Consider the following 48792-nt stretch of genomic DNA (forward strand, 5'->3'; position numbering starts at 1 on the left):
GCCGCTGACAGTTGACGATCCACCAGACCTGACGGCGAGGCCCCCGGCGAACCGGACGCCGCGACGTCGACGGAGTCGCGAGGGTCACCGCCGGGCGCCGAGCCGCCGGGACCGCCGAGCCGCCGCCGGATGCGGCCGGGCGGGCGACGCCGCCGCTCAGGCGGGGCGGAGCCAGAGGACGCCGAGCGGAGGTACGCGGAGCGCCGCCGACGCCGGCATCCCGTGCCAGGGCACGTCCTCGGCGCGTACCTGTCCGAGGTTGCCCACGCCGGAGCCGCCGTAGTGGTGGGCGTCGGTGTTGACCACCTCTGCCCACGTCCCACCAGCGGGCAGGCCGACCCGGTACGCCTCCAGCGGCAGCGCGGAGAAGTTCGCCACGCAGACCAGCGTCGCGCCGTCCGGGGCGATCCGGACGAACGAGACGGTGTTGTTGGCGACGTCGTCCCCGGCGATCCAGCGGAACCCGGCGGGCTCGGTGTCCTGCGCCCACAGGGCGGGCGTGTCGCGGTAGACGCGGTTGAGGTCGCCGACCAGCCGCTGGACACCGGCCCGGCCCGGGTCGTTCAGCAGGTACCAGTCGAGGCCGCGCTCCTCGCTCCACTCCCGGTCGTCGGCCAGCTCGCACCCCATGAACAGCAACTGCTTGCCCGGGTGCGCCCACATGTACGCGAGCAGCGCCCGCACGTTCGCGAGCCGCTGCCACGTGTCGCCGGGCATCTTGCCGGCGAGCGAGCCCTTGCCGTGCACCACCTCGTCGTGGCTGATCGGCAGCACGTAGTTCTCGCTCCAGGCGTACGCGAGGGAGAACGTGAGCTGATGGTGGTGGTGCTGCCGGTAGATCGGGTCCTTCGAGGTGTAGAGCAGCGTGTCGTGCATCCAGCCCATGTTCCACTTGAACCCGAAGCCGAGCCCGCCGTCGTCGGTGGACCGGGTGACGCCGGGCCAGGCCGTCGACTCCTCGGCGATCATCACCACGCCGGGGTGGTGCCGGTAGACCGTCGCGTTCGTCTCCTGCATGAACGCGATCGCCTCCAGGTTCTCCCGGCCGCCGTACCGGTTCGGCACCCACTGACCCTCCTGGCGCGAGTAGTCCAGGTAGAGCATCGAGGCCACCGCGTCGACGCGGAGCCCGTCCACGTGGAACTCCTCGCACCAGTAGAGGGCGTTGGCCACGAGGAAGTTGCGCACCTCGCGGCGGCCGAAGTCGAAGACGTAGGTGCCCCAGTCGGGGTGTTCGCCCCGGCGCGGGTCGGGATGCTCGTACAGCGGGGTGCCGTCGAAGCGGGCGAGGGCCCACTCGTCGCGCGGGAAGTGCGCCGGCACCCAGTCGAGGATCACACCGATGCCGGCGCCGTGCAGGGTGTCGACGAGGTGGCGGAACTCGTCCGGGTCGCCGAACCGGGAGGTGGGCGCGTAGTAGCCGGTGACCTGGTAGCCCCACGAGCCGCCGAACGGGTGCTCCATCACCGGCAGGAACTCCACGTGCGTGAAGCCCAGCCCGGTCACGTACGCGGTCAGCTGCTCGGCCAGTTCCCGGTAGCCGAGGCCGGGCCGCCACGAGCCGAGGTGCACCTCGTAGACGCTCATCGGCTCCTGGTGGGGCGCCCGCCGGGCCCGCCGCTCAAGCCAGGCGGCGTCGTTCCACTCGTACGCCGAGTGGTGCACCACCGACGCGGTGGCCGGCGGCACCTCCGCGTACGCCGCAAGGGGGTCGGCCTTGTCCCGCCAGTGCCCGTCGGGCCCCAGGACGCGGTACTTGTACCGGGCGCCGACCCCGACCCCTGGCACGAAGACCTCCCACACGCCGCTGGAGCCGAGCGAGCGCATCGGCCAGCCGTCGTCCGGGGCCCAGCCGGTGAAGTCCCCGACGACCCGGACGCCGCGCGCGTTGGGCGCCCAGACGCTGAACGCCACGCCCTCGTCGAACACCCGGGCGCCGAGCGCCTCCCAGAGCCGCTCGTGCCGGCCTTCGCCGATCAGGTGCAGGTCCAGCTCGCCGAGGGTCGGCGGGTAACGGTACGGGTCGTCGTGCGGCCGCCCGTCGACCTCGACCCGGTAGTCGAGCACCTCACCGGGGACGACCGCCTCGAAGATCCCGGCGTCGTGGACCCGCTTCATCGGGTGCCGCTCCCCGTCGACGAGGACCGCGACGTCGCCGGCGCCGCGGCGCAACGTGCGGATCGTGGTGCGACCGTCGGTCGGGTGGGCCCCGAGCACCGCGTGCGGATCGTGGGTGTGGCCGGCGATCAGCTGGTCCATCGGGCTTCGTCCTTCGAGGTGGGGGCGGTGCCGCCGGAGAGGTCGTCGGGCACGGCCTCGACGGTGAGGTCGGCCGGCGCGGCGGCCGGCGGTGGGGCCGGCGCGGGCGGGACCGGGCGGCGCACGGTGAGCACGTGCGCGGGGTGCAGGTACGGGTCGAGCCGGACAGCGTTGCGTTGACCCCAGTCGTAGCTGGCCCCGGTCAGCTCGTCGTGCACGGTGAACCGCTCGTGCCAGTCGAAGCCCAGCGCGGGCATGTCCAGCGTGGTGTTGCCCCACTGCACGCCGTGCGAGTCGAAGGAGCAGACCATGATCACCGTGTTGCCGGTGTCCGCGTCGCGCTTGGACCAGCAGAGCAGCGCCGGGTTGTCGATGGCGTGGAACACCAGGTTGCGGAGCTGGTGCAGGGCCGGGTTGTCCCGTCGGATCCGGTTGAGGGTGGCGATGAACGGGGCGAGCGAACGCCCCTGCGCCTGCGCGCCGGCCCAGTCGCGGGGGCGCAGCTCGTACTTCTCGTTGTCCAGGTACTCCTCGGCGCCCGGACGGGCGACGTGCTCGAACAGCTCGTAACCGGCGTACATGCCCCAGGACGGGGAGAGCAGCGCGGCCAGCACCGCCCGGATCTTGAACATCGGCGGGCCGCCGTGCTGGAGCGACTCGTGCAGGATGTCCGGCGTGTTCGGCCAGAAGTTCGGTCGCATGTAGTCGACGGCCGCCACCAGCTCCTCGCAGTACGCGCGCATCTCGGCGGCCGACGTCCGCCAGGTGAAGTACGTGTACGACTGGGTGAAGCCGATCCTGCCGAGCCCGTGCATCATGGCCGGCCGGGTGAACGCCTCGGCGAGGAAGAGCACGTCCGGGTCGACCTTCTTGACCTCGGCGATCAGCCAGTGCCAGAAGTTCACCGGCTTGGTGTGCGGGTTGTCGACCCGGAAGACCTTCACGCCCTCGCCGACCCAGTGCAGCACCACCCGCAGGATCTCCGCGCGGATCCCCTCCGGGTCGTTGTCGAAGTTCAGCGGGTAGATGTCCTGGTACTTCTTCGGCGGGTTCTCCGCGTACGCGATCGTGCCGTCGGCGCGGGTGGTGAACCACTCCGGGTGCTCGGTGACCCACGGGTGGTCCGGCGCGCACTGCAACGCCAGGTCCATCGCCACCTCCAGGCCCGCCTCGGCGGCGGCCGCGACGAAGTCCCGGAAGTCCTCCGGCGTACCCAGGTCGGGGTGGATGGCGTCGTGGCCGCCCTCGGCGGCGCCGATGGCCCACGGCGAGCCCACGTCGTCCGGCCCGGCGACGAGCGTGTTGTTGCGGCCCTTGCGGTTGATCCGGCCGACCGGATGGATCGGCGGCAGGTACAGGATGTCGAAGCCCATCGCGGCGACACCCGGCAGGCGCTCGGCGGCGGTGGCGAACGTGCCGGAGCGGGCCGGCGTGTCGACGGTCGCCGGGATCGCGCCCTCCGAGCGGGGGAAGAACTCGTACCAGGCGGAGAAGAGCGCCCGCTTCCGGTCCACCCAGAGCCGGTACCCGTCGCCGGTGGTGACCAGCTCCCGTACCGGGTGCTCCCACAGCAGGTCGGCCAGCTCCAGCGCGGGACCCACCCGGCGGGGGAGCGGCAGCGCCGGATCGGCGAGCGTGGCGACCGCGCCGGCCACCCGCTTCCGGTCGCCCGCGGGCACCAGTTCGGCGGCGGCGGTGAGCACGCGGACGCCCTCGGCGAGGTCGTTGGCCAGGTCCTCGGGGCCCTGCCCGGCGGCGATCTTCTTGGTCACGGCGTTCTGCCACGTCAGGTACGGGTCGGCGAACGCCTCGACGGTGAACGTCCACTCGCCGACCGCGTCCGGCCGGATGCTGGCGTGCCACCGGTCCTGCCCCGGCTCGCCGGGGACCATCCGGGTGAACGGCCGGGCCTGCCCGTCCGGGCCGAGCCAGACCACGTTGCAGCCCAGCGCGTCGTGGCCCTCGCGGTAGGCGCGGGCCGACACCGGGACCAGCTCGCCGACGACCGCCTTGGCCGGGTAGCGGCCGCACGAGACGACGGGGGAGACGTCTTCGATCGGGAAGCGACCAGTCACCGCTCCAACCTACTGCGGAAGATCGCTTCGCGCTCGACCAAGCGCCACGGTCGGTGGCCCGCGCGGCCAGCGGCCGGCGCTGTCAAGAAGGGGCCCTTCCTCTACCGGAGGCGTTAACAGGGGGCCCTTCCTTACATCACCGACCGGTACACCTCCATGGTGCGGTGGGCGATGGTGTGCCAGGAGAAGTGCTCCACCGCGCGTCGCCGCCCGGCCCGGCCGAGCTCGGCGGCCCGCGCGGGGTCGGCCAGCAGCTCGTTGATCCGGGCCGCCAGGTCGGCGACGAACCGCTCCGGGTGCAGCGGCCGGCCGCTGCCGTCCCCGGCCTGTTCGATGGGTACCAGCAGGCCGGTCTCGCCGTCGGCGACGACCTCCGGGATGCCGCCGGTGGCCGTGGCCACCACCGCGGTTTCGCAGGCCATCGCCTCCAGGTTGACGATGCCCATCGGCTCGTAGACGGACGGGCACACGAAGACGGTCGCGTGGGTCAGCACCTGGATCACCTCGTGCTTGGGCAGCATCTCGGCGACCCACACCACGCCGGAGCGGGTGGCCCGCAGCTCGGCGGCCAGGCTCTCCACCTCGGCGGCGATCTCCGGGGTGTCCGGCGCGCCGGCCAGCAGCACGAGCTGGGTGTCGGCGGGCAGCTCGCGCGCGGCCCGCAGCAGGTACGGCAGGCCCTTCTGCCGGGTGATCCGCCCGACGTACACGACGCTGGGTCGGGACGGGTCGATCCCGAGCCGGTCGACGGCGTCGGTGCGCTGGTCCGGGGCGTACTGCGTGGTGTCGATGCCGTTGTGGACCACCTTCACCCGGTCCGGGTTCACCGCCGGGTACGCCATCAGCACGTCCTGCCGCATCCCCGCGCTCACCGCGATCACCGCGTCGGCCGCCTCCACCGCCGTCCGCTCGCACCACGAGGACAGCGTGTACCCGCCGCCGAGCTGCTCGGCCTTCCACGGGCGCAGCGGCTCCAGGCTGTGCGCGGTCACCACGTGCGGCACGCCGTGCAGCAGCTTCGCCGTGTGCCCGCCGAGGTTGGCGTACCAGGTGTGGCTGTGCACCACGTCGGTGCCGGCGCAGCCCGCCGCCATCTCCAGGTCCACGCCCATCGTCCGCAGCGCGGCGTTCGCGCCGGCCAGGCCGGGCGGTTCGGCGTACGCGGTGACCCCCGGTTCGGTGCGCGGCGCGCCGAAGCAGTGGACCCGGACGTCGGCGAGGGCGCGCAACTCGCGGGCCAGGTACTCGACGTGCACCCCGGCCCCGCCGTACACCTCGGGCGGGTACTCGCGGGTGAGCAGGTCGACGCGGAGCCGCGGGACGTCGGTCATGCCGGCACCCTAGTGCAGAAACCAGCGCCGCACCGGGTGCGGAACTGTGCGCGTACGAGTGGTGAAGTCGCGGCAGGGTCGCTAGCGTCGGGACATGGCTGCCAAGGTGCTCGCGATCGTCCTGGCGGGTGGGGAGGGCAAGCGCCTGATGCCGCTCACCACGGACCGGGCCAAGCCGGCCGTCCCGTTCGGCGGGATGTACCGCATGGTCGACTTCGTCCTCTCCAACCTGGCCAACGCCGGATTTCTCAAGATCGTGGTGCTGACCCAGTACAAGTCGCACTCGCTGGACCGGCACATCACCCAGACCTGGCGGATGTCGACCATGCTCGGCAACTACGTCACCCCGGTGCCGGCGCAGCAGCGCCGCGGCCCGTGGTGGTTCGCGGGCTCCGCCGACGCGATCTACCAGAGCTTCAACCTGATCAACGACGAGCAGCCCGACTACGTGATCGTCTTCGGCGCCGACCACATCTACCGGATGGACCCGCGGCAGATGGTGGAGGACCACATCGCCTCCGGCGCCGGGGTCACCGTGGCGGGCATCCGGCAGCCGCTGTCCATGGCCGACCAGTTCGGCGTCATAGAGGTCGGTGCGGACGGCCGGCGCATCCGGGCCTTCCGGGAGAAGCCCACCGACGCCGTGGGCCTGCCCGACGCGCCCGACCAGATCTACGCCTCGATGGGCAACTACGTCTTCACCACGAAGGCGCTCTGCGAGGCGGTGGAGCGCGACGCGGAGGACAAGACCAGCAAGCACGACATGGGCGGCAGCATCATCCCCATGCTCGTCGAGCGGGGCGAGGCGAACGTCTACGACTTCAAGGACAACGAGGTCCCGGGGAGCACCGACCGGGACCGCGGCTACTGGCGTGACGTGGGGACGCTCGACTCGTTCTACGACGCCCACATGGATCTGATCAACGTCCACCCGGTGTTCAACCTGTACAACTTCGACTGGCCGATCTACAGCCAGCAACCGCCCTTCCCGCCGGCGAAGTTCGTCCACCAGTGGGGCGAGCGGGTCGGCCGGGCGGTGGCGTCGATGGTCTCGCCGGGTGCGGTGATCTCCGGCTCCCTGGTGGAGAATTCGGTGATCTCGCCCAAGGTCAAGGTCCACTCCTGGGCGCACGTGGACGGTGCGGTGCTCATGGAGGGCGTCGAGATCGGCCGGCACGCCGTGATCCGCCGGGCCATCCTGGACAAGAACGTGTACGTGCCCGAGGGGTGCGAGATCGGCGTGGACCTGGAGAAGGACCGGCAGCGTTACACCGTCTCCGACAACGGCATCGTCGTCATCGGCAAGGGGCAGAAGGTGGAGCCGTGAGCACGCATCCCCGCGCGGGTCAGCCCGCCCAGCCGTCCGACCTGGTCGACGTGCCGGTGCTGGTCACCGCGTACTACGCGGAGCACCCCGACCCGGAGGACCCGGCGCAGCAGGTCTCCTTCGGCACGTCCGGGCACCGGGGCTCGTCGCTGCGCAACGCCTTCAACTCCGACCACATCCTCGCGGTCACCCAGGCGCTCTGCGACTATCGCCGCGAGCGCGGGCTGGACGGCCCGCTGTTCCTCGGCCGCGACACCCACGCGCTCTCCGCCCCGGCCACGGTCGACGCGCTGGAGGTGCTCGCCGCCAACGAGGTCACCGTGCTCGTCGACAGCCGGGACGGCTACACGCCCACCCCGGCCGTCTCGCACGCCATCCTCACCCACAACCGGGGGCGGACCAGCGGCCTCGCCGACGGCATCGTGATCACCCCGTCGCACAACCCGCCCGATGACGGCGGGTTCAAGTACAACCCGACCCACGGCGGGCCGGCCGACACCGACGTCACGAAGTGGATCCAGGACCGCGCGAACGCGATCCTCGCCGCCGGGCTCAAGGAGGTGCGCCGCATCCCGTACGCGCGGGCGCGCGCCGCCGACACCACCGGCTCGTACGACTTCCTCGCCCGCTACGTCGACGACCTGCCGGCGGCGCTCGACCTCGACGCGGTCCGGGCGGCCGGGGTGCGCATCGGCGCCGACCCGCTCGGCGGCGCCAGCGTCGCCTACTGGGGTGAGATCGCCGAGCGGCACCGCCTCGACCTCACCGTGGTCAATCCCACGGTCGACCCGACGTGGCGGTTCATGACCCTCGACGGTGACGGCAAGATCCGGATGGACTGCTCGTCGCCCAACGCGATGGCGTCGCTGATCGCTGCCCGCGCCGACTACCAGGTCTCCACCGGCAACGACGCCGACGCCGACCGGCACGGCGTCGTCACCCCCGACGGCGGCCTGATGAATCCGAACCACTACCTGGCGGTGGCCATCGCCCACCTGTTCCGCACCCGGGAGCAGTGGGGTCCGGCCGCCGCGGTCGGCAAGACCCTGGTGTCCTCGTCCATGATCGACCGGGTGGCGGCCGACCTGGGGCGCCCGTTGCTGGAGGTGCCGGTCGGCTTCAAGTGGTTCGTGCCCGGCCTGCTCGACGGCGCGGTCGGCTTCGGCGGCGAGGAGAGCGCGGGCGCGTCCTTCCTGCGGCGGGACGGCGGCACGTGGACCACCGACAAGGACGGCATCCTGCTCTGTCTCCTCGCGTCCGAGATCATCGCCACCACCGGCCGGACACCCAGCGAGCACTGGGCCGAGCTGGCCGGTCGTTTCGGCGCGCCCGCGTACGCCCGGATCGACGCCCCGGCCACCCGGGAGCAGAAGGCGGTGCTCGGCAGGCTGTCGCCGGATCAGGTGACGGCGACCGAGCTGGCCGGCGAGCCGATCACCGCCACGCTCACCACCGCACCCGGCAACGGCGCACCCATCGGCGGGCTCAAGGTCACCACCGAGAGCGGCTGGTTCGCGGCCCGCCCCTCCGGCACCGAGGACGTGTACAAGATCTACGCCGAGTCGTTCCAGGGCCCCGACCACCTGACCCGCATCCAGGAGGAGGCGAAGAACCTGGTCTCCGCGGTCCTCGCCAAGGCCTGACCGGGGTCAGCGGGGTGGGGGCAGTTCGCGGCGGTTCAGCTGGTCGCGGAGGTTGGCCGGGAGCAGTTCCCGGAGCTGTTCGGGGAGCAACGGCAGGTCCAGGAGGCTCAGCTTGAGCTGGTTGCGCTCCTGGTGGCGGCGTGGGTTGAAGCGGACCACCAGCCCGGCGTCGCGGCGGTAGGTCACCTCGACCGCGCCCTCGGTCGCCGCGTCCCGGATCACCAGACCGTCCACCTCCACCGCGACCGGCGCGGATCCCGGTGTCAGCTCCAGCCGGATCCGCTCGTCGGGAGAGAGGATCACCGAGCGGGAGATCCCCGCCATCGGCGCGGACGGCGTGACCACCACCGCGTCGCTCGCCGGGGAGACCAGCGGCCCGCCCGCCGCGTAGCTGTACGCGGTCGACCCGGTCGGCGTGCTCACCACCAGCGCGTCGCAGCGGTAGTAGCCGTACCGCTGGCCGTCCACCCCGAGGGTGGCGGTGACGAAACCCGAGCCCGGCTGCCGGACCAGCGCGACGTCGTTGAAGGCCACGAGGTCGTCGCCGCACACGTCACAGGCCAGGCAGCTGTGCCGCTCCACGACGAAGTCCTTGTTCGCCAGCCGCTCCAGCGCCGCCGGCAGGTCCGGTGGCTCCACCTCGACCAGGAAGCCGAGCCGGCCCAGGTGTACGCCGAGCACCGGCTTCGGGTCCCGGACCGCCGAGCGCAGCGCGCCGAGCATCGTGCCGTCCCCACCGATACTGATCAGCGCGTCGCAGACCGTCGCCACCTCGTCGGCGGGAAGCGGTTCCACGGTGGCGGGCACCCGGTGCCGGTCCTCGGACCGGACCGCCAGGGTCATCCGGTGCCGGGCCACCCAGTCGGCGATGATGCCGACCACCTCGGTGACGTCCCGGGTCGGGTGCAGCACCAGCCCGAGCCGGATCCGATCCATGGTCCCAGCTCACCACACTGTGGGCGGGCTCGGCGGCCGGAAACGGCAGGTGCGCCGGCGGTCCGGGTGGACCGCCGGCGCACCGGGGGAGGACCGTCAGCGGCGCGCCGCCCCCGTCAGGTGGGTCAGCGCCCGCTTCACCAGGTCGTCGCGGGCCGCCGGAGCCAGCCCTTCCAGGCCGAACCCGAGGTAGACGGTGTCGGCGGTGACCACCGCCGCGCCCTCCTCGAACGCCTGCTGGCTGCGCGCCCAGTCGGTGGCGTTGCCCGCCGAGCCGGGCGGCGGGCCGGCCACCGTCCAGCCGCCCAGGTCGGTCTCGAACGAGGTCTCGGCGACCGTCGCGCCGTCGACGACCACGCGCGTGTCGTCGAGGAAGACCCCCAGGCCCTGGGTGCCCCAGTCGGAGACGTACGAGATCGACACCTCGACCTTCTTGCCGGCGTACGCGGACAGGTCGGCCACGAACTCCTGCCAGCCGTTCGAAGCGCCGGTCGCGGCGTTCCAACTGCCGGTGGTGCCGGTCGGCGAGCAGTCCGCCCCCTGGTACCGGCCGAGCCACGGGTGCAGCTGCTCCACCCAGCCGGACGCGCAGCTCTCACCGGTGCCGGTGCCGGTCTTCCCGCCCGCGTCCGGCAGGGTCGTCCAGGCGTCGCTGCCCACCTCGTGCGCCTCGACGATCAGGTAGTCCCAGTTCGGCTCGATGTCGTACGAGGTGAAGAAGCGCAGCTCGGCGCTGCTGGCGCCGGTGAGGTCGATGGTGCGGGTGAGCCGTTTGTACGACTCGTCGGCCTGCCCGCTCCACAGGTACCAGTCACCGGTGCGCGGGTCGAACGGCGCGGCACCCGGCCGCTCCCAGCCGACCGGTGCCGAGCTGGCGAACTGCGGGAACTGGTCCCGCGGCAGGAAGCTCGACGTGGTCAGGAACGACGCCGTGTGGTCCTGGTTGGCCGCCGACCCGGGCGCGTTCAGCGTGCCGGCGAAACCGGCGAAGGCGTCGTCCTCGCCGGTCACCGCGTACGGGCCGTCGGCGCCGCTGCCCCCGTCGCTGACGTACGTGTACGCACCCAACCAGTACTGCTGGAAGTCGTTCAGCAGCGGCAGGCAGGTGGCGTCGTCCGGGTCGGTGCACTCCGCCGGCCCGTTCGGCTGGTACGCGTACTGGCCGTTGGCGGCCTGCGCGAACAGCGCGTACTTGCCGCTGAGCAGGAGCTTGCCGCCCTCGTTCAGGTAGTCCCGGACGGCCAGCTCGGTCTCCAGCGCCGACCGGGTCGTCGTCCCCGGCACCTGGCCCGGGGCCCGGGGGATCACGTCGTCACCGGTCTCCCACAGCACCGTCTCGTAGTGCGACAGCACGCCCAGCGGGTGCGGGGCCGCGCGGCCCATCGTGTCGAAGTCGTACACGTCGCTGGTGCGGCCCGCCGCGGTCAGCGCCGCGGCCATCTCGTCGGCGTACTTCGCGGTGGTGACGCCCTGGGCCGGGCTGAGCCCGGTGACGTCCTCCATCGCGAGCACCAAGACGTCGCCACCGATGTCGTCGTGCACCCGGTACGTGAACCGGTCGCTGGTGACCTTCCCGGCTCCCGGCTTGTTGCCGCTGAACCAGACCTCGACCCGGTCGCCCGGCCGGGTGCCGGCCACCGTGCCGCGCAGCTCCGCGTAGTAGTCGTCGTGCGTGTTGCCGTACCGTTCGCCGCCCTGCCACTCGCGCACGCTGACGGTCTTCGGCCGGCTGCCGTTGACCGTGTAGTGCATCCGCACGTTCTTCAGGGCGCGGCGGGTGATCGAGGCGACCTGCTGGCTCCGCCCGTACGACGTGTCGAAGTCGTCGACCACGAAGTCGGCGGTGCTGCGGCCGACCACCGACACCGGGTCGTCGGGGTCGTGCGCGGACTTCGCCACGGCGAGCGCGAACGGCAGGTTCTTCGCCACCTCGGCGGCGATCAGGTCCTCGTCGTCGGGGAAGATGAAGCTGCTGACGCAGTCCTCCGGGCGCCACTCGTCGTCCGGGTCGGAGGCGGCCGCCGCCTGGCAGGTCGACATCTCGGGGGTGAAGCCGAGGGTGCCGTAGCGGACCGTGGCGTGCGTGTCGGTGTCGCCGTTGGTGGTGTACAGCTCCGCCGAGATGTCCGGGTCGTAGCCGGGCACCGCCGGGTTGGCGTCGTCGCCGACCATCGCCTCGTAGATGACGTCGTCCGGGGTGGGCGTGCTCACCTGCCAGCCCACGCCGTAGAGCAGCAACTGGGCGGCGGAGTGGTAGTTGACGAGGAACTCGAAGCCGACCCGCCGGAACAGCTGGTCCAGCGCCTTGGTCTCAGGCTCCGAGTTCGGGCCCGGGCCGCGGTAGGTGTCGCCGTTCGGGTCGGGGGAGGAGCCCTCGTTGTCGTACCCCCACTTGTAGCTGAAGTTGCGGTTGAGGTCGACGCCGTCGGCGGTGGTGATCCGCCCGTCACCGTCGTTGTCCCGCAGGTTCTTGCGCCAGAGGCGGTTGCCGGGCGTGAAGGTGTGGTCGTAGCCGTCCGGGTTGGCGACCGGCACGAACCACAGCTCGGTGGTGTCCACCAGCCGGGTGATGTCGCGGTCGCTGCCGTAGTTGTCCAGCAGGTGGTGCATCAGGCGCCGGGTCATCTCCGGCGTGATCCACTCGCGGGCGTGCTGGGCGCTCGCGTAGAGCACCGCCGGCCGCTTGCCGTCACGGACCTTCTTCGCGTCCTTGGTGACCTTGACCGCGAGGATCGGCTTGCCCTGCACTGACCGGCCGATGGTCTCCACCTTGGTCAGTCGCGGGTACCGCGCGGCGGTGGCGGTGATCTCGTCCCGGATCCCGCCCGGCTCGCTGTAGGAGCGGAACGCCGACCAACCGGCCGCCGCCTGCTCGCGCAGCGCCTGCGAGGCGTCCTTGCCGCGTACCTTCTTGACCTCCAACTTCACGCCCTGGCCGGCCAGTCGTGCCGCCTGCCGCTTGCTGAGCACCGTCTCGATGCGGGTCTGCCCCGACCGGTCGGTCTCGGCGTGGTCGTGACCGAGGTCGACGCCGGCGTGACGCAGCTTCTCCAACTGCTCCGGGTTCACCGTGCCGACGTACACCTCCAGACCGTCGCGGCCGGCCGGGTCGGACGGCGGCCGCGCGCTTGCCGGTGCGGTCAGCGCGAGCGCGCCGACCAGAGTGAACACGCCGACGATCGCCAGCCGTGTGCGCCTCATTGCGCCTCCTGGTGTGGAAGGACCTGTGACGCGAGCTTTTCGATGGCGATGAGATATGTCAATGCCCTTAAGGGCACCGGCTTGCTTGCGGGCGCGTCATCGCGGCTGTCGAGGGCGCGTGACCTGACCGGACAGCCATCGTTGAGCCATCGTCGGCGGAGAACGGGGGACCGGAAATGATCCTGACGTTTTTACTGGTCCTCGGGTGGGCCATGATCCACTATTGGGTCGCCGTCCGCCGCTACGGGCTCCTCTCCCCGGACGGACTGTTCCTCGTGTCCCAGCTGGTGATGCTCTACGGCACGATCCAGTTGGTCGATCCCGCCTCCGAGGTTCAGGTCTTCTATGCGAAGCTGCTCGCGGCGGCGGTCGCCATTTACATCACCGCAAGCTTGTTCACCTACCTCGTTCTGGCGCACAACGAGGCGATCTCCGCCAAGGTCCGGACCTCCTACTCGGGCTACCGGGTGACCCTGGTACCGCCCACGGCAGCGATCCTGGCCGTCGTCGGCATCTCCATCCTTGTTACGGTGGTCTACTTCACGGCGGTCGGGTACAGCGCGTTCCTCGAAGGGCTACGCGGCCAGCTGAGTGGCGCACCCGCGGACATCGCGACACTCCGCCTGGAGTCGTACGCGGGCGACGCATACTTCTTCCCGGGGTACGTCAACCAGTTCAAGAACGTGATCTTACCCTCGTTGACGCTCATCCTGATCGTGTGGGCCTTCAACCGGCGTGGGACCTTCGCGAGGGTCGCCTCGCTGGTGCTCGGGGCGGTAGCTCTGCTCGCGCTGATGGCCACCGGTCAGCGTGGTGCGCTGGTGACGTTCCTGCTGACCTCGATGGTCTACACGTTCCTGCACCACCGTCGCCGGTTGCCGCGAGCGGCCCTGCTGATGCCGCTGGGCATCGGTCTGCCGCTCATGCTGCTGTCCACCTATGTGCTGGCCAGGGGTGACGGGAGTGCCGATAGTCCGCTGCGAACTGCGATCACCGACCTGGGCAGGCGCTTCCTGAACGACAACCAGGCGTCCGGCCTTGCGGCCTTTGTCTACACCGCCGACAGTCCGGTCCGCTATGGCGGGGAATGGTTGCAGGGACTCGCCGGCATCCTGCCGGGAAATCGTGGCAGCACCCTGAGCAACGAGGTCTTCGCCATCCTCTACGGATCGACCCGGGGAACGTCGCCACCCTCGCTGTGGGGCTCGGTCCATTACAACTTTGACACCGCAGGGCTGATCATTTTCGCGGCCCTTTTCGGTGTGCTGCTCCAGCTTCTGACGCAGCGGACCCTGCGCCGCGCTCACTACAACTCCCTGGAACTCGTCGGGTTCTCCGGCACCACCGCGGTTCTCGGCACGTGGATGGCGGGTGGCATCGAGGCTCCCCTCAACGTCGGCCTGGTCAGCTACCTCGCATTGTGGTATTGGGGCAGCCGGATCGGTCGTGGCTACCGGCGATCCGTCATTGTTCGCCGGCAACCCCGGCCGGCCGCCGCACTCGTCACGGTGCCGTCGGGTCTGTCCTATCGGGGGCAGCATGCGTCGCGGCATGCCGCCTTCCGGCAGATCTGACGAGGTGCGCCCGTCACCCGCTGTGCCGCCCGGCAGCAACCCACCGCGCATACGGCCCGCGCGCGGGCCAGCCGGCCTGGTGGGGACCATCCGCGATCGACTCGGTGGAAGCAAGCTGGGTGTACTCAGCATCGCGGCCGGAAGTGGCACCGGCCAGTTGCTCCTACTGCTCGCCGCACCGCTGCTGGCAAGACTCTACAGCCCTGCGGACTTCGGCGCCTTCGCCGTGCTCGCCACCCTGGCGGCGATAGTGGGGACAGTCGCCGCCGGGCGATTCGAGCTGGCGATCCCACTGCCGCAACGCGACCGCGATGCGCTCGCCCTGGTGACCCTCGGCCTCGTGACAACCCTGGTCACCGCATTGCTGGGGACTGTCGTCGTCGCCATGGTGCGGGAGGAGGCCGCTGCACTCTTCGGTCAGCCGGCGCTGCGGTCGTGGCTTTGGTTGACCCCGTGGACCGCCGCTGCCATGGGTGCCGTCCTGGTGCTGAACCAGTTCGCGATCCGGCACCGCCGGTACGTGGCGATCGGCCGGCGCAACCTCCTTCAGTCCGGCGCGATGCTGTTGACGCAGATCGGCGCCGGCGTGGCCGGCTTGAAGGCCGGGGGGATGGCGTTGGGGCTTGGGGCCGGTTATCTCGTCGGTGCCCTCAGCCTGGCCCGGGAGACCCGCCGGATCCGCCCTGGCGAGATCGCGGCGCGACGTTCGACGCTCTGGCGGACCGCGGTGCGTCACCGCCGTTTCCCGCTCCTCATGGGACCGTCCGGGCTCCTCAACGTCATCGGGTTGCAGGTACCGATTCTGCTCATCGCCTATCGCTACGGCGCGGAGGTGGCCGGCTGGCTCGGTCTGACACAACGGGTCCTCGCGCTGCCGGCGGCGCTTCTAGGCATGGCAGTAGCCCAGGTGTACCTCGCGGAGCTGTCGCGCACCGCACGTAGCGGTGACGGCCTACGCATCGAACGGCTGTTCCATCGAGCGAGCCGGCAACTGGCCGTCATCGCCGGTGTCGGGCTCGTGGTCGTCACCCTCGGTGCCCCGCCGGTCTTCGTCTGGCTCTTTGGGGCGCAGTGGGCGAACAGCGGGCTGTACGCACAGGCGCTGGCGGTTTACGCCGCGACGCAGCTCGTCGCATCACCGATGTCGCAGACCCTTGTCGTATTCGGTCGGCAGGGCCTGCAACTGGCTTGGGACGCGGGCCGCGTGCTGCTGGTAACGGGAGCGGTTTGCGCGGTGGCCATGTCCGACGGTTCGCCGCTGTTGGCGGTGTGGGCGTTCGGAATTTCGGCGGCGGCCTCGTACGTGGCCGGTTGGCTCCTCTCGCTGTGGACGGTCCGGCGCCACCGGGCTCAGCAAACGTTGTCTGCGATTCAGGTGTCGGAGTTAGCGCCGGCCCGGGCCGAGTGATGCTCTCGCCAGGTCATCGTCGATGTTCCGAATCGCAACGCATGAACGATTGCTTCGTTCAACCTGATGCCGGCTTACCTGCGCTATCGGGTCGATCTAGGTCGTTTCGCCGCATCAATGAATCGAGTTCTCATGGCAACCGACACGACACTTCTCCTCTTCGACATCTCCCCATACCGCCATTCCACCCGGACGCGGAAGATAGCCATGACCGTCGCGTCTGGTCTTCCAGGCATCGTGCGGGCCGTGACGCTGTCCCGAGCCGGGCGCTTCGGCGCGGCAGACGAGACGGGCCGCTCGTGGATCGACGGTGTCGACGTGGAGCATCTGCCGGTGCGTCGGATTGACGACCGGCGTCGACTCGTCGCGTCGGTACGCAATCTTGTCGGTGTTTACCTGCCCGGGGTGTGGCGACTCCGGCGCCGGGTCCTGGCGACGCCGGCCAAGACGGTGTTCGTCGGTCACATCTCCCTGTTCTGGATCGGGCTGGCGCACCGGCGGCGCTGGGGCAGCCACGTCGTCCTGAACGGACGGGAGCGCCCAGGCGGCATCCGCACCAAGGGCTCGCTGGCCACTTGGTTCTCCCGGGTGGAGCCGCAACTGCTCCGGCGGGTCGCACGCCAACGGGGCCTGACGGTGGTGGCAGTCTGCGAGAGCAACGCGGTCGCCTTCCGGAAGTTGGGCTTCGACGACGTGATGGTGGTGCGCAACGTCCCGCTCGCCTCGTTCGCGCCGGAGTTCGTTCCGCCTCCGTCCGGGCCAGAACTCGTCGTGGCCTGCGTGGGAACCCTCTATCCGGGACGCGGGCTCGAGGCGTTGATCGACGCCGTCGCCGACGCACGATCCGCCGGCGCACGGGTGCGGCTCGAGATAACCGGACCGGCGAGCGAGGACTACCGGCAGGCGCTCCGGAGCCGGATCGTCCGGCTCGGTGCGCAGTCCTACGTCTCCCTGGACGGCCCCTGCTCGGCGGCGGACGTGCCGAGCCGATATCAGCGCGCCCACGTGAGCACCGCTCTGTACCAACCGGTCGACCCGGCCAATGACGGACTCTCCAACAAGCTCTTCGAGGCAGTGGTGGCGGGCCGGCCGGTCATCGCAGGGAACCTGCCCGAGAATCGGGCACTGATCGAAAAGTATCGGGTTGGTTGGGCCGTCCCGGTAGAGCCAGCTCCGCTCAGCGAGCTCCTCGCCCGGCTGGCGGAGGACCTCACTGAGCTACGGGCGCTGGCGCGGCACTGCTTCGTGACCGGCCGGGCGGAGTTCGTCTGGGAGGCCGAGACCGCGCTTCTTCAGAAGCGGTTACTGGAGAACTTCCGCGGCGGAGCGGGCCAATCGGGGGCCACGGCAGAGAAGGGCCGAGGCCGCTGAGCCTCCGGGCGGCAGCTCAGCATCCTCGCGATGTTTAGGTAACTTTGTCTCTTTTGTCTCGTTAGGGCCTGGGTGAGAGTACGCCAACTCAACGGATCGGGGGCCCTCGGGTGACTCTGCTACCTGCTGGAAGTCGGGTGTTGATTACCGGTGGCACCGGTTCCTTCGGACAGACGATGGTGCGCCGCCTCCTCGACCACGAGGTCGGCGAGGTCCGGATCCTCAGTCGCGACGAGGCCAAACAGGACCTCATGCGACACGTCATCGGGGACGACCGGGTGCGCTACCACGTCGGTGACGTCCGGGACCTCGACTCCGTGTCGCGGGCGAGCCGCGGCGTGGACTACGTGTTCCACGCCGCGGCGCTGAAGCAGGTGCCGTCGTGCGAGTTCTTCCCGATCGAGGCGATGCGGACCAACATCGTCGGCAGCGCCAACGTGATCGAGTCCGCCGAACGCCACGGGGCCAGCTCGGTGGTGCTGCTCAGCACCGACAAGGCGGTCTACCCGGTCAACGCGATGGGCATGACGAAGGCCCTGATGGAGAAGGTCGCCCAGGCGCACGCCCGGAACAACCCGCACAGCGCCACCACCGTGTCGTGCGTCCGGTACGGCAACGTCATGTACTCGCGCGGATCGGTCATCCCGCTCTTCATCGAACAGATCAAGGCGGGGCGGGCGCCCACCGTGACCGACCCGGGGATGACCCGCTTCCTGATGTCCCTGGACGAGTCGGTGGACCTGGTGGAGCACGCTTTCCAGAATGCCCGCCCGGGCGACATCTTTATCCGCAAGGCCGCCGCCTGCACGATCGGCGATTTGGCCGAGGCGGTCTGCCAGCTCTTCGACGTGCCGGCCAAGCTGGACGTCATCGGCGTCCGGCACGGCGAGAAGCCGGACGAGACGCTGGCCAGCCGCGAGGAGCTGATGCAGGCCGAGGACTTCGGCGACTTCCTTCGCGTGCCGCTGGACGCCCGCGACCTCAACTACGCGCTGTACGTCTCCGAGGGCGAGCTCGGGAGGGGACCAATTGAGGACTTCAACTCGGCGAACGCCCCGCGGTTGGGCGTACCGGAGATCGTCGAGCTGCTGAAGACGCTGCCCGAGGTCCGCGCGGAGTTGGCCCTGCGGGATCCGGTGTCGGCGTGTTGAGGCTCGCCGTCACCGGCGCCGGGGGCTTCCTCGGCTGGCACGTGCGGGTACTGCTGCGGGCCCTTGGCTGGCCGGAGCCGGCCGTCGTCACCCGCGCCGACCTCGCCGATCCACAGGCGGTCGCGGCGAAGGTGTCCGGCGTCGACCGCGTGCTGCACCTGGCCGGGATCAACCGCGGCGACCCGGCGGAGGTCAGGGCCGGCAACCTCCGGCTCGCCACGCAGCTCGCGGCCGGGTTGCGCGCCGCCGAGGTCCCGCCGGGGTCCGTCGTGTACGCGAACTCGGTACAGGCCGGCAACGGCACGCCGTACGGCGAGGCGAAGGCGGCCGCTGCGCGGATCCTCGCGGACACCGGCCTACCTGTCGACGACGTGCTGCTGCCCAACCTGTACGGCGAACACGGCCGACCGCACTACAACTCCGCGGTCGCCACGTTCTGCCGCCTGCTGGCGGACGGTGGGCAGCCGGAGGTGCACGCCGACCGGGAACTCGGCCTGGTGCACGTGACCGACGCCGCCGCCCGGCTCGCCGGGGTGCCCGCCGCCGGCTCCTGGGATCCGGCGATGCCGCCCCTGCATACGGGGGTCCGCGAACTCGCCGACCGGCTGGCCGGGATGGCCGGGACCTACCGGACCGGCGAGATCCCCGCCCTCACGAGCCGGCATGATGTGCGCCTCTTCAACACCTACCGGTCGCACTGTTTCCCACAGCGGTACCCGCTCGTACCGCCGCGTCGCGCCGACGCGCGCGGCGAACTGGTCGAGACGGTGAAGGTGCACGGGGGAGCAGGGCAGACGTTCTGTTCGACGACGCATCCCGGCGTGACCCGAGGCGACCACTTCCACCTCGCCAAGGTGGAGCGGTTCGTGGTGCTGCGCGGTACGGCGGAGATCAGCCTGCGCCGGGTCTGCGACACCGAGGTGGTGCGGTTCCCCGTGTCCGGCGACGCGCCCGTGTTGGTGGACATGCCCACCATGTGGGTGCACAAGCTGGTCAACACCGGCGACGGCGAACTGGTCACCCTGTTCTGGACCAACGAACTGTTCGACCCGGGGCGCCCCGACACCTGGCCGGAACCGGTGGAGGCGACGATCCCGAAGCCCGTGGCGGTCGTCGCGTGAAGGTCGGCCTGGTCAGCCAGTGGTACCCGCCGGAGGGTGTGTTCATCCCCGGCAACCTGGCCCAGCAACTGGCCGCCCGCGGTCACGACGTCCGGGTGCTCACCACCTTCCCGAGCTATCCGCACGGGCGGATCTACCCGGGCTGGCGGCAGCGCTGGCGGCATGTCGAGACGCAGGGACCCGTCGCGGTGCGGCGGGTTCCCGCGTACCCGAGCCACGACACCTCGGCGCTGCGCCGGGCGGCCAGCCACCTCTCCTTCGGCGGCAGCAGCGCGCTCGCCGGGCCGAGGTGGTTGGGTGGCGTCGACGTCACCTACGTCTACCACCCGCCGCCGACCGCGATCGCCGCTGCCGCGCTGGTCCGGGCCGCCCGGCGGACGCCGATCGTCCTGCACGTGCAGGACATGTGGCCGGATTCCGTACTGCAGTCCGGGATGGCCCCGACGGGCCTGGCCGGCCGGGCGGTGGCGAGTGGCCTGGACGCTCTCATGCGGACGACGTACCGGCTGGCGTCCGCCGTCGTGGTGATCTCACCCGCGATGGCGGACCTGGTGGTGGAGCGGGGCGCCGATCCGGACCGCGTACGCGTGGTGTGGAACTGGACCGACGACGTCCTGTTCCGGCCCGTGCCGGCCACCGACGCGGCCCGGGCGGCGCTCGGCCACCGGGGCCGGTGCACGGTGATGTTCGCCGGGAACCTCGGCCTGCTGCAGGGCGTGGACACGGCGATCCGCGCGGCGGCCGCCGTCCGGGACCAGGTGGACCTGGTCCTGGTCGGCTCGGGCGCCGGCGAGGACGAGGCGCGCCGGCTCGCCGCCGAGCTGGGCGCCGACAACGTCCGGTTCGTCGGCCGCCGCGCCCCCGAGGAGATGGCCGACCTGTACGCGGCGGCCGACTGGCAGCTGGTCTGCCTGCGGGACCTGCCGGCGTTGCGTGGCACCGTCCCGTCGAAGTTGCAGGCGGCGCTGGCGTGCGGCGCCCCGGTGATCGCCTCGCTCGGTGGGGACGCGGCAGCCCTGGTCGACTCGACCGGGTCCGGCCTCGTCTGCCCGCCGGAGGACTGGGCGGCGCTCGCGGGCCGGTTCCTGCAGGCCGCCGACACACCGGCGGCCGACCGCGCCGCCATGGGGCTGCGGGCCCGACGGGCCTACCAGGAACGGATGTGTCTGCGGGTCGGTGTCGACCAGTTCGAGGACATCTTCACGAAGGTGGCAGCGCAGAGAGGACGGTCATGACCCGCGTGATGACGGTGGTGGGCACCCGGCCGGAGATCATCCGGCTCTCCCGGGTGATCGCCCGGCTGGACGAGGCGGTGGACCACGTGCTGGTCCACACCGGTCAGAACTGGGACAGCTCGCTGTCCGACATCTTCTTCAAGGAGCTGCGGATCCGGGAGCCGGACCGCTTCCTCCGCGTCGACACGTCGTCGCTCGGCCGGGTGCTCGGTGGCGTGCTGGTCGGCGTGGAGGGTGCCATCGCCGAGCTGCGGCCGGACGCCCTGCTCGTCCTCGGTGACACGAACAGCTGCATCGGGGCGCTGATGGCCCGCCGGATGCGGGTGCCGGTCTACCACATGGAGGCCGGTAACCGCTGCTTCGACCTCAACGTGCCGGAGGAGACGAACCGCCGGCTGGTCGACCACGTCGCGGACTTCAACCTCGTCTACACCGAGCACGCGCGGCGCAACCTGCTCGCCGAGGGGCTGCACCCGCGCCGGATCCTGCACACCGGCTCGCCCATGCGTGAGGTGCTGGAACACTACCGGGCGGACATCGCCGCCTCGACGATCCTGCGCCAGCTGGATCTCACACCGGGCCGGTACTTCCTGGTCAGCGCGCACCGCGAGGAGAACGTGGACCGCCCGGACCGGCTCGCGCGGCTGCTGGACTGCCTGCGGGCGGTCCGCGACCGCTGGGGGTACCCGGTGCTGGTCTCCACGCATCCGCGGACCCGCAAGCGGCTGGAGGCGCTGGCGCCGGACGCGACGGTGCTGGACGGGATCGCCTTCCACGAGCCGTTCGGCCTGTTCGACTACGTGCACCTGCAGACGAAGGCGTACTGCACGCTCTCCGACAGCGGCACGATCAGCGAGGAGGCGGCGATCCTCGGCTTCGCCGCGGTGACGCTGCGCGAGTCGATCGAACGTCCGGAGGCGCTGGACGCCGGCGGCATCATCATGACCGGCCTGGACCCGGAGGGCGTCGTGGAGGCGGTCCGGGTGACCGTCGACCAGGTCGGCATCCACGGGGTGCCCTGTCCGGTCGACTACCGGGTCCCGGACACCTCCCGCCGGGTCGTCGACTTCATCCTGTCGACCGTCCGCCGGCACCACGACTGGGCGGGCATCCGCCGCTGATCCGGTCGCTCTCCGGCGACCGTCCCCGCTGGCGGCGGCGAACGGCGGCCAGGGGCAGAAATGCGGAGCGGGCCGGCGACCTTCGGGTCGCCGGCCCGCTCCGTCTTGCGGGCGGTCAGCGCGAGAGCGGCACCTGCATCGTCCGGCCGGCGGGCCGGACCGGCGGGTGGCAGAGTTGGGCGAGCTGTGCCACCACCTTCTCCGGGTCGTCGTACGGGTCGAGCCCGCTCACCTCCAGCGGGTCCAGCGCCGGCACCGCGACGTGCGAGATCAGCGGGTGCAGCGGACGGGTGTCGACCTCGCCGGTGCCGAACAGGTCCTCGTGCAGCTTCTCGCCGGGGCGGAGTCCGGTGTAGACGATCGGCACGGTGCTGGCGGCCTGTTCGGCCATCTGACGGGCCAGGTCGGCGATCCGCACCGGCTCACCCATGTCGAGCACCAGCGCCTCGCCGTCCCGGCCGATCTCGGCGGCCTGCAGCACCAGGTGCACCGCCTCCTGCACGGTCATCAGGTAGCGGGTCACCTCCGGGTGCGTGACGGTGAGCGGACGGCCGGCCTCGATCTGCTTCTGGAAGGCGGTGATCACCGAGCCGCGGCTGCTCAGCACGTTGCCGAAGCGGACGCTGAGGAAGGTGCCGGGGAAGCGGGACGCGGCGTGGGCGGTGAGCCGTTCGGTGATCCGCTTGGAGTAGCCGAGGACGCTGATCGGGTCGGCGGCCTTGTCGGTCGAGATGTTCACGAACTTGGCGACGTCCCGGCACGCGTCCAGCACGCTGAGCGTGCCCCACACGTTCGTCATGACCGCCTCGCCCGGGTGCCGCTGCAGGAGGGTGAGGTGCTTCAGGGCCGCGGCGTGGAAGATGACGTCCGGCCGCCGCTCCCGCACGATCCGCCGGATGCGCTCGTCGTCGCGGAGGTCGGCGAGGATCAGCTCCGGCCCGTCGAGCAGGGCCCGCCCGTTCAGCGACATCTGCAGGGCGTGCAGGGCCGACTCGTCGCGGTCGAGCATCATCAACTCGCCCGGGTCGGCCGTCATGACCTGCCGGCACAGCTCCGACCCGATCGAGCCGCCGGCGCCGGTGACCAGGACCCGCAGGCCGGCCAGGCTGTTGTCGGTCAGCGGCAGGTCGCCGACCACCTGGCGACGCCCGAGCAGGTCGCTGATCTGGACGTCGCGGACGTCAGTCACGGTGATCCGGTGGTCGACCAGGTCCCGGACCGGCGGCAGCACCTTGAACGCGGCGCCGGTCTGGAGGGTGGCCTCACGGATCTGCCGGATCAGCGCGGCGTCGGCGTTGGCGACGGAGAAGATCACGGTGGTGGCGCCGGTGCGCCGGACCGCCTCGGCGATGTCCTCCCGGCCGCCGAGCACGCGGACGCCGCCGATGCGCAGGTTGCGCTTGTCGGGGTCGTCGTCGAGCGCGCCGACCGGCAGGCACCGGCCGCGCGGGTCGCCCAGCATCGCCCGCAGCAGCCCCTGACCGGCGTCACCGAGCCCGAACAGCAGCACGGGTGTCGAGGAGCGGACGTCGGGCCGCATCGCCAGGTCGTGACGGTGCCGGTACGCGAACCGCGCGGAGAGCATGAACAGCAGGGCGAGCGCACCGCCCACCACGGGTGTGCTGGCCGGGACCGGCCGGTCGGGCGACGGCAGCAGACCGATCAGCAGGACGGCGGCGGTCGCGGTGGCCGTGCCGGCGAGTCCCTGCACGTCCTGGAGGCTGCCGAGCGGGTGGCGTCCCGAGTGGAGCCGGCGTACCGCGGCGACCGCCACATACATCAGCGCGGCGATGCCGCCGACGGTGGCCGCCCGGCTGAGTTGACCGGGAGGTAGGTGGAACTCGTACCGGGTCCAGACGGCGGTGACGAAACCGCCCACCCAGGCGGCGGTGTCGGTGGCGAGGAAACCCAGGGCGCGGCGGCGCGCCCGGCCCCGGCGGGACCTCTGGGCGGCACGTTCGTCGCTTCCGGTGTCCTGCGGCATGTCTTGCTCCCGTCTCCGACCGCTTCCACCCGAGGGGCAGAAGGACTTTTGTACTTTTTATCCTTGTTGCAGCCCGTATGTAATCGTTTGGGCGATTTGTCGCGAACGCGGTCCATTCAGCCACGGGCTGCTGCCGGGCAGGTGCCGGGATCAGCGCGCGGGAACCCCCTTGACCACGACGCCCTCCGGCACGTCCCGCACCACGCAGGCGCCGGCTCCGACGGTGCTGTCCCGTCCCACCTGGAGGCCTTGGAGCACGGCCGCCGTGGTGCCCACCAGAACGCCCTCCGCCAGCCGGCAGTCCCCGGAGACGGCGGCGAGCGGGTTGACCGACACGAAGTCGGCGAGCACGCTGTCGTGCCCCACGGTGGCGTTCTGGTTGAGGTGCACGTGCCGCCCCAGGGCGACGTTGGTGGTGACCCGGGCCCCCGGGAAGGCGACGAACCCCGGTCCGTACCGGGTGTCCGGGCCCACGGTGGCGTCCGGGTGGACGAGGCTCGCGGCCGGCGTCGCGTACGCGTCGACCCGCGCCGCCACCGCGCGGCGCACCCGCGGGTCGCCGATCCCGATGACGTGGTGGGTGTCCGGTGGCGCGTCGCGCAGCCAGGCCAGCCCACCCAGGTACGGCACGTCCAGGCGCTGGACGCGCTTCAGGTTCTCCTCGGCGGGCCGGTCGTCGAGGAATCCGGCCAGGTGCCAGCGGGGTCCGCCGGCGGCGACCACCGCCCGTGCGATGGTCAGCACCTCCCGACCGTGGCCGCCGCAGCCCACGATCACCAGTGGTGTCACGCGGGCGACACTCCCGTCCGCACGGTCAGGAACTCGTCGATCGCGCCGAGCACGGCGCCGATCTGGCGCTCGGTGAGGGCGCTGCCGCTGGGCAGCGTCAGCCCCTCGGCGAACAGGTCGTCGGCGGCGCCGGTGAGCAGGCTCTCCGATCCCGCGTACGCGGGCTGCCGGTGCATCGGCTTCCACACCGGACGCGTCTCGATGTCCCGGGCGGCGAGATGCGCGGCCAGGTCGGCGGCGCGCCAGCCGGACTGGTCGGGCCGGACCCGGATGACGGTGAGCCAGCAGTTCGACGCGGCGTCGTCCGCGCCGACGAGTTCGACGCCCGGCACCGGGGCGAAGAGTTTCGCGTACCGGTCGCGCAACTGCCGGCGGCGGCCGATCATCCCGTCCAGCCGCACGAGCTGAGCCCGGCCCAGTGCCGCCAGCAGGTTGCTGAGCCGGTAGTTGTACCCGGTCTCGCGGTGCTCGTAGTGCGCCGCGGGTTCGCGGGCCTGGGTCGCCAGGTGCCGGGCCCGGGTCAGCAGCGACAGGTCGTCGGAGACGAGCATCCCGCCGCCGGACGTGGTCATGATCTTGTTGCCGTTGAACGACAGCGCGCCGACGCGACCGAAGGATCCCGCCGCCCGGCCGCGGTGCGTGGCTCCGAGGGCCTCGGCCGCGTCCTCCACCACGGGCACCCCGGCGTCCTCACAGGCCGGCAGGAGCGACGTGTAGTCCACGCACGCGCCGAACATGTCGACCGGGACGACCGCGGCGATCCGCTCGCCCCGGGCGCGCAGCCGCTGCAGCAAGTCCGCGAGGAGCGGGACGTCGACGTTGCCGGTACGCGGGTCACAGTCGACGAAGACCGGCCGGGCGCCGGTGTACCGGACCGCGTTCGCGGTCGCCACGAATGTCAGCGTGGGGACGACCACCACGGCTCCCGGCTCGACGCCGACCCCGAGCAGGGCCAGGTGCAACGCCGCCGTGCCGGAACTGACCGCCACCGCTCCGCGGGTACCCACCCGGTCGGCGACGTCGCGTTCGAAGGCCTCCAGGTCGGGACCGACAGGGGCGACCCAGCCCGAGCGCAGGGCGGCGATGAGGTACGACTCCTCCAGCGGCCCGACGTCGGGCGGGGAGAGGTACACCGTGCGCGTCATCGGCGTCCGCCCTGCCGTACCGTCACCGCCGGTCCGCGCGGCACCGACGACGACGTGGCCGCCTCGGCGTACCGCGGCGCCGGACCGGCCGGGGTGCCGAGGAACTCCGGTGCGGTGGCGACGCCGGCCGCCGAGATCCCCTCGCGCCGCAGCACGGTACGGACCGTCGCGACCAGGATCGACAGGTCGAGCCGGAGGCTGTGGGTCTCGACGTACTCCACGTCGAGGTCGAACTTCTCCTCCCAGCTCAGGCCGTTGCGGCCGCGGACCTGGGCGAGGCCCGTGACGCCGGGCCGTACCTCGTGCCGGCGAGCCTGGTGGGAGGAGTAGCGGGACAGGTATTCCGGCAGCAGCGGGCGGGGGCCGACGAGGCTCATGTCGCCCCGCAGCACGTTCCAGAGCGTGGGCAACTCGTCCAGGCTGGTGGACCGTAGCCAGCGCCCCAGGGGGGTGAGCCGCTCCGCGTCCGCCACCAGTCCGCGTCGCGGGTCGAGTGGACGCATTGTCCGGAACTTGACCAGCTCGAACGGCTCGCCGTGACGGCCGGCGCGGCACTGGCGGAACAGCACCGGGCGGCCCAGCCCCGCGGCGACGAGCAGCGCGACGACCGCCATCATCGGTGCGAGCAGCACCAGCAGGAAGGCCGCCGCGGCGACGTCGAGGGCCCGCTTGCCCCGATCCGGTCGGACCGATCGTGGCGGGCGTTCAGGCGTCACCAGACCAGGAACCGGCACCGTTGCTACCTCCCGCTGAATCGGCCAGTCGTCACAAAAGGGTTGTATCAGGCACAGACGTGAGAGAGACCCCAAACAGGCACACTCATCCCGTCGGAACAACCGCCGAGGTACGAGTGAGGACACGGGTACGACCACGAGCGGGCAGGTCAGTAGAGTCCGGACACGCTCAGGCGAGAGGAGAGACGTGCTGCACCTGAGGGTGATCGCGCCGCCGGACCGATCCGAGGCGGTGGCGGACCTGCTCGCCACGGAACCCGGCGTGACCCATCTGGCGGTGCTCGCGGGCGCGGCCCGCCAACCGTGCGGTGACCTGATCCTGTGCGACGTCGTGCGCGAGAGCGCCGACGGCGTGCTGCGCACGTTGCAGGAGTTCGGCGTCGAGGCGCAGGGCGGGATCTCCGCCGCCGACGTCGCGCTGACGATCTCCACCGCCGCGGAGCGGGCCGCCCGGGAGGCGCCGGGCAGCGGGGCGGACGCCGTCGTCTGGGACGAGATCGCCGCCAAGACGGGGGAGCAGACGGAGCTCTCCGCCACCTACCTCGTGCTGATCACCGTCGCCACGATGATCGCCGGCATCGGCGTCCTTCTCGACCAGCCGATCCTCATCGTGGGCGCGATGGTCGTCGGCCCCGAGTTCGGTCCGCTCGCCGCGCTCTGCGTCGCGCTGCTGCGCCGCAAGGGACGGGTCGTCGTGCGGTCCGTGCAGGCCCTCGTCGTGGGGTTCCTGGCGGCGATGGCCGTCACGGTGGTCAGCACCTGGGCGTTGACCGCGGCCGACCTGGTGAGCCGCGAGATGCTCCTCGCCGAGCGCCCGCTGACCGACTTCATCTGGCGGCCCGACGCGCTCTCCTGGGTGGTGGGCCTGCTCGCCGGCGTGGCCGGCATGCTCTCGCTCACCTCGAAGAAGTCCGGCAGCCTGGTCGGGGTGCTGATCTCGGTGACCACCGTGCCGGCCGCCGCGAACGTCGCGGTCGCCACGGCGTACGGGGTGTGGCACGAGGCGGCCGGCTCCGCGCTCCAGCTGCTGATCAACCTGTGCGCGATCGTGCTCGCCGGCCTGTTCACGTTGGCGGTGCAGCAGACCTGGTGGCACCTGGCGCGGCGTCGTCGAGTCGCCGGCTGAGCAGCACCCGGAGCGGCACGGACTCCCCGTCGCGCCCACCCACACCGATCACCAGGGGTGCCGGGCCGGGCTGCGGGTCCGCCCCGAACAGCCGGGCACGCAGGCCGCCCGGCACGGTCAGCAGGTGGAACCGGCCGTCGACGTCGACCGCCCGCGTGCGCGCCCGGTCCACGTACCAGCCGCGCAGCCGCGTCCGGTAACGGCCGCGACCGTCGTACGACCGCGCCGTCAGGCGCTCGGCCGGCAGCCCGCGCCGCCGGGCCTCGGCGACGAACCAGGCGACCAACTCCGCCGCCGCCGCGGCCTCGGCCGCCCGCCGGCGCTCGTCGGCCGCCGCGTGCGCCGCCACCGCCCGCTGCCGCCGCTCCCGCCAGTCCAGGCCGTCCTCCGCACCCACGCCCCGACGGTACGCCCCGACGCCGTGTCCCCGGCGACCGTGGTGGTGTCCGAGGCGGACCGGGAACCCCTGTTCGGACGCTGTCGAGCTGCCCCACGCATGGGACCACCGGGTGCCGGGTGCGGACGCCGTCGCGGCTGGTCCGTCGTTGGTGCGCCATCTGTGCGGGCAGCTCGACAGGATGCCATTCGGCTTCCGCCCCGACGTCCGGGTGAAGCGACCGGCTGCCCCATACGGCCGGCTGCCCCGTAGCGACCGGGCTGCCCCAGGGCGGTGGCTGTCGCGGACGGACCAGGGTCCCGATCCGTCCGCGACATCAGCTCCACAGTGGCGGGAGCCGCCTGCACGTACCGGTCAGGCCAGACCGGCCCGGCGCAGCGCGTCGGCCATCGCGCTGTTGGCCGGCGGCGGGGTCGCGCCGCCACGGCCCTGTCGCGGCTGCCCGGCGCGCCCGCCCGACCCGCCCTGGCCGCCGCGCTCCCGGCGACCGCCGTCCGCGCCGCCGCGACCGGCGTCGGCGTCGTCGTCCAGGCGCAGGGTCAGCGAGATGCGCTTGCGGGGTACGTCGACGTCGAGGACCTTCACCTTGACCACATCGCCGGACCTGACCACCTCGTGCGGGTCCTTGACGAACGTGCGGGACATCGCCGACACGTGCACCAGGCCGTCCTGGTGCACGCCGACGTCCACGAACGCGCCGAACGCGGCCACGTTGGTGACCACGCCCTCGAGCACCATGCCCGGCGTCAGGTCGGCGATCGTCTCGACGCCCTCGACGAAGGCCGCGGTGCGGAACTCCGGCCGGGGGTCGCGCCCGGGCTTCTCCAACTCGCCGAGGATGTCGGTGACGGTCGGCAGGCCGAACGTGTCGTCGACGAAGTCGGTGGCCCGCAACCCCCGCAGGATGGCGCTCTTCCCGATGATCGACCGCAGGTCCTGGCCGGTGGCGGTGAGGATCCGCCGCACCACCGGGTACGCCTCCGGGTGCACACTGGACTCATCGAGCGGGTCGTCGCCGCCCGGGATGCGCAGGAAGCCCGCGCACTGCTCGAACGCCTTCGGTCCGAGTCGGGCCACCTTCTTCAGCTCGGCCCGGGTGCGGAACGGCCCGTTGGCGTCCCGGTGCAGCACGATGTTCTCCGCCAGGCCGGCGCCGATACCGGAGACCCGGGTCAGCAGCGGCGCGGAGGCGGTGTTCACGTCGACGCCGACGGCGTTGACGCAGTCCTCGACGACCGCGTCGAGCGACCGCGACAGCTTCACCTCGGACAGGTCGTGCTGGTACTGCCCGACCCCGATCGACCGTGGGTCGATCTTGACCAGCTCGGCGAGCGGGTCCTGGAGGCGGCGGGCGATGGAGACCGCGCCGCGCAGGGACACGTCCAGCCCCGGCAGCTCCTGCGCGGCGTACGCGGACGCCGAGTAGACCGACGCGCCGGCCTCGGAGACGACGATCTTCGTGAGGTTCAGCTGCGGGTGACGTTTGATCACGTCACCGGCGAGCTTGTCGGTCTCCCGGCTCGCGGTGCCGTTGCCGATCGCCACTAGCTCCACCCGGTGCGCGGCGGCCAGCCTCGCCAGGGTCTCGACGGAGGCGTCCCACTGCCGGCGCGGCTCGTGCGGGTAGATGGTGTCGGTGGCGACCACCTTCCCGGTGGCGTCGACGACGGCGACCTTCACGCCGGTCCGCAGGCCCGGGTCCAGACCCATGGTCGGGCGGGCCCCGGCCGGCGCCGCCAGCAGCAGGTCGCGCAGGTTGGTGGCGAAGACGCGGACGGCCTCCTCCTCGGCGGCCTGCCACAGCCGCATCCGCAGGTCCGCGCCGAGGTGGATGAGGATCCGCGTACGCCAGGCCCAACGTACCGTGTCGGCCAGCCACCGGTCGGCCGGGCGCCCCTGGTCGCTGACCCCGAAACGACCGGCGACGGCCGCCTCGTACCGGGTCGGGCCGGTGGCCACCGCGTCGGAGTCACCCTCCGGCTCCGGATCCATCGTCAGGTCCAGCACGCCCTCCTTCTCGCCCCGGAACATGGCGAGGATGCGGTGCGAGGGCAGCTTCGGGTACGGCTCGGCGAAGTCGAAGTAGTCGGCGAACTTGGCACCGGCGGTCTCCTGGCCCTCGCGTACCCGGGACACGAGCCGGCCCCGCGACCACATCTGCTCCCGCAGCGTGCCGATGAGGTCGGCGTCCTCGGCGAACCGCTCGATCAGGATGGCGCGCGCGCCGTCCAGCGCGGCGGCGGCGTCGGCCACCCCCTTCTCCGCGTCGACGAACCCGGCGGCCGTCTCCCGCGGATCCCGCGTCGGGTCGCCGAGCAGCGCGTCGGCGAGCGGCTCCAGGCCGGCCTCGCGGGCGACCTGCGCGCGGGTCCGCCGCTTCGGCTTGTACGGCAGGTAGATGTCCTCCAGCCGGGACTTCGAGTCCGCCGCCATGATCTGTGCTTCCAGAGCCTCGTCGAGCTTGCCCTGGCTGCGGATCGACTCCAGCACGGCGGCCCGCCGCTCGTCGAGCTCGCGCAGGTACCGCAGCCGCTCCTCCAGGGTGCGCAGCTGCGTGTCGTCGAGCAGGCCGGTGGCCTCCTTGCGGTAGCGGGCGATGAAGGGCACGGTCGCGCCGCCGTCGAGCAGCTCCACGGCCGCGCGTACCTGGCGCTCGGCGACGCCGAGCTCCTCGGCGATCCGCTGATGAACAGTGAGGGTCACGATCTCGATCCGCCTTCGGGAGTGGTTTCCGCCGTGCATTCTGCCGCGCTAGCGTGGCGATCATGGAACCACCTGCGGAACCCCGGGCGCGGCGCCTCTTCGGCGGCAGCGCGCGAGCGCTGGGCGACCTGGCGGCCAGCCCGTTCCGGGCCGACCGGGACCGCATCGTCGGCTCGCCCTTCTTCGCCCGCCTCAACGGGGTGACCCAGGTCGTCAGCCCCGGCGGCTCCGGCCTGCTGGTGCACAACCGGCTCACCCACAGCCTCAAGGTGGCGCAGGTGGCCCGGGCGATCGCCGAACGGCTCACCGCCGACGACCGGTACCGGGACCTGCTGGAGAAGCTCGGTGGCTGCGACGCGGACGTGGTGGAGGCCGCCGCGCTCGCCCACGACCTGGGGCACCCGCCCTTCGGGCACCTCGGGGAGCGGGTGCTGGACCGGCTGGCCCGCCAGCGGCTCGGGCTCGCCGACGGGTTCGAGGGCAACGCGCAGTCGTACCGGATCGTCACCTCCACCGAGATCCGCGGCGCCGCGACGACCGGGCTGGACCTGACGGCGGCGGTCCGGGCGGCGATGCTCAAGTACCCGTGGACCCGCCTGGACCACCCGGATCCGCACCCGCGGCTGCTGGAGCCGGCGCCGCGCGGTGCCGCGGCGCCGCCGGACGATCCGGGCAGCGGGTCGACGAAGTTCGGGGCGTACCGCACCGAGGTAGACGACCTGCGCCAGGCGCGGGAGCCGTTCGCCGGGCGGATCGCGGACTGGCAGCAGACCGTCGAGGCGTCGGTGATGGACACGGCCGACGACATCGCGTACGCGATCCACGACGTGGAGGACTTCTACCGGGTGGGGGTGCTCCAGCAGGGCGCGGTCGCCGCCGAGCTGACCGCGTGGCAGCGGGAGGGCGGGAGCCTGCGGGCGATCACCGAACCGGCCCTGGCCACCGCCGCCCGCCGGCCCGGCTCGGCGATCGAGCGGCTGCGCCGCCACCTGCACCGCAAGGACGCCTGGATCACCGACGACGACGCGTTCGCCGCCGCCGTCGAGCACGTCCGCGAAGAACTGGTGGACGGGCTGCTGGCGGTGCCGTTCGACGGGTCGATCGAGGCCGAGCAGTACGTGGCCCGCTTCTCCGCCCGCTGGACGACGCGCCTGGTCGACGCCATCCGGGTGGTGGAGGCGCCGTCGGTGCGGTCCGGGCACGTGCTGCTCGCCCCGGCGCAGTGGCACGAGGTGCAGGTGCTCAAGTTCGTGCACCACCGGTTCGTGCTGGCCCGGCCCGACCTGGCCCTGCACCAGCGCGGCCAGGCGCGGCTGCTCGCCACCCTGGTCGAGGCGCTGCTGGACTGGCTGCTCGACCCGGAGGAGGAGTCACGGCTGCCGCGCCGCCTGCACGACCTGGTCGAGCTGGCCGAGGCGGAGCTGCACCCACGGACGGCGGACCGGCTCGCCAAGGCGCGCGGCCGGGCGATCATCGACTTCGTCGCGCAGCTCACCGACGGCCAGGCGGTGGCGATGCTGGACTCGCTCTCCGGCCGCTCCGGCGCCCTCTGGACCGACGCCTTCGTCCTGTGAGGTGCAAGGAAGGGCCCCTTCTTAACGCCTGCGGTAGAGGAAGGGCCCCCTGTTAACACCCCGCGTCAGGCGACCGCCTGCCACCAACCGTCGACCGGCGGCGGGTCGTCGACGACCACGCGCTCGCCCGGCCGGGGCACCGCCAGCCGTACGTCCCGGGCCTTCGTCTCGGCCCAGAGCCGGTCCACCGGCTCCGACCAGTCGTGCAGCGCCAGGTTGAACGTCGCCCAGTGCACCGGGATCAGCAGCCCGCCCCGCAGGTCCAGGTGGGCGGTGACCGCCTCCTCCGGGAACATGTGGATGCTCGGCCAGGCCCGGTCGTACGCGCCGATCTGCATCAGCGTCACGTCGAACGGCCCGTACGCTGCTCCGATCGCCGCGTACCCGTCGAAGTAGCCGGAGTCGCCGGTGTAGAAGAGGCTGCGGTGCGCGCCGGCGACCACCCACGAACTCCAGAGCGTGCCGTCGCGGCGCAGCCCCCGACCGGAGAAGTGCTGGGCGGGGGCTGCGGTCAGGGTCAGGCTCCCGATCCGGTGGCTGTCCGACCAGTCCAGTTCGACGACGCGGTCGGCCGGCACACCCCACCGGTCGAGGTGGGCGCCGACGCCGAGGGGCACCACGAACGGCGCGTCCTGGCGGGCGGTCAGCTCGCGCACGGTGGCGAGGTCGAGGTGGTCGTAGTGGTCGTGGGAGATCAGGATCGCGTCGAGTGGGGGCAGTTCGTCGAGGCGCACCGGGGGCTGGTGCAGCCGCCGCGGCCCGACCAGGGTGGACGGGGAGCAGCGGTCGCTCCACACCGGGTCGAGCAGCACCCGCCGCCCCTCGATCTCGATCAGGGCGGACGCGTGGCCGTACCAGACGACGTTGAGCTCCCGGGTGGTGTCGCCGGCGGGCGGGTCAGCGGGCCGCAGCAGCGGCACGGCTGCCGTCGGGTGACGCTTCTGCTTGCCGAAGATCAGCTCCCGGACCAGGTTGCGGTCCGGGGCGCCGGCCATCGAGCGGCTGCTCGCCGGGTTGCGGAAGGCGCCCTCGCGGTACTGGGGTGAGCGCACCGCCCGTTCGGCCCGGGCGCCGGTCAGCCGGCCGCCGAGCGCCATCGGGATGTCCCGCGCGACCCAGGCGAGGCCGGCCAGAGCGGCAAGCCCGACCGCTCCGCTCACCCGCCGCCCGAGCGACCGGTCCCGAACCCCGTTCTGTGCTGGTGCCGCCATCGCCGTCCCTCCGCCGTGTTCCGACGTACACGGTAGCCCGGCGTGTTAAGAGGGGACCCCTGCTCTACCTCAGGCGTTAAGAAGGGGCCCTTCCTTACCCCGCGGCATCAGGGCAGGTGGCGGGTGAGGGCGCGGGTTATCCGCCCCAGGTCGGGAAGCCAGCCGCCGCGCAGGCGCTCGCTTCCCGGGGCGGGGGTGAACACCACGCCGTCGTGCGGTTCCACCGGCCGGTCGGTCAGCGCCGCCACCCGCATCAGGGGCCCGACCAGGGCGTCGTAGACGCCGGGCAGCACGGTGAAGCCGAAGCGCATGACGGTGTTGGCCCGGCCCACCGACACCTCCCGCCGGGGGCGGTCGGCGCAGTCGACCATGGCCCGGGCGACCCGTTCCGGAGTGGTGACCGGCAGCGGCGGGCGTCCGAGCCGGCCCAGGTAGTTGGCCGCCCGCTGGTAGACCGGGGTGTCCACGCTGCCCGGGGTGACGATGCAGACGTGCACGCCCGGCGTCTCCCGGGTCTCCTGCTGAAGGACCCGGGCGAGTCCCTGCAGGCCCCACTTGCTCGCCACGTAGCCGCTCAGGTAGGGGGCGGTGATGTGACCGAGCACCGATCCGGTGAGGATCAGCGTGCCGCCGCCGGCCTCCCGGAAGTGCCGCAGCGCCACCCGGGCCACCGTGGCCGCGGCGATCAGGTCGGTGCGGATCGTCTGCTCGAAGACACGTTCCGGCGTCTCCTCGAAGCGCCCGTACGACATCACCGCCGCCGTGTGCGCCCACACGTCGATTCCGCCGAACTCGGCGACGGCCGCCTCGGCGAGCGCCGCCGGGGCGGCCGGCTCGGCGACGTCGGTCGCCACCGTCAGCGCCGGGGCTCCGGCGGCGGCGCACTCGGCGCGTACCTCCTCGAGGGCCTGCGCGGAGCGGGCCGCGAGGACCAGACGGTCCCCGCGGCCGGCGAACTCCCGGACGGCCGCACGGCCGATCCCGCTGGTCGCGCCCGTGACGACCACCGTACGGCTCACGGCGCGAGCACGACCTTGACGCAGCCGTCCTCCTTCTTCTGGAACATCTCGTACGCGCGCGGCGCGTCCGCCAGCGGCAGCCGGTGGGTCCGCAGGTCCTCGACGCCGAGCGGGTCGTCGTCGCCGGAGAGCAGCGGGATGATCTCGTCGGTCCACCGGCGGACGTGGCACTGCCCCATCCGCAGTTGGACGCCCCGGTCGAACATCTCCATCAGCGGCAGCGGGTCGACCTCACCGCCGTACACCCCGGAGACCGAGACGGTGCCGCCGCGCCGGACGGCCTTCAGCGCGGCCTTGAGCACGACCAGCCGGTCCACGCCGAACTTGTCGATCATCGGTTGGGCCAGCTTGTCCGGCAGCAGGCCGGCGGCGGTCTGGGCGATCCTGCCCAGCGGTGCGCCGTGGGCCTCCATGCCCACCGCGTCGATCACCGCGTCCGGCCCGCGCCCGTCGACGAGCTCGATCAGCGCCCCCGGCACGTCGTCGAGTTCGCTGACGTCGAGCACCTCGACGTCGTGTCGGCGGGCCATTTCGAGGCGCTCGGGTACCAGGTCGAGGCCGATCACCCGGCCGGCGCCGAGGTGCCGGCCGATCCGGGCGCAGAACTGGCCCACCGGGCCGAGCCCGAAGACCGCGAGGGTCCCGCCGGGCGGGGTGTCCGCGTACTTCACGGCCTGCCAGGCGGTGGGGAGGATGTCGGAGAGGTAGAGCCACCGCTCGTCGGGGCCGCTCTCCGCGACCTTGACCGGGCCGAACTGGGCGTGCGGCACGCGCAGGTACTCCGCCTGCCCGCCGGGTACGGAGCCGTAGAGCGTGGTGTAGCCGAACAGCGCCGCGCCCTTTCCCTCGGCCGTCACCTGGGTGGTCTCGCACTGCGCGTAGAGCTGGCGTTCGCACATCCAGCAGGAGCCGCAGGAGATGTTGAACGGCACGACCACCCGGTCTCCGGGCTTGAGCCGGGTCACACCGGGGCCGACCTCCTCGACGACGCCCATCGGCTCGTGGCCGAGGACGTCGCCCGGCTTCAGGTACGGCCCGAGCACCTCGTAGAGGTGCAGGTCCGAGCCGCAGATCGCGGTGGAGGTGATCCGGATGATCGCGTCGGTCGGCTCCTCGATCCGGGGGTCGGGCACCTCCTCGACCCGTACGTTCCGCTTGCCCTGCCAGGTCAGTGCCTTCATGTCCGGATGTCTCCTCTCGGCGTCCTCCGAGAGGTGCTACCCGTGCAGCGTCCCTTGAACCGGCCGCGGCCACACCCGACCGCTCTCCGCGCAGATACCGCGAAAGAGTGGCCGCCCGACCTCGGGCAGCCACTCTTTCGCGGTACGGAGGGGGACGCCGCCGGCGGCGTTCGCCTCAGGAGCCGGGGGTGTTGTCGCCCCGCTTGGCGGTTGCCGCGAGGTAGTCGCGGTTCAGCCGGCCGATGGTGTTCAGCGGGATGCCCTTCGGGCAGACCACGGTGCACTCACCGGCGTTGGTGCAGCCGCCGAAGCCGGCCTCGTCGTGTGCGTCCACCATGCCGATCACCCGCGTGTAGCGCTCCGGCTGGCCCTGCGGCAGCAGCGAGAGCTGGGTGACCTTGGCGGCGGTGAAGAGCATGCCGGAGCCGTTCGGGCAGGCCGCCACGCAGGCGCCGCAGCCGATGCAGGCGGCCGACTCGAAGGCGGCGTCCGCGTTGGCCTTGGCGACCGGCACGGAGTGCGCCTCCGGGGCGCTGCCGGTCGGGGCGGTGATGAAGCCGCCCGCCGCGATGATCTTGTCGAACGCGTTGCGGTTGACCACCAGGTCCTTGATGACCGGGAAGGCCCGGGCCCGCCACGGCTCGATGTCGATCGTGTCGCCGTCCTTGAACTGCCGCATGTGCAGCTGGCAGGCGGTGGTGCCGCGCTGCGGGCCGTGCGCGTTGCCGTTGATCATCAGGCCGCACATGCCGCAGATGCCCTCGCGGCAGTCGTGGTCGAACGCCACCGGCTCCTCGCCGGCGAGGATCAGCCGCTCGTTGAGCACGTCGAGCATCTCCAGGAACGACATGTCCGGGGACACGTCGTCGACCTGGTAGGTCACCATCCGACCCTTGTCCTCAGGGCCCTTCTGGCGCCAGATGCGCAGGGTCAGGTTCACTTGTAGCTCCGCTGCGTGGGGTGGACGTATTCGAACTTCAGGTCTTCCTTGTGCAGTACGGGCTGCTCGGCGCCGTACTCCCAGGCCGCCACGTACGCGAACCGCTCGTCGTCGCGCTGGGCCTCGCCGTCGGGGGTCTGGTGCTCGGCCCGGAAGTGACCGCCGCAGGACTCCTCGCGGTGCAGGGCGTCGATGCACATCAGCTCGGCCAGCTCGAAGAAGTCGGCCACTCGGCCGGCCTTCTCCAGCGACTGGTTGAGCCCGTCGGCGTCACCGATGATCCGCACCCGCTGCCAGAACTCGTCGCGCAGCGCCCGGATCTGGTCGATCGCCTTGCGCAGGCCGGCCTCGGAGCGCTCCATGCCGCAGTGTTCCCACATGATCTGGCCCAGCTCGCGGTGGAACGAGTCGACCGTGCGGTCGCCGTTCACCGCCAGCAGACGCTGGATGCGGTCCTCGACGTCGCGCCGCGTCTCGACCGCCGCCGGGTGGCTCGCCTCGACCTTCTCGAACGGCCCCGCCGCCAGGTAGTTGGCGATGGTGTTGGGGAGGACGAAGTAGCCATCGGCGAGGCCCTGCATGAGCGCGGACGCGCCGAGCCGGTTCGCGCCGTGGTCGGAGAAGTTCGCCTCGCCGATCACGAACAGGCCGGGGATGCTCGACTGGAGGTCGTAGTCGACCCACAGGCCGCCCATCGTGTAGTGCACGGCGGGGTAGATCCGCATCGGGACCTCGTACGGGTCCTCGCCGGTGATCCGCTCGTACATCTCGAAGAGGTTGCCGTACTTCGCCTCGATCGCCTTGCGGCCGAGCCGCGCGATCGCGTCCGCGAAGTCCAGGTACACGCCGAGGCCGCCCGGGCCGACGCCGCGGCCCTCGTCGCAGACGTTCTTCGCGGCTCGGGAGGCGATGTCCCGGGGCACCAGGTTGCCGAAGGAGGGGTAGATCCGCTCCAGGTAGTAGTCCCGCTCGTCCTCCGGGATCTCCCGAGGGTCGCGGTTGTCGCCCTTGGCCTTCGGCACCCACACCCGGCCGTCGTTGCGCAGCGACTCGCTCATCAGGGTCAACTTCGACTGGTGGTCGCCGGAGACGGGGATGCAGGTCGGGTGGATCTGCGTGTAGCAGGGGTTGGCGAAGTACGCGCCCTTGCGGTGCGCCCGCCAGGTGGCCGTGACGTTGCAGCCCTTGGCGTTGGTGGAGAGGTAGAAGACGTTGCCGTACCCGCCGGAGGCGAGCACGACCGCGTCGGCGAACTCCGTGGTGATCTCGCCGGTGACCAGGTCCCGCACGACGATGCCCCGGGCCCGGCCGTCGACGATGATCAGCTCCAGCATCTCGTGCCGGGCGTTCATCTCCACGTTGCCGAGGCCGATCTGCCGCTCCAGCGCCTGGTACGCGCCGAGCAGCAGCTGCTGGCCCGTCTGGCCCCGGGCGTAGAAGGTGCGCTGCACCTGGGCGCCGCCGAAGGAGCGGGTGTCGAGCAGGCCGCCGTACTCGCGGGCGAACGGGACGCCCTGGGCGACGCACTGGTCGATGATGTTGACCGAGACCTCGGCCAGCCGGTGCACGTTCGACTCGCGGGAGCGGAAGTCGCCGCCCTTGACGGTGTCGTAGAAGAGCCGGTGCACCGAGTCGCCGTCGTTGCGGTAGTTCTTGGCGGCGTTGATGCCGCCCTGTGCGGCGATCGAGTGCGCGCGGCGCGGGCTGTCCTGGTAGCAGTACGACCTGACCCGGTAGCCCTGCTCGGCCAGGGTGGCCGCGGCCGAGCCGCCGGCCAGGCCGGTGCCGACCACGATCACCGTCATCTTCCGGCGGTTGGCCGGGTTGACGAGCTTCGCCTCGAAGCGGCGGCGTTCCCAGCGGGTCTCGATCGGGCCCTCGGGAGCCTTGGCGTCGGCGATCGGGTCGCCCTGGGTGTAGAGATCCATGGTCAGGACACCAATCCGGTGAGTACGGCGAACGGGACCACGAGGAAGCCGGCGCAGAGCGTGACGGCGAAGACCAGGGCGGCAGTACGCGCCCGCTGCTCACCCTTCGGGGTCTGCTGCCCCAGGCTGCGGAACGCGCTGAACGCCCCGTGCCGCAGGTGGAAGCCCAGCGCGACGATCGCCAGGGTGTAGAAGAGCGTGACGTACCAGCGCTCCGGCGCGAAGTCGGCGACGACGTTGGCGTACGGCTTGGTCGGGTCGCCGACCGGGTTCAGGTGACCGGTGGTCAGGTCGAGCAGGTGGTAGATCACGAAGAGCAGGATGATCACCCCGCCCCAGCGCATGGTGCGGGCCGCGTAGCTGCCCTGGACCTTCGGGCGGTGCGCGTACCGGACGGGGCGAGCGGCGCGGGAGCGCCGGGCCAGCGCGGTGGCGGCGGCGATGTGCGCCACGACGGCGACGGTCAGCACGCCGCGCTGGATCCAGAGGAACCAGACGCCCGGCAGCAGCGGCTTGCCGATGTCGCGCAGCCAGTGCGCGTAGTGGTCGAACGAGGTCTCCCCCGTGAACACCTTCAGGTTGCCGAGCATGTGCAAGATCAGGAACAGCACCAGGAGGATGCCCGTCACCGCCATGACGGCCTTGAGGCCGACGTTGGAACGGATGGGCGACCGCGTTCTCGTGACTACCACACGACCGACGCTAAGAGCCGTTTGATCAGGCGTCCAATGCATCGAACCCGCAGTTTTCATAGCCGTAAGCTATGAAGATGCAGCTCCATCAGCTCCGGTACTTCGTCGCGGTCGCAGAACTACGACATTTCACCCAGGCGGCCGACATGGTCGGCATAACGCAACCCTCACTGAGTAAGCAAATTCACGCTCTGGAGGCCGACCTGGGGGCGCCGCTCTTCGAACGGGTAAGGGGCAAGATCGGGCTCACCACGGCGGGGGAGGTGCTGCTGCCGCTGGCCAAACGGATCCTCGCCGACGTGGACACGGCGACCCGCGAGGTGCAGGAGCTGGTGGGCCTGCGGCGCGGTCGCGTCCGCCTCGGCACCACCCCCAGCCTGGCCACCTCGCTGGCCCCGCCGGTGCTGCGCCGCTTCCGTGACGCCCACCCCACCGTCGACCTGCGCGTCGAGGAGGGCGGCTCGCAGGACCTGGTGCGCGACCTGCTGCGCGGCGACCTCGACCTCGCGCTGATCATCGCGCCCGCCGCGGGCGCCGATCCGGGGCTGCGCACCGACGCGATCCTGACCGAGAGCCTGGTCGTCGCCAGCGTCGACCCGCTGCCCGGCGCCTCGCCCGCCGGCGAGGTCCGCGTCACCGACCTGCGCGACCAGCCGCTGGTGATGTTCCGTGAGGGCTACGACCTGCGCGATGCCACCCTCCAGGCCTGCCGGGACGCCGGCTTCGAGCCCCGGGTCTCGGTCGACGGCGGCGAGTTGGACGCTGTGCTGAGCTTCGTCGAGGCGGGGCTCGGCGCCGCCCTCGTGCCCGGCAGCGTCGTCGCCCGCCGGCCCGGCCTCCACGTCACCCGCCTCGCCCCGCCCGGCGTCCGCCGCACGATCGCCGTGGCCCGCCGCCGCGACGTGGTCCCCACCCACGCCGGCCGCGAACTCCGCCGGATCCTGCTCGACTACGTCCAGCGCGCGGTCGCCGGCCGCGAACTGCCCCCCGGCGTGGAGCCGCTCTAGCCCTGGCCGCCCCCGGCGGCCGCGTCACGACCGGGGCTAACGACGCCAACCATGGTCGTACCGCCCGCCGAGCGTGACGACGAACCGCTCCACAGCGGACTCGTCGTACCCGCTCAGGGTTTCAAGACAACCCCATGCGGTCATCGCGATTCCGTCCGAAAGCTTCTCGGACGGCGCGAGGACCACCTTGTCGGCATGTCGTTTGGCGACCCGTTCCAGGTCGGCGATCGTGGTCTCCGGCGTGGTCTCGGCGTACAGGATGATGACGTGCCCGTGCTCCATGGCGTGCACGGCGAGGCCCTCGGGCACGGCGACCGTGTACCGCCCGGGGGCGAGACTGAAGGCGAAATGTGGGCCGGAGGTGGGCGGCTGTGAGTTGTAGCGCACCTGCTCCATCTCGGACTGGGAGACATGCGGGCTGTCCATGATCGGAAACGCCGTGCCCGCAGGACACGAATGGAGGGCGTCTCCGGGCGGTGATCCGGCCACCGTCCCGACCAGCGTCCGCCAAGGGCCGACCAGCAGCGCGGCCAGCGTCGCGCAGAGCGTCAGTCCGAGGCCGCACCGCCAGAGCCACCGCCTACCCCGCTCGCTCACCGCAACCTCCCGGCACGCCGCAGTCGACGTTCCCGCACCGCGAGCGCGGGGGGACCACCGAACATCACGATCAGGTAGGCGACGACGGCCACGGATTCCCAGAACACGAGGTCCGTCAGAGTGAAAGTCAGGAGGTTGTGGACGACCCACGTTCCCATGGCGAGAAGAAAGCGCAGCTGAAATGTCAGCAGCAACCAGAACACCGCGATCATTCCTGCCAGATACACCAGGCCGAACCAGCGCGCGACCGAACGGTCGTGCGGACTGATGTTCTCGAGTTCCGTTTGCTCCCGTGCGTCGAGTCCCCACAACCGCGCCTTGTTTACCAGCCAGGTCGCTCGATAGAGGTTGTGGCAACGAAGCGCATTTGCCAGCACCGCGTACATGTCGCTGCGTAGGAAGATTCCGCCGCACTGCCAAGCGATGCCCAGGATCTCGAAGAGCACCACGGCGCCGAGGAAACGGTCGAGAACGGCCGGAAGATTCCAGAGATCCTCGCGGTGCCCGAGGCGGGCGACGAGCGCCAATGCCAACACCGTGACATCGAATGCCATGCCGGCGAGGAACGGGCCGTAACGCCGACGCCGGGAGGTCGCCACCAACTGCGTCAAATCGGTCTCGAAGACGAGATAGGCGGCTCGGTAACTGACCCGGAACGTGGCCGGGATCCCGATCGCCCGGCCGGCCAGCCAGTGCCACGCCTCATGCGCCGCCGCGAGGGCGAACCCGACCGGAATGAAGACCAGTACCGACAGCACCGGATCGGTGAGGAACCAGGCGTGTTCGAAGGTTGGCCGGAGGTCGGGTCGGGCGCCGAGAAGAACCCCGACGAGCAGCGCCGCGCTCAGGTAGCCGCCCCACGCCACGGGACCGAACAGGCGCCGGGCGACCTCTGGGCGCACGCCCTCGATCCAACCGATCTGGCGGGTCCGGCGGCCGCCCGTGGGACGCTCTACGGGCGCATCGTCCGGTGGCGACGGCTGTCCGGGCGGATCGAGGAGGCCGGCCTGAGCGAGACCGGAGAGGAAGTCCACGCCGTCGACGGGCGCTCCCGCGGCGGTGCTCGCCCTCGCCGTCGCGTCGTCGAGGGAGCAACCGGCCTGGAGGGCCTGGACGAAGACAGCGCCCGGTTTCGGCACCGCCACGTACCTGCGTAGGTCGGGTCGTCCCAGCACCCATTCCGCGCCGTCCTCGGCGACGACCAGGAGCGACGCCCCCTCAGCCTGGGCGGGGTCGATCGAGGAATGCACTGGGATTGACCCTTCCGGTAATGCCAGTCCTGAGACGGCCACCGTGCGGGGTCGCTTCGAGAAAGTGTTGCGATAGCCCGGCCCGGCTGGCGCCGATGTGATATCGGCGCCAGCCGTCCCCCGCAGGGCGGATTAATGATACGGCGCGTACGTCAGATTGCGCGGTATCTCGTGGTTTCACGTGCTGAACTCAGCACTCCGCGCCACAGCGGATCGTCAGACGGACGTCCTCGATGGGACGAATCTCAATCTTCATTTGTGTCACCCCCGTTCTGTGTCTGGCGGCCCGGTTCCGGAATCCGAATGCGACCCCGTCCCCAAGCATCGTCGACCGTCACGATCCCAAATGCTGTTGCCGGCTGTCAAGATTGCTGCCGTCCTACGATCGCCGATTTTCCAACCCCGGGCCGAGGGGCCCGAGTGCGCTCGCGACGCGGTGGCCCGCCTATCGCCCCTCGGCGTCGTCCATGGCGCGGTAGATGCGCTGCTCGCTGACCGGGTACGGGGTGCCGAGCGCCTGGGCGAAGACGTTCACCCGCAGCTCCTCGATCATCCAGCGGATCTGCCGGACGGCCGTCGACTGCCGCTTCGTCGGCGGCAGCGCGGCGAGCAGGTCGGCGTACTCCTTCTGCACGGTCGTGATCCGGTCCTGCTGCTGCTTGTCGCGGGCCGGGTTGCCGGGCAGCCGGTCCAGCCGGCGCTCGACCGCCGTCAGGTAGCGCAGCAGGTCGGGCAGGCGTGCGTACCCGGTCTCGGTGACGAAGCCGGCGTGCACCAGCCCGGTCAGCTGCGCCCGGATGTCGGCCAGCGCGGCCACCACGGCGAGGTTCCGGGTCGCGCCCAGGCGCTGCTCGATCGCGTACGCGGCGGCGAGCACCTTCCGGACCCGGTCCATGACGTCCACGACGCTGTCCACCAGTCCCGCGCGCACGGTCTCGCGCAGCGCCGCGAACCCCTCGGCGTCCCAGGCGGGCCCGCCCGCGTCGGCGATCAGCTTGTCGATCGCCGCGCCGGCCGCGTCCTCGATCAGCGCCTGCACCCCGCCGTGCGGGTTGCGGCTCAGCGCCAGCTTCGCCTCGTTGGACAGGCGCCCCTGAAGGATCTTCGCCGGGGAGGGCACGGTCAGGCGGAGCAGCCGGCGGGTGCCCGCCCAGTGCGCCGCCTCCTGCTCGGCGGGGGAGTCGAACACCTTCACCCCGACCGTCGCGCCCTCGTCCACCAGTGCCGGGTACGCGGTGACCGCGTACCCGGCCCGTACCTGCTCGATCGTGCGGGGGAGGGTGCCGATGCTCCACTCCGTCAGCCCGGTCCGCGCCACGTCCGGCGCGGCGGCCGCCACCACCTGGCGTACCTCCGCCTTGAGCTGGCGTTGCAGGGCCGGCAGGTCCTTGCCCTCGGCGACCGGCGCGTCGTCGTCGCCGAGCACGCGGAAGGTGACCCGCAGGTGCGGCGGCAGCTTCGCGACGTCCCAGGCGTCCCGGGGCACGGTCACCCCGGTCATCCGACGCAACTGCCGGGTCAGCGCGTCCAGCAGCGGCTCCTCGCCGGCCGGCAGCTGCGCGAGGGCGGCGCGGGCGTAGTCCGGCACCGGGACGAAGTTGCGGCGGATCGCCTTGGGCAGCGAGCGGATCAGCGCGACGACGAGGTCCTCGCGTAGGCCGGGGACCTGCCAGTCGAAGCTCTCCGCCGGCACCTGGTTGAGCAGCGGCAGCGGGATGTCCACGGTCACGCCGTCGGTCGGGGTGCCCGGGTCGAACGTGTACGTGAGCGGCAGGCTCACCCCGTCGGCCCGCCACTCGTCCGGGTAGTCGGCCTCGTCGACCCCGCCTCGACCGGCGTTGACCAGCAGCTCGCGGGTGAAGGTGAGCAGCTCCGGCCGCTGCCGGCGCTCCTTCCTCCACCACGCGTCGAAGTGCCGCCCGGAGACCACGTCGGCCGGGATCCGTTCGTCGTAGAACTGGAAGATCGTCTCGTCGTCGACCAGGATGTCCCGCCGCCGGGCCCGGTTCTCCAGCTCCTCGATCTCCGCGAGCAGCTTCTGGTTGTCCCGCCAGAACTGGTGGTGGGTCTGCCAGTCGCCCTCCACCAGCGCGTGCCGGATGAACAGCTCCCGGCTCAGCGCCGGGTCGATCCGGCCGAAGGTGACCTTGCGGGAGGTGACGATCGGGATCCCGTACAGGGTCACCTTCTCGTAGGCCATCACCGCGGCCTGCTTCTTCTCCCAGTGCGGCTCGCTGTAGCTGCGCTTCACCAGGTGCTGGGCGAGCGGCTCGACCCACTCCGGCTCGATCCGGCCGTTCACCCGGCCCCAGAGCCGGGTGGTCTCCACCAGCTCGGCGGCCATCACCCAGCGCGGCGGCTTCTTGAACAGCGCCGACCCGGGGAACAGCGCGAACTTCGCCCCGCGCGCCCCCAGGTACTCGTGCTTCTGCGGGTCCTTCAGGCCGACGTGGGAGAGCAGCCCGGCCAGCAGCGACTGGTGCACCTTCGGGGTGTCGATCTCCTCCGGCAGGTCCGCGCCGGCCCGGCGCCGCCCGCCGCCGTCGGGCGCGGCCTCCGCCGGCCCGCGCCGGCCCTGCTCCTTCTCCGGGGTACGCAGCACCTGCCGCAGCTGGCTCACGATGTCCTGCCACTCACGGACCCGCAGATAGTTCAGGAACTCCGCCTTGCACATCCGCCGGAACGCGCTCGACGACAGGGCACGCTGCTGTTCGCGCAGGTACCGCCACAGGTTCAGGTACGCGACGAAGTCCGACTCCTTGTCCGCGAACCGTGCGTGGGCCTGGTCGGCCTGGGCCTGCTTCTCGACCGGGCGCTCACGCGGGTCCTGGATCGACAGCGCCGCCGCGATCACGACCACCTCGGTGGCGCACCCGTTGCGCTCGCCCTCGAGCACCATCCGGGCCAACCGGGGGTCCACCGGCAGCTGGGCCAGCCGCCGGCCGAGCGCGGTGAGCCGCTTCGCCGGGTCGGTCTCGGCCGGGTCCAGGGCGCCCAGCTCGTGCAGCAGGTTCACACCGTCGGTGATGTTGCGCCGGTCCGGCGGGTCGATGAACGGGAACGCGGCGATGTCGCCGAGCCCGATCGCCGTCATCTGGAGGATGACCGACGCCAGGTTGGTCCGCAGGATCTCCGGGTCGGTGAACTCGGGGCGGGACAGGAAGTCCTGCTCGTCGTAGAGCCGGACGCAGATGCCGTCCGACGTCCGCCCGCAGCGCCCCTTGCGCTGGTTGGCCGACGCCTGGGAGACCGGCTCGATGGGCAGCCGCTGCACCTTCAGCCGGTGCGAGTAGCGGGAGATACGGGCGGTGCCCGGGTCCACCACGTACTTGATGCCCGGCACCGTCAGCGAGGTCTCCGCGACGTTGGTGGCGAGCACGACCCGGCGCCCGGTGTGCGGGGCGAAGACGCGGTGCTGCTCGGCGGTGCTCAGGCGGGCGTACAGGGGGAGGATCTCGGTGCCCAGCAGCGACCGCTTTTTCTGCACCAGCCTGCCGAGCGCCTCCGCGGTGTCCCGGATCTCCCGCTCGCCGGAGAGGAAGACCAGGATGTCGCCGGGCCCCTCGGCGGCCAGTTCCTCGACCGCGTCGCCGATGGCCTGGATCTGGTCGCGGACGTTCTCCTCGTCCGCCTCGTTCTCGTCCTCCGCCTCGGTCACCTCGACCAGCGGCCGGTACCGCACCTCCACCGGGTAGGTCCGGCCGGACACCTCGACGACCGGGGCGGGGTTGCCCTCGGCGTCGGCGAAGTGCCGGGCGAACCGGTCGGTCTCGATGGTCGCCGAGGTGATGATCACCTTGAGGTCGGGGCGCCGGGGGAGGAGCTGCTTCAGGTAGCCGAGGATGAAGTCGATGTTGAGGCTGCGCTCGTGCGCCTCGTCGACGATGATCGTGTCGTACTGCCGCAGCATCCGGTCGGTCTGCAGCTCGGCGAGCAGGATGCCGTCGGTCATCAGCTTGACCAGGCTGTTCTCGCTGACCTGGTCGGTGAAGCGCACCTTGTAGCCGACCACGTCGCCCAGCTCGGTGCCCAGCTCCTCGGCGATCCGGTCGGCCACCGTCCGCGCGGCGAGCCGGCGCGGCTGGGTGTGCCCGATCAGCCCGTGGATCCCGCGTCCCAGCTCCAGGCAGATCTTGGGCAGTTGGGTCGTCTTGCCGGACCCGGTCTCGCCCGCGACGATCACCACCTGGTGGTCACGGATCGCCGCCGCGATGTCGTCCCGGCGCTCGCTGACCGGCAGCGCCGGCGGGTAGGTGATCGCCGGTACGGCCGCCCGCCGGCCCGCCAGCCGCGCCTCGGCCCGCGCCACGTCCTCGGCGATCTCGGCCAGCGCCGACTCCCGCCGCTGCGGGTCCCGCAGCTTCCGGACACCCTCCAGGCGCCGCTGGAGGCGGCGCTGGTCACGGAACATCAGGGGGCTCAGGCGGCGGTGCAGCTCGCGTACGGAGTCGGGCGCGGCGGAGGCGGCTTCTCTCTGCATGTCGCCGCCAAGGATAGGCAGGCCGGACGCGCAGCGCCCCGGGGTTATCGGCGTGCAGGCCCTAGAGTGGACCGCCGACGTCGACCACCGGGGGCGGGGAGCATGACGATGCGGGACACCGACCGGGCGCTGGTGCAGGCGGCCACGGCGGTCGCGAAGCTGCGCTGCCGCAGCGACCGGCACACCGTGGCGGCGGCCGCGCGGACGACCGACGGGCGGATCTTCAGCGGGGTGAACCTCCGCCACGCCACCGGCGACGTGTGCGCCGAGGTCGTCGCGGTCGGCGCCGCCGCCACCCAGGGCGTCACCGAGCTGGAGACGATCGTCGTCGTGGGGGACCGGGGGCGGGAGGTGCTGCCGCCGTGCGAGCGCTGTCGCCGGCTGCTGCACGACCACCACCCCGCACTGCGGGTCATCGTCGGCGCGGCGGACGCCCTGCGCTGCGTGCCGCTCGCCGAGCTGGCCGCCGGGTCGGCCGCCCCGCCGGACCAGCAGCCGGACGCGACGCCCCGGCACGCCGGCTGACCCGCGCCGGCAGGTCGCCGGTCAGCCGTCGACGGCGCCGGGGCCGCGCGGGCGGGTGCCACCGGCCGTCCCGTCCGTTCGGGTGCGCCGTCGAGGCGCAGCGGTAGCCCGGCTCGCGCAACGGCCGTCAGTCGCCGGCCGCGGCCTCCAGCATCGAACGGGGCACCGGCACGCTCTCGAAGCGGAGGATCCCCTCGGGCACCATCCAGCTCATCACCTGGACGGCCAGCCGTCCGGCGCGGACCGCCGGGTCGTTCGCGTACAGCTCGCGCGCCTCGTCCGGCGAGATCGAGAGCACCACGAAACCGCGCAGCCGCTCGTCGTCTGCGTCGACGAACGGACCGGCGGCGAGCACGAGACCCTGCTCCACCAGCCCGGCCTGATGTGCCAGGTGGGCGTCCTGGAGGCGGTCGAGCGCCTCCTGGGGCAGCTCCGGCGCGTCCGACGGGCGGACCAGGAGGACGACCGTGTGCTGGTCGAATCGCATCTTCCCAGGGTAGGGCCGCGCCGGTCGTGGAGCGCCGCTTCCCCGCGTCGGATCGGATCGACCGCCGCTGGTTAGGTCTCCCTAACCTCGTGAGCTAAGGTAAGGCGCACCTAAGCGCCCTGTTCAGGAGACCCGTGACCACCCTCGCCACCCGGCCCGCCCCGGCCGGTTCCCCCACCCGCGGGCGCGTCGGCCGCCGGTTGGCGATCACCGCCGCGGCGGCGATCGTGTTGGTCCTGGCGGTGCTGGCGAGCTTCGCCCTGGGGAGCCGCCCGCTCAGCGTCGACCAGGTGTGGCACGCACTGGTCGCCCCGGACGCCGGGGAGGCCACCACGATCGTTCGGGACCTCCGGATGCCGCGCACGGCGCTCGGCCTCGCCGTCGGGGCGGCGCTCGCCGTGGCCGGGGTGCTGCTCCAGGCGCTGACCCGCAACCCCCTGGCCGAGCCTCGGATCCTCGGCATCAGCGCCGGCGCCTCGTTCGGCGTCGTGCTCGCCATCTCCGTGTTCGGGGTGTCCACCCTCGCCGGGTACGTCTGGTTCGGCATCACCGGCGCGCTCGGCGCCGGTGTGCTGGTCTTCGCCGTCGCCGCACGCGCCCGCGAGGGCGCCAGCCCGGTCACCCTCGCGCTGGTCGGCGCGGCCCTCGACGCGAGCCTGGCCTCGATCGTGTACGCGCTGCTCAGCATCGACGCGCGCACCTTCGAGGACTACCGGTTCTGGGTCGTCGGCGGGCTCACCGGTCGGGACCTGTCCGTCGCGGCGCAGGTGCTTCCGTTCGTCCTCGCCGGCCTGGTGCTGGCCGCCCTGGTCGCCCGGGGCCTGGACGCCCTCGCCCTCGGTGACGACGTGGCGCGGGGGCTCGGGCACCGGATCGAACTGGTGCGCCTGGGCGGTGGCGCGGCCGCCGTGCTGCTGACCGGTGCAGCGGTCGCCGCCGCCGGGCCGATCGCGTTCGTCGGCCTCGCCGTCCCGCACCTGGCCCGGGCCCTGGTCGGCGCGGACCACCGCTGGACGCTCGCGCTCTCGGCCCTCCTCGGGCCGGCGCTGCTGCTCGGCGCCGACGTGGTCGGCCGGCTCGTCGACCCGCCGGGCGAGGTCCCGGCCGGCATCGTCACCGCGCTGATCGGCGCGCCGCTGCTGGCGATCATGGTCCGTCGCGCCAAGGTGGTGACGGCGTGAGTTGCCCTGTGTCAAGCCATCGCCGGTTGATCTTGGCTGAGCAAGTGTTGGAGGGCTCGGTGCCGGTCGGGGTTGTAGGGGGTGTTGGT

34 protein-coding genes and 1 pseudogene are annotated in these 48792 nt (G+C 71.8%); 14 read left to right on the forward strand and 21 right to left on the reverse strand.

The window, feature by feature from the left end; genetic code table 11:
- Nucleotides 1–156: 156 nt before the first annotated feature.
- The 3 genes from glgB to glgA all read right to left on the reverse strand — a co-directional run bounded on the left by glgB (nt 157) and on the right by glgA (nt 5665).
- Complete coding sequence (gene glgB, locus AB0873_RS21055; RefSeq protein ID WP_155332944.1) at nt 157–2259, reverse strand: 1,4-alpha-glucan branching protein GlgB; 2103 nt, start codon at nt 2257–2259, stop codon at nt 157–159.
- Complete coding sequence (locus tag AB0873_RS21060; RefSeq protein ID WP_366601472.1) at nt 2247–4334, reverse strand: alpha-1,4-glucan--maltose-1-phosphate maltosyltransferase; 2088 nt, start codon at nt 4332–4334, stop codon at nt 2247–2249. Before AB0873_RS21060 ends, glgB begins: the two co-directional genes overlap by 13 nt.
- Nucleotides 4335–4465: 131 nt before the next feature.
- Entirely contained in the window at nt 4466–5665 is a 1200-nt protein-coding gene (gene glgA / locus AB0873_RS21065; RefSeq protein WP_366601474.1) for a glycogen synthase, read from the reverse strand.
- Between the two features lie 94 nt (nt 5666–5759).
- On the opposite strand from glgA, the gene glgC reads away from it, so the two are divergent.
- Both glgC and pgm read left to right on the forward strand, forming a co-directional pair.
- Nucleotides 5760–6992 carry a glucose-1-phosphate adenylyltransferase gene (glgC, locus tag AB0873_RS21070; protein WP_366601476.1) on the forward strand — a complete coding sequence of 411 codons (1233 nt, stop codon included), beginning with the start codon at nt 5760–5762 and terminating at the stop codon, nt 6990–6992.
- Nucleotides 6989–8635 carry a phosphoglucomutase (alpha-D-glucose-1,6-bisphosphate-dependent) gene (pgm, locus tag AB0873_RS21075; RefSeq protein ID WP_366601478.1) on the forward strand — a complete coding sequence of 549 codons (1647 nt, stop codon included), beginning with the start codon at nt 6989–6991 and terminating at the stop codon, nt 8633–8635. The genes glgC and pgm overlap by 4 nt, the downstream gene beginning before the upstream one ends.
- Nucleotides 8636–8641: 6 nt before the next feature.
- Here the strand turns inward: pgm and AB0873_RS21080 are convergent, their stop codons facing one another.
- Both AB0873_RS21080 and AB0873_RS21085 read right to left on the reverse strand, forming a co-directional pair.
- Complete coding sequence (locus tag AB0873_RS21080; protein ID WP_155332939.1) at nt 8642–9571, reverse strand: NAD(+)/NADH kinase; 930 nt, start codon at nt 9569–9571, stop codon at nt 8642–8644.
- A 96-nt stretch (nt 9572–9667) separates the two neighbouring features.
- Complete coding sequence (locus AB0873_RS21085; RefSeq protein ID WP_366601480.1) at nt 9668–12772, reverse strand: M14 family zinc carboxypeptidase; 3105 nt, start codon at nt 12770–12772, stop codon at nt 9668–9670.
- A 176-nt stretch (nt 12773–12948) separates the two neighbouring features.
- Here AB0873_RS21085 and AB0873_RS21090 point away from each other — a divergent pair, with 176 nt between their 5' ends.
- The 7 genes from AB0873_RS21090 to wecB all read left to right on the forward strand — a co-directional run bounded on the left by AB0873_RS21090 (nt 12949) and on the right by wecB (nt 21753).
- Complete coding sequence (locus AB0873_RS21090; RefSeq protein WP_366601482.1) at nt 12949–14346, forward strand: oligosaccharide repeat unit polymerase; 1398 nt, start codon at nt 12949–12951, stop codon at nt 14344–14346.
- A 79-nt stretch (nt 14347–14425) separates the two neighbouring features.
- Nucleotides 14426–15754 (forward strand): oligosaccharide flippase family protein, encoded by a 1329-nt coding sequence (locus tag AB0873_RS21095; protein ID WP_196255700.1) that lies wholly within the window; start codon nt 14426–14428, stop codon nt 15752–15754.
- Between the two features lie 132 nt (nt 15755–15886).
- The gene (locus AB0873_RS21100; protein WP_366601484.1) at nt 15887–17125 is read left to right on the forward strand and encodes a glycosyltransferase; all 1239 of its coding nucleotides are present in this window, start codon (nt 15887–15889) and stop codon (nt 17123–17125) included.
- A 137-nt stretch (nt 17126–17262) separates the two neighbouring features.
- Nucleotides 17263–18276 (forward strand): polysaccharide biosynthesis protein, encoded by a 1014-nt coding sequence (locus tag AB0873_RS21105; RefSeq protein WP_366601486.1) that lies wholly within the window; start codon nt 17263–17265, stop codon nt 18274–18276.
- A complete protein-coding gene (locus AB0873_RS21110) occupies nt 18270–19397 on the forward strand; it encodes an NAD-dependent epimerase/dehydratase family protein (RefSeq protein ID WP_366601488.1) in 1128 nt (375 codons plus the stop codon). The genes AB0873_RS21105 and AB0873_RS21110 overlap by 7 nt, the downstream gene beginning before the upstream one ends.
- On the forward strand, nt 19394–20632 hold the full coding sequence (locus AB0873_RS21115; RefSeq protein ID WP_366601490.1) for a glycosyltransferase family 4 protein: 1239 nt from the start codon (nt 19394–19396) through the stop codon (nt 20630–20632). The genes AB0873_RS21110 and AB0873_RS21115 overlap by 4 nt, the downstream gene beginning before the upstream one ends.
- The gene (gene wecB / locus AB0873_RS21120; RefSeq protein ID WP_366601492.1) at nt 20629–21753 is read left to right on the forward strand and encodes a UDP-N-acetylglucosamine 2-epimerase (non-hydrolyzing); all 1125 of its coding nucleotides are present in this window, start codon (nt 20629–20631) and stop codon (nt 21751–21753) included. The genes AB0873_RS21115 and wecB overlap by 4 nt, the downstream gene beginning before the upstream one ends.
- Nucleotides 21754–21868: 115 nt before the next feature.
- Here wecB and AB0873_RS21125 read toward each other — a convergent pair whose 3' ends face one another.
- The 4 genes from AB0873_RS21125 to AB0873_RS21140 all read right to left on the reverse strand — a co-directional run bounded on the left by AB0873_RS21125 (nt 21869) and on the right by AB0873_RS21140 (nt 26405).
- Nucleotides 21869–23737: a nucleoside-diphosphate sugar epimerase/dehydratase gene (locus AB0873_RS21125; RefSeq protein WP_366601494.1), complete on the reverse strand. Its 1869-nt coding sequence runs from the start codon at nt 23735–23737 to the stop codon at nt 21869–21871.
- A 150-nt stretch (nt 23738–23887) separates the two neighbouring features.
- Nucleotides 23888–24526 (reverse strand): NeuD/PglB/VioB family sugar acetyltransferase, encoded by a 639-nt coding sequence (locus tag AB0873_RS21130; RefSeq protein ID WP_230688781.1) that lies wholly within the window; start codon nt 24524–24526, stop codon nt 23888–23890.
- Complete coding sequence (locus AB0873_RS21135) at nt 24523–25671, reverse strand: aminotransferase class I/II-fold pyridoxal phosphate-dependent enzyme (protein ID WP_366601496.1); 1149 nt, start codon at nt 25669–25671, stop codon at nt 24523–24525. The genes AB0873_RS21130 and AB0873_RS21135 overlap by 4 nt, the downstream gene beginning before the upstream one ends.
- Nucleotides 25668–26405, reverse strand: coding sequence for a sugar transferase (locus AB0873_RS21140; RefSeq protein WP_366601497.1), 738 nt, complete (start codon nt 26403–26405; stop codon nt 25668–25670). Before AB0873_RS21140 ends, AB0873_RS21135 begins: the two co-directional genes overlap by 4 nt.
- A 187-nt stretch (nt 26406–26592) precedes the next feature.
- Here AB0873_RS21140 and AB0873_RS21145 point away from each other — a divergent pair, with 187 nt between their 5' ends.
- Nucleotides 26593–27531 (forward strand): DUF389 domain-containing protein, encoded by a 939-nt coding sequence (locus AB0873_RS21145; RefSeq protein ID WP_366601499.1) that lies wholly within the window; start codon nt 26593–26595, stop codon nt 27529–27531.
- Here AB0873_RS21145 and AB0873_RS21150 read toward each other — a convergent pair.
- Nucleotides 27470–27928 carry a hypothetical protein gene (locus AB0873_RS21150; protein WP_366601501.1) on the reverse strand — a complete coding sequence of 153 codons (459 nt, stop codon included), beginning with the start codon at nt 27926–27928 and terminating at the stop codon, nt 27470–27472. The two genes, AB0873_RS21145 and AB0873_RS21150, sit on opposite strands and share 62 nt — an antisense overlap.
- 354 nt (nt 27929–28282) lie before the next feature.
- Nucleotides 28283–30695: pseudogene (locus AB0873_RS21155) on the reverse strand (Tex family protein).
- Between AB0873_RS21155 and dgt the strand changes: the two are divergent.
- Entirely contained in the window at nt 30694–32205 is a 1512-nt protein-coding gene (gene dgt / locus AB0873_RS21160) for a dGTP triphosphohydrolase (RefSeq protein WP_155332920.1), read from the forward strand. The pseudogene AB0873_RS21155 and the gene dgt sit on opposite strands and share 2 nt — an antisense overlap.
- A gap of 65 nt (nt 32206–32270) precedes the next feature.
- Here dgt and AB0873_RS21165 read toward each other — a convergent pair whose 3' ends face one another.
- The 6 genes from AB0873_RS21165 to AB0873_RS21190 form a co-directional block, all read right to left on the reverse strand.
- Entirely contained in the window at nt 32271–33416 is a 1146-nt protein-coding gene (locus tag AB0873_RS21165) for an MBL fold metallo-hydrolase (protein ID WP_366601503.1), read from the reverse strand.
- A gap of 107 nt (nt 33417–33523) precedes the next feature.
- Nucleotides 33524–34435, reverse strand: a complete 912-nt coding sequence (locus tag AB0873_RS21170) for an SDR family NAD(P)-dependent oxidoreductase (protein ID WP_366601505.1) — start codon at nt 34433–34435, stop codon at nt 33524–33526.
- Nucleotides 34432–35616 (reverse strand): zinc-dependent alcohol dehydrogenase, encoded by a 1185-nt coding sequence (locus AB0873_RS21175; RefSeq protein ID WP_366601507.1) that lies wholly within the window; start codon nt 35614–35616, stop codon nt 34432–34434. Before AB0873_RS21175 ends, AB0873_RS21170 begins: the two co-directional genes overlap by 4 nt.
- Nucleotides 35617–35791: 175 nt before the next feature.
- Nucleotides 35792–36556, reverse strand: coding sequence for a succinate dehydrogenase/fumarate reductase iron-sulfur subunit (locus AB0873_RS21180; protein ID WP_366601509.1), 765 nt, complete (start codon nt 36554–36556; stop codon nt 35792–35794).
- Nucleotides 36553–38484 (reverse strand): fumarate reductase/succinate dehydrogenase flavoprotein subunit, encoded by a 1932-nt coding sequence (locus AB0873_RS21185; RefSeq protein ID WP_366601511.1) that lies wholly within the window; start codon nt 38482–38484, stop codon nt 36553–36555. The genes AB0873_RS21180 and AB0873_RS21185 overlap by 4 nt, the downstream gene beginning before the upstream one ends.
- 2 nt (nt 38485–38486) lie before the next feature.
- Nucleotides 38487–39176 (reverse strand): succinate dehydrogenase cytochrome b subunit, encoded by a 690-nt coding sequence (locus AB0873_RS21190; protein ID WP_366601513.1) that lies wholly within the window; start codon nt 39174–39176, stop codon nt 38487–38489.
- A 71-nt stretch (nt 39177–39247) separates the two neighbouring features.
- Here AB0873_RS21190 and AB0873_RS21195 point away from each other — a divergent pair, with 71 nt between their 5' ends.
- A complete protein-coding gene (locus AB0873_RS21195; RefSeq protein ID WP_366601514.1) occupies nt 39248–40183 on the forward strand; it encodes a LysR family transcriptional regulator in 936 nt (311 codons plus the stop codon).
- A 36-nt stretch (nt 40184–40219) separates the two neighbouring features.
- Here AB0873_RS21195 and AB0873_RS21200 read toward each other — a convergent pair whose 3' ends face one another.
- The 3 genes from AB0873_RS21200 to hrpA all read right to left on the reverse strand — a co-directional run bounded on the left by AB0873_RS21200 (nt 40220) and on the right by hrpA (nt 46510).
- Nucleotides 40220–40780: a DUF3105 domain-containing protein gene (locus tag AB0873_RS21200; RefSeq protein ID WP_366601516.1), complete on the reverse strand. Its 561-nt coding sequence runs from the start codon at nt 40778–40780 to the stop codon at nt 40220–40222.
- Nucleotides 40777–42030 carry a hypothetical protein gene (locus tag AB0873_RS21205; RefSeq protein ID WP_366601518.1) on the reverse strand — a complete coding sequence of 418 codons (1254 nt, stop codon included), beginning with the start codon at nt 42028–42030 and terminating at the stop codon, nt 40777–40779. Before AB0873_RS21205 ends, AB0873_RS21200 begins: the two co-directional genes overlap by 4 nt.
- 445 nt (nt 42031–42475) lie before the next feature.
- The gene (hrpA, locus tag AB0873_RS21210; RefSeq protein WP_366601520.1) at nt 42476–46510 is read right to left on the reverse strand and encodes an ATP-dependent RNA helicase HrpA; all 4035 of its coding nucleotides are present in this window, start codon (nt 46508–46510) and stop codon (nt 42476–42478) included.
- 108 nt (nt 46511–46618) lie between these two features.
- On the opposite strand from hrpA, the gene AB0873_RS21215 reads away from it, so the two are divergent.
- Nucleotides 46619–47035 carry a cytidine deaminase gene (locus AB0873_RS21215; RefSeq protein WP_366601521.1) on the forward strand — a complete coding sequence of 139 codons (417 nt, stop codon included), beginning with the start codon at nt 46619–46621 and terminating at the stop codon, nt 47033–47035.
- A gap of 127 nt (nt 47036–47162) precedes the next feature.
- Here the strand turns inward: AB0873_RS21215 and AB0873_RS21220 are convergent, their stop codons facing one another.
- Nucleotides 47163–47522 carry a YciI family protein gene (locus AB0873_RS21220; RefSeq protein ID WP_155332908.1) on the reverse strand — a complete coding sequence of 120 codons (360 nt, stop codon included), beginning with the start codon at nt 47520–47522 and terminating at the stop codon, nt 47163–47165.
- A gap of 134 nt (nt 47523–47656) precedes the next feature.
- Between AB0873_RS21220 and AB0873_RS21225 the strand changes: the two genes are divergently transcribed.
- Nucleotides 47657–48703, forward strand: a complete 1047-nt coding sequence (locus tag AB0873_RS21225; RefSeq protein ID WP_155332907.1) for an iron ABC transporter permease — start codon at nt 47657–47659, stop codon at nt 48701–48703.
- The last annotated feature ends 89 nt before the right edge of the window (nt 48704–48792 follow it).

The organism is Micromonospora sp. NPDC047707, from assembly GCF_040704235.1.
In the GTDB taxonomy this organism is placed as follows: domain Bacteria; phylum Actinomycetota; class Actinomycetes; order Mycobacteriales; family Micromonosporaceae; genus Micromonospora.

Bases quoted from the DNA above. Each gene is read 5' to 3' on its own strand.
- glgB (WP_155332944.1), bottom strand. From the start codon at position 2,259: ATGGACCAGCTGATCGCCGGCCACACCCACGATCCGCACGCGGTGCTC.
- glgA (WP_366601474.1), bottom strand. From the start codon at position 5,665: ATGACCGACGTCCCGCGGCTCCGCGTCGACCTGCTCACCCGCGAGTAC.
- glgC (WP_366601476.1), top strand. From the start codon at position 5,760: ATGGCTGCCAAGGTGCTCGCGATCGTCCTGGCGGGTGGGGAGGGCAAG.
- AB0873_RS21080 (WP_155332939.1), bottom strand. From the start codon at position 9,571: ATGGATCGGATCCGGCTCGGGCTGGTGCTGCACCCGACCCGGGACGTC.
- AB0873_RS21085 (WP_366601480.1), bottom strand. From the start codon at position 12,772: ATGAGGCGCACACGGCTGGCGATCGTCGGCGTGTTCACTCTGGTCGGC.
- AB0873_RS21090 (WP_366601482.1), top strand. From the start codon at position 12,949: ATGATCCTGACGTTTTTACTGGTCCTCGGGTGGGCCATGATCCACTAT.
- AB0873_RS21100 (WP_366601484.1), top strand. From the start codon at position 15,887: ATGGCAACCGACACGACACTTCTCCTCTTCGACATCTCCCCATACCGC.
- wecB (WP_366601492.1), top strand. From the start codon at position 20,629: ATGACCCGCGTGATGACGGTGGTGGGCACCCGGCCGGAGATCATCCGG.
- AB0873_RS21125 (WP_366601494.1), bottom strand. From the start codon at position 23,737: ATGCCGCAGGACACCGGAAGCGACGAACGTGCCGCCCAGAGGTCCCGC.
- AB0873_RS21135 (WP_366601496.1), bottom strand. From the start codon at position 25,671: ATGACGCGCACGGTGTACCTCTCCCCGCCCGACGTCGGGCCGCTGGAG.
- dgt (WP_155332920.1), top strand. From the start codon at position 30,694: ATGGAACCACCTGCGGAACCCCGGGCGCGGCGCCTCTTCGGCGGCAGC.
- AB0873_RS21165 (WP_366601503.1), bottom strand. From the start codon at position 33,416: ATGGCGGCACCAGCACAGAACGGGGTTCGGGACCGGTCGCTCGGGCGG.
- AB0873_RS21175 (WP_366601507.1), bottom strand. From the start codon at position 35,616: ATGAAGGCACTGACCTGGCAGGGCAAGCGGAACGTACGGGTCGAGGAG.
- AB0873_RS21185 (WP_366601511.1), bottom strand. From the start codon at position 38,484: ATGGATCTCTACACCCAGGGCGACCCGATCGCCGACGCCAAGGCTCCC.
- AB0873_RS21195 (WP_366601514.1), top strand. From the start codon at position 39,248: ATGAAGATGCAGCTCCATCAGCTCCGGTACTTCGTCGCGGTCGCAGAA.
- hrpA (WP_366601520.1), bottom strand. From the start codon at position 46,510: ATGCAGAGAGAAGCCGCCTCCGCCGCGCCCGACTCCGTACGCGAGCTG.
- AB0873_RS21215 (WP_366601521.1), top strand. From the start codon at position 46,619: ATGCGGGACACCGACCGGGCGCTGGTGCAGGCGGCCACGGCGGTCGCG.
- AB0873_RS21220 (WP_155332908.1), bottom strand. From the start codon at position 47,522: ATGCGATTCGACCAGCACACGGTCGTCCTCCTGGTCCGCCCGTCGGAC.